The following is a 57295-nucleotide window of genomic DNA, read 5'->3' as shown; positions in this document are numbered from 1 at the left end:
CCCCATTTCCATTGTAATTCCGGCATGTGCTCGAAATTCATCCCGTAGACCCCAACGATGAAGGTCAGCGGCATAAAGATCGTCGTAATAATCGTAAGCACCTTCATCACGGCGTTCAACCGATAGCTGATGCTCGACAGATAGATATCCAGGCAGGCTGAGACCATTTCTCGAAGGGTCTCGATGGTGTCCACGATCTGAACCACGTGATCGTACACGTCGCGGAAGAATACCTTCGTCGGCTCCTGTAAGAGGGGACATTCCGATCTGGAGAGACCATTCATCGCTTCACGGAGCGGCCACACCGCCCGCCGTAAAAATAGCAATTGCCGTTTGAGGGCGTGAATTTGTTGCAACGTCTCCGGCTTCGGATCGCTGACCACCAGATCTTGCAGCGCTTCAATCTTCTCGCCTAACGCCTCCAATACCGCAAAGTATTGATCGACAATCGCGTCGACCAGTGCATACAACAAATAATCGGCCCCGGATTGCCGCAGGCGTCCCTTCCCCCCACGAAGACGATCCCGCACCGGTTTAAAGACATCGGTGCCGTTTTCCTGGAAGGACAGCACAAAGTTCCGTCCGAGGACCAGACTCACCTGTTCGACGATGATATCCTGTCGATCGGTGACTGAGAGCATCTTCATCACGAGAAACAAGCAGGTTTCATAGTCATCGAGTTTCGGCCGTTGATCGGTGTTGGCAATGTCTTCGAGGAGCAAGGAATGGAGCTGGAACTGTTTCCCGAACGATTCCAGAATCTCCATCTTGTGGACGCCCCCGACATCCACCCAGGTGACGGACGCATCGATCGGCGGCGCAAGTCCGTCGAGCGGCGGGTCTTGGCGTTCGTCACAGCGAGTACCGGCGTAATTGAAGGTCGCAATCGTGACCTTGTCGGTCTTGTTCTCGCCGATATGGACAAGGGTGCCTGGGGGAAGCCCCGTCTTTCTGGATCGTTTTGTCACTAACTTCATCGAGAGAGACCTCCCAAGACCCTCTGCTTGTACGCAGGTTCTCCCCGAGGGTCAAGGGGGCACCCCGACACCGTCTTTCCGCTTTTCCGATGCCGCAAGACCTGTTACTCTTTCCGTTCAACGATGCGAGGCCTGGAACATGGAACAAGAACTAGCCCTGTTGGTCGAAGCGGTCCGGAAAGCCGGCGCGAAAGTCCGTGAATTAGTCAGGGATGGATTCGAGGTGCAGACGAAGCTGGACCGTTCGCCGGTCACGACGGTGGACCATGAGGTCAACCGCATCCTGTATGAGATGCAACGCCGGGAGTTTCCACAGGATGGATGGCTCTCGGAAGAATCCCCCGACGATCCGGCACGACTCACGCATCAACGAGTCTGGATTGTGGACCCCATCGACGGCACCAAGGCGTTGATCAATCGACTGCCGGAGTTTACCATTTCTGCCGCGCTGATCGAACGAGGCATCCCGATCGTCGGCGCGATCTTGAATCCCTCGACCGACGAGCTCTTCACCGCGGTGCGCGGGGGCGGTCTGTATCTGAACGGCTCACGCGTCACCCTCTCGCCTCCTCGTGATTTCAATGCGGTCATCATGATCAGTGGGAAAGATTTCGGGACCGACCGATGGTCGACGCTCGGCAACACGACTCGATGCCGTCCCATCTACTCCATCGCCAATGCCATGGCCCTGGTGGCGGTCGGTCGCGTGCGGGCCGCGTTTACGGTCGAGCCCATGAACGAATGGGACCTCGCGGCCGGAGTCCTGCTGATTGAAGAAAGCGGCGGCTCCGTCAGCGATTCGATGGGGAATCCCTTGATGTTCAATCAGCCAAAACCAACCCTTCGTGGTGTCATCGCTGTAACGGCCACGGCCGACAAGGACCTGCGCGCCACGCTCCAGACCCAGGCTGACCAGGCCCGGTCTCAACCTGAGAGGAAGCGAACCGCTCCATGACCATCGCCCTGCTGGGAACCGGACTCTTGGGCCGAGCCATCGCCGAACGACTCCAGTCCGTCGGCCATTCCGTCACAGCCTACAATCGAACCACGAGCAAAGCACGCCCTCTTCAGGACTGCGGCATCACCGTAGTTACGAGACCGGAACAGGCCATCTCCCAAGCCGACGGTGTCATTCTCATGCTGGCCGATATGGCGGCGATCCGTGCCGTCCTACTGACACCAGCCTCATTGGCAGCCCTCCGCGGCAAAACCGTCATCCAGATGGGAACCATCGCGCAGGAAGAAAGCCTAGTCTTGCAGGCCGAGATCGAACAAGTCGGCGGATTGTATTGCGAAGCGCCGGTGCTGGGAAGTCTTACCGAGGCGAAAGCCGGAACACTCTTCGTGATGGTCGGCGGAACCGGAGATCAGTTTGCCCAATGGCTTCCGCTGTTTCGTGCTCTGAGCCGAGAGCCTCGCTTGGTCGGCCCTGTCGGGAAGGCCGCAACCCTAAAGCTCGCACTCAATCAGTTGATTGCGGCCGAAATATCGGCCTTCGCCCTGAGCCTTGGACTCGTCCAACGGGCTGGTATCCCCGTGGACACCTTCATGGCGATCTTGCGGGAGAGCGCCTTGTTCGCTCCGACGTTCGAGAAAAAGCTTCCACGACTCCTGTCGCGAGACTATCAGCATCCAAACTTTTCCACCCGCCATCTCATGAAGGATGTGGAACTCTTCCTGAAGGAAGCCGCCGGTTACGGCTTAATCACGAGTAGTGTGGAAGGGATCAGGCCAGTGCTGGAGCGAACTATTGCACAGGGACTTGGCGGGGCCGATTATTCGGCCATCTTCGAAGTCGTCAACCCAACTCCATAGCCTCACCTCCTCCCAAGATTATTGCCAGCCCCCGCATCGGATAGGATCGCGCTTCTTTTTGATATTCGTTGTGAACCATTATTATTGATCTATACTGAATTTGTAACGACTGGCCAACGTTGCACTGGAACGGACATTGTGCACCCTCCAGGACCTACGAAATAGGAACCATGCAGAAGTCGGCTCACAGAACTATTGAACCACGTGCCTACGATCCCTTGATCCACGAGGGCTTCATTCGCCAGGCGGATCTCGTGAAAGCCTTTCAAGAAGCCCTGCAGGGATCGACCGACCTGGAAGGCCTGCTGATTGAGAGGTATCGGATCCCGAAACCGGCGCTCGGCAAGATACTGAGCGAGTTCTTCGATTGCCCCTATATTCCATTCAACGACCGGACCCTGGCTGATCCCCAACTCCTCAATAATCTCAGTCTTGATTATCTTCGCAAACACCACTGGCTCCCGCTGAAGCGGCAGGATGACATCTTGGATGTCCTGATCGACAACCCCTATGATCTCGATAGAGGTCATGACATCCAGCGCTCCTTCCCCGGCCTGACAATACGGTATGCCCTGGGCCTGCGATGTGACATCGAACGGTTCCTCAACGCTACGATCGGAGATACTGACAGTGGATCCATTGCGGACACGCTGGGCGAGTTGGTCAACGACGCTCACCAGGAACAGTCACTCGATAGCGACTCCGACGGCATTGACGAAAACGATTCCGCGATCGTACGGCTCGCGAATCAGATCATTGTCGAGGCGTACCGTCACGACGCGTCTGACATCCATATCGAGCCCTACTCGGATCGCAAGGAAACGGCCATTCGCTTTCGGGTGGACGGTACCTGCTCCACCTATATGCGGATTCCCGCGCTCTATCGCCGCGCATTGGTGTCCCGTATCAAGATCATGTCCAATCTGGATATTTCTGAACGCCGGAGACCGCAGGACGGGAAGATCCGATTCAAACTGAACCAGGACAGAGAAATCGAGCTACGCGTAGCAACATTGCCGACCGCCGGCAACAATGAAGACATCGTCATGCGGTTGCTCACGGCGAAGGCCCCCCTGCCTCTCGATGCCATGGAGTTTGCTCCAGCCACGCTCACGACGCTCCTGGACATCGTCGAAAAACCACACGGCATCATATTGTGCGTGGGCCCTACCGGATCTGGAAAAACAACAACTCTGCACGCCCTCCTTCGCCATCTCAACACCGACGAACGGAAAATCTGGACGGCAGAAGACCCCATTGAGATCACCCAGGAAGGGCTCCGGCAGGTGCAGGTCCAGCCAAAAATTGGATTTACCTTTGCTGCCGCCATGCGATCGTTCTTACGAGCCGACCCGGATGTCATCATGATCGGTGAGATGCGGGACAAGGAAACTGCCGATGTCGCCATCGAGGCCTCGCTGACCGGCCACCTGGTCCTGAGCACGTTGCACACGAACGGAGCGGTCGAGACGGTGGTCCGCCTTCTCGACATGGGATGTGATTCCTTCAACTTCGCCGATGCCATGCAAGGGGTACTCGCGAAACGCCTCTGCAAACGGATCTGCGTCAATTGTAAAGAACCGTACCATCCAACGGCGCAAGAGTACGATAAACTGGTGCGTGGGTACGGTAAGTACGCGTGGGAGGCGCTCGGAGTGAACTATCGCGAGGATTTTCAGCTCTATCGAGGGCGGGGATGTGACGCCTGCAACCAGACTGGCCTCAAAGGCCGAGTCGCTTTACACGAACTCCTAAGCGGATCAGATGAACTGCGAAACCTGATCCAGAACCGCGCCAAAACGACGGAGATGCAGAGCCTGGCCGCAAAGGAAGGGATGATCACACTCGTGCAAGACGGAATCCTGAAAGTGCTCGCCGGCCTGACCACCTTTGAACAAGTCCGGGCCGTTGCCATGAAATAACTGTTCGACTTTCGTTGCGATCGCCTGCGCTCACATCGTTCATTCCAGCGCCTTGACGAACTTCTTCAGCCTCTCCCCCTCTGAAGGGCGAATCTTAATAAACTCAACGCCGAACCTCGTCGCGGAAACCCACCGGACCGCGGCTAGATCGACCTGGATCGACTCCTCTCGCTCACAAAGTTGCATCATCAACTGTAGATATACGGCTACGCCGACGATGGTTTCCGAAGTGATGGCGCAGCCCTCCGCAGACAAATTCAAGATAGTGCCTCTGTCGGAAAGCTGATCTCCATTGAACGACACAGGAAGCTGCACCGCGAAACGGGTATGCTTACGTCCTTGCATGAGGCTCCCTGCCGATCATCGTATTCCGTGAGAAACGTTTCACGGTGCCGGTGGAGTATCACTGTGGCTCATAAGATCGGTCTTCTTGCTGAGATGGAACGTCCCACCCTTTTGAGTCGGCGCATGGTCGGTGCCGATCCGGCTATACCACCAGTTGCCCTCGCCTTCTGAAAAACCAGGAGAGAACTCCACTGTAAACCCACCATCCCGGTCATTTTCCTTCTGCGACCACATGCCGTGCCAGGTATGACCGACGAGCGTCTGGGTCTCGAATCGCCCGTCCTTCCAGTCATAGCGACCATTGCCCTGCTCATCTAATATCAACCGGACAACCGCTCCGTCGACATATTCCCATTCACCGGCGAGGACATGGCGGTTTTCGGACTGAGCAGCCGTCGATGACGGCAGGGCATCGACGGACACAGCCCGATGCATAGCCGGTGTATCACACGCTGCGGTGAATACCATACTGGCAAGAAAGAGCGGAGCAATGATGTATTGTGAACGCATGTTGTCGCTTTCCTCGAATCGCGTATTCCTACTTACCATGTGGCAAAGAGGCGGACAAGCGATCGAGCGAAATGGGTACAGGATAAGAATCAGGAAGCCAGTTCCTACCCAAGCTTCGCGATCCGGCTGCAGGCCTCGTCAATGTCCGCATCGGTCTTGGCATAGCTGAAGCGAAGAAACTGCTTTCCCTCAGCCCCGGAAAAGAAGGCTTCTCCAGGGACACCAGCCAAGCCGATCCTGTCCAACAGATGCATCGCCCGGTCCTTACCGGTGATACCTGGCAGGCGAGACGCATCGGCCAGCACATAGTAGGCGCCCTGCGGAATCGAGGGCGTCAGACCAGCCTTGGCCAGGGCCTGGCAGAAACGATCTCGTTTTCGTTGATAGTCGCGTGCCTGGTCGCGATAGAACGAGTCCGGAAGTTCCTGGATGCCGACTGCCACTCCCGCCTGCAACGGTGTCGGGGCGCAGACGTATAACAAATCGTTCATGGCTCCGATGGCCTGAGCCCACCGCGCAGCCGCGACGCTGTACCCAATGCGCCAGCCGGTGATGCTGAATGTTTTGGAGTATCCGCCAATGGTAATCGTCCGGTCGGCCATGTCTGGTAATGTGGCGAGGCTCACATGTGTACGACCGTCATACAAAAAGTACTCGTAGATTTCGTCGGTGAACACGAACAGATCGTGTTCTTGTGCCATCGCCGAAAGACTCTCCATTTCTTGCCTGCTAAATACTTTCCCTGAAGGATTGCCGGGCGAGTTCACGATGATCGCCTTGGTCCGTGGTGTCACCGCGCGCTCGACCTCAGCTGGGAAATATGTCCAATCGGGCGCCTGCATCTTCACCATCACTGGAACGGCCTCAACCGCCAGCAGCGCGCTGATGTGATACTGATAGTAGGGCTCGAACAGGATGACTTCGTCGCCTGGGTTGAGCAACGCCAAGCAGGCAGAATGAAAGGCCCCTGTGGCTCCCGCGCTGACCGTAATGTCCGTTTCCGGATCAGCTACGATCCCGTTGTACTGCGCCAACTTCTTGGCGATCGCCTGTCGCAATTCAGGCAATCCGTCGAATCGCGAGTAGACATTCTTCCCGCGTTCCATGGCCTGCGCTGCAGCTCGAATCACCACCGGTGGAGCCGGCGTGTCGCAGACCCCCTGTGCCATATTCAGACCGTTCGCCTGCACGCAGGCTTGGGTCATCGCTCGAATTTCTGAATGGGCTAATATGGCCATTCGTTGGTTGATTTGCCGTCTCATCATGGCATTGCTCCTCGGTCAAAGAATCTCACTTGTCGCAGAGCGGTTCCAGGCAGGTCAAGAGCATTTTCTTTGCAGCATACAAAATAGCCAATGGAGATACGACAGAAAGTCGAATGTATCGGGTACTCGTGACACTAATTGGATATACTACGTTCATGGTGCGGCCCCTCTTCCGAGTTACTCCACTTGAGGAAGGCTAGCCGACAACGAATCCGGTAGAGTTGTTTCATGGTCGAAACAACATTTTCCTAGTGCTTGAGAGAAAGGACGTGTTCCGTGGCCACGCAGGACCCCAGATCAGGACGAGCTTCAAGCTCTGATCACGAAGCCGCGATGGCGGAACGCCGAGGCCGCCGTCTTAATCTGAGTTGCCGGCTGTTCTTTTTTGGAGAAGATGACTTTGAAGGGGAAGCGACGATCCTCGATCTCTCCACAGGAGGCTGTCAGGCGACCTCACTGACCGAAGTACAGGTTGGCACGACGCTCCGCCTGTCCCTGTTCCTGCAAGATCAGGAATGGCCTGTACGCATCGACGAAGCCCTGGTCCGGTGGGTAAAGAGCTCAGCCTTCGGTCTCGAATTTACAGAAATCCGATCGGCCCAACGAGAGCGCATCCGTGCCTTGATCATGAAAGCCAAGCTCTAACAGGCTGCTAGCCCAAGTCATCCATCTACAGTAGCGACCCCCTTCTTTCCTCGCCGTGATCAGGATGCCTCCCCCTCACACTATCACTCTTCGTGACGACCTCTATATCCATGAATCCTGAATCGCCGGTCACACAGAACAGCTCGTGAGGAAATACTTGATGTAACGAGTGGCCTATCGTACCCGTGAGAGAATGCGCATTCGACCGGATTCGAGTTCTCCCTTACTTTTTATCATTCTTGGGAGAAGGCGATGGGTGAGACCTGAACCGCTCGTAGTACCGCAGCACTTTCTTCACGTAGGTGCGGGTTTCCCGAATACGGGGCACTTTGCGTTCCTTCACTCGATGGACCCCGGCGTTATAGGCCGCCAAGGCCAGTGGAAAATCACCCTGGTAGAGATTCAGCAAATGCCGCAATTGTTTAGCGCCTCCGCGGATGTTCTGCAACGAATCGTAGCGATCGCTCACTCGCAGGGTCGCCGCGGTATCCGGAGTCAGCTGCATCAAGCCGACCGCGCCTTTGCGAGACACGGCATGCTGATTAAAATCGGATTCGGTCTTGATCACCGCACGCAGCAGAGCCGGATCGAGACGATATTTCTTGGCGTACCAGGCGATGGCCCGGCCGATTTCCTGCTTTGAGTATCGCTGGTGAGCACTGTCGTAATCCGGTCGCGTCGGGGCGGGAATCGCAACGATCAGCAGACACAACAGCGTCAGCGCGCAGAAAGCACGTAGCAGGTGTGAACAGAGCAGCCCGCTCCTGGTTGGATTGATCGCCATCGTGTGGGATTACATTCCTATGCACGAAATAACCTGCATCATGGTCTGGAAGGTCTCAAGATCCGTGCCCCAACAGCCCTTCACTAACCTATGGATCGCACAGGGGAAACAACAGGCCGCTATATGATCGATGCCGTGAAGTGCACAGAGTGGACGTTTGAGAACTGTTGGCTCAGCCCCGAGCTGGCACAGTTCTTCGCAAACGAGGAGTTCTCGAAAACTTTAAAAAAGAAAACTTTGGAGTAATTGTGCGGGATCGTCGGCAGTCTACGGAAAGATTACTTTGGCACGTGAGAGCTTCGAAGGTCTGCACATGCGAGATAAGAAAAACTCCTGCTGTGTGCTCAAACAGGCCATCCAGCAAGGCCGCAGCGAGTGAGGACCGGAGGCGTACCCTCTGGGGCGCACGGTGCGACGAATAAGGAGCACCAAGTCTGTGCGCGCCGCCGAGTGAGTGAGGCGGCCGGGTCTCCGTGAGGATCTGAACGATGCGAGAACGAAGCTGGTGGCCTGTTTCAGCGCCCAGCTAGAGGAGCTCGCCGATCAGCTTCACCGCCTCTTCCGGCGAGGCAGCAGCATGGACGAGATCGGGCGAGAGACTCTTGAACAGGCTCACGCCAGCCTTATCCGCACCTAACAGAATCACCATCTTCTTAGCCTTCAGCGCCAATGCCACTTCCGAAACCGTACCGGTCCCACCGAGTCCGCAGGCCACGATGATGTCGCTGGACATCACGTTTACATTGTTGCGCGCCTGGCCCAGATCCGTGACGATGGCCACGTCCACATATCGGGATACCGACGCCTTGTTGTCCGGAAGAATTCCGATCGTCAAACTGCCGGGCACCGACTTGGCCCCCTCGCTCGCCGCGTCCATCACACCGCTCGCGCGCCCTCCGGTGAGCACCACCCATCCTTGACGGGCGATCAGCTCACCCAAACTTTTCGCATCGGCTAGCGCTCTGATACCGGCCTTGGCCGGACCCATCACACCGACCACTGGCTTTCTCGTCGATCGTCGAATCGGACGTTTCACGAACCGCACCTCACGGGTAAGAGTAATGGCAAAGATTGCCGGGGTCAGAAATATACACTGGAGGAGGAGGATTTGTCGCGCAACCGTCGTGGCAGGTCAGGATGATGCGATGAACCGGATGTGAGGCTCTTCACCTCGATTCGCGTTATGGTTTCCCCCACAATTCCTCGAGCCGCTGGGCGCGACCGCAATTGTATTTATAGAATTTGTAGCGAACGGGGTTTTTCTTGTAGAAGTCCTGATGATATTCCTCAGCTGAATAAAATGGAGCGGCAGGCACGATTTGGGTGACGATCGCTTCTTTGAACCGTTTCGATTGCTCAATGGCTTGCGTGGAAGTCTCCGACAGACGTTTTTCCTCCTCCGTCTGATAGAAAATGGCCGCACGATATTGTGAGCCGTGGTCACAGAACTGCGCGTTTGCTGCGAGGGGGTCGACGTTGCGCCAGAATGCATCCAGCAGCTTCTGGTAGCTCACCTTCGCCGGGTCATAGACCACTTCAACCGATTCCGCATGCCCCGTCCGACCAGCGGACACGTCTTCATAACTCGGATTGGCGACGGTCCCTCCCATATAACCAGACGTCGCAGACAGCACGCCGTCAACCTTCTCGAAGGCTTCTTCCATACACCAGAAACAGCCGCCCGCAAAGTAGGCCTTGCCGAGTGGCGCATCCGCTGTAGCCTGGCCGGTCTGCTGCAGAGTCCAGGCTCCGATGAGAAACATGACGACCGTCAGAAACAATACCGCAGTGTGTTTGTTCATGAGACAGTCCTCTCACAAAATCAGTCGAACCGATTCCTACAACCTTACAGATCCCTACGGTTATGGATTCGCTTCGGATGTTCCTATATGATCGAGCCCATGTGGACTGTTACCCGTTTCCTCGCATCGATCCTGCTTATCGCCGCTACCGGCTGTGCCTCCTGGTTCATGAAAGGCGAGCCGGCGGAGGTGCTGGTCACAAACGTGACGCCCTTGGAATCCACTGCCTTCGAGCAACGATTGCAAGTGGATCTCCGCATCCGCAACCCGAATGATTTCGATCTGCTCGTCACGGGCATCGACTTTACGCTCACGCTCAACGGAAAGAGGCTGGCACGTGGATTGGGCAATACCGGCATCACCGTTCCCCGACTCAGCGATGCTGTCGTCTCGGTTCAGACCAGCACGTCGACCTTCGATCTGGTCCGCCAGCTCCTGAACTTCTCACGGACGCAGGACCTCTCGTACGAGATCACAGGACTGCTCCATCTCAAGGACGGTCGTCTCCCCTTCGACAATTCCGGCATCCTTCTCGACAAGGGCCAGCTCTCGGACCTACCGACTCGCTAACCTCCTCACATCCGAGAAGCAGCCGGCATGAAGTCGGCATGGACCCAAGACTTCTTGAAGCGGTCTTCAGTCTCAGCCGCCTGATCGCCTTTATGTTGGGCCTTGAGACTCTGGATCAATCCGATCAGCGCCCACCCGTTGTCCGGATGTCGCAGCAGGTCTGCGCGATAGGTCCCTTCCGCGTCGGAGGGACGGCCGGCCAGCAAGAGCACCGTTCCAAGGTAATGCCGCACGGACAGAGGCCATATCGGCGGCTCGGAGTATGGGAGCGCCTCCTCCATCTTGATCGCATCCTCGAACAAGCGGATCGCTTCATCGTAACGTTGACGCCGAACGGCGAGTTCCCCTGCCAGGATCCTCTCGGCAATTTTGAGGACGGCTCCCTCGGTCTTGTCTTCCGCCGTACGATTCCGCCGGAACTGCTTCGTCAGGCCGGCCAGCACAACATGTTCACCCTCCGCTCCTGGAATCCGGCCAGTCGCCACAAGGGCGAGCCCCCGCCCCAATCGCCACATGCCTTCCATCAGACGCAACCCCTTGGGCGGCGCCGGTTCCCTGAGTAACTCCTCCCACCGGCCGAACCGAATCATCGAGAAGATCGGCGTCGGGAGATAGAGTTCCTTCCAGCGATCTTTGACGGCTTCTTCAGCGGTAATGGTGGCCGTCAAGTCGCGAGCCGCTTTCATGGCATCGACACTCCGTCCCTCCATCGCCAAGGAGGCCCAGAGAAAATGGAGATTGTGGGTGTAATACCCATTGGCATATTCGCCGGTCTGGTGTCGGGTGGCCAAATACTGTTGATCGATATGGGCTGCCTGCTGATTTCGTTCCGCCGCTTCGTGATATTTCCCAACCCGCATGTAAATATGCGCCGGCATATGCACGAGGTGGCCGGCACCGGGCATCAGATCGGGCAACCGCTCCGCACAAGGCAAGGCCCGTTCCGGTTGCAGTGAGGCCTCAACCGCATGCAAGTAATAGTGGCAGGCCCCCGGATGCTCGGGGCTCCGTGCCAGTACGGACTCGAGTGTCGAGACGATCTCCTCGGTGCCAGGCTGCGGTCGCCCATCCTGCTTCCACAAGTCCCAGGGCCGCAAATCCATCAAGGCTTCGGCGAACAACGTCGCCGCATCGGCATCTTCGGGGAACCGCAGCGCCATCGATCGCATCGCCTTTGCATAGGCTTCGTCGAGGCCCTTACGCTTGACCCCTTTTCGGCCGACATATCTTACAACCAAGGCCTCGATGTAGGCCCGCTCCCCGGGAGTGGCGCGATCTGCCAGCCGTTGAGCCTTCTGAATCATCTCGATTGCCCGATGCTCGTCCTTCTTCTCCATCGCTCCATTAATGTTGGGCCCTAGTGCCAGCGCGATGCCCCAATAGGCCATCGCCGTCTGCGGATCGAGTTCAGCGGCTGCTTCAAACGATCTGATCGCTTCTTCGTGATTGAAGGCATAGACGAGTCTGAGCCCCTGATCGAAATAGCGTTGAGCCTGTTCCGATGTGGTGGTGATGGGATGGTGGAGGGAACCAAGATTCTCGAAGAGCGGCATCGCGGTGGTCTGGCCGGCAAGAACTTCTTCCACTGGCACACACAAAGCCCACCACAATGTCATTCCTACTATCACGCGTGTCGCAACCATCCAACCTCCCACTAGACGTATGATCGCCCGTTGTTCAATCCACATCCCTCGTCGGCTTGGTCTACTGTCATCGTTCATCGTGATCCCTGTTTCGAATGAGGACCGCACGTCCTCCCTCATCGACAAAGGCTTCGATCCGATCCCCGACATGGGCCGGTCGATCGATGCGCGTATTCTCGTCGTGCGCCAGGCGACGGTCGATACCGCCGATTTCCCGAACAAGATAGGCCCCGCCCTCAACCGCCGTCACCTGCCCTTCGAGCATGGAGGCATGGGCCGGAGCTGCAAGTCGCGCATCGCTGTCCGGTCGGGCGCCCAATGTGCCCTGCACAATCCCTCGCCCGAGATCCTCTTGCTTCGACGGTCCCGCGCTATCGCAACCGGCACCAAACAGGCTGGCTCCCAGCAGGATCATGAAGCACCACCTCGTCATGTACATCTCTATTCCTTTCCGCGGTATCACGAACTGTTATCCGGCTGTCGGCTCATGACGAGCAAACGTCAGAATCGAGTGACGCTGGAAAAATTGAAATCTCGAAGCCTCATCGACGGCACCAGGAGCTTGCCGGTTTCTGACGTGATCGCTTCCGCCGGGTTAGTAAAGACCTCAACTCGATTGAAGATCTGCAGCGGGCTCTCGTGAAACCGAAAGTTCTTCACGGCCGACACAATCTGGCCATTTTCGACAAGGAACGTGCCGTCCCTCGTCATACCGGTGAGGGTGAGATCGGTCGGATTGACCGTCCGGATGTACCAGAAGTTCGTCACGAGGATGGCACGCTCCGTATGTTTGATCAATTCTTGCAACGTCGGCAGGGACGATCCTGCTCCAGAAAGGCAGGGAGCATCGAGCGTCGGGATTGGATCGATGCCTCGCACCTTCGCCGTGAAGCGATCGTACGACAACTCTGTCAGCACCCCCTCCGTCATCCAGTCTGAGGCCAATGTCGGCAACCCGTCCGAGGTGAACCCGATGCCCAGGAGATCCTCATGCGACGGCACATTACGGAGCGACAGTCGCCGGTCGACGATCGGTTGGCCCAGCTTACCAGACAAGGCGCTCGTGCCTTTTTCGTAGGCCTTCGCATCGAGCGTCCAGAGAAGCGCGGACCAGAGCCCCGCAACGGCAGACGGCTCCAGAATCACGGAGTAGTGCCCTGGCGGCAACTCGCGCACCTCCAGGCCCCGCTTCGCTTTGTTGATCGCGGTGAGGGTCCGCTCCTGTACTTTTAGGTGATCGATGGATCGATGGGCCGCGGCGCCCCAGCCGGTGGCCTCGCCAGCCTGAACCGTGAGGCTGAACCGTGCGTCGGTCCGTTCTTCGTGAGCGAAGAGCCCCGTACTGGCGGCCACGCCGACCGTCGCAATCGACGAAGACAGGATCCCGGCTGCGCCGAGATTTTCCATCCGGCATTGCCCGATTGCCTCGTTCGCATATTCCAGCCGCCGTGCCGGTCCTGCCAATACTGTTTCGACTCGCGTCGTCGGAGGCGTCGAATATTGTTGTGGCCCCACCGGCGGGAGGTATTCCGGATCCTCCGGCGACAATTGCGCGATCTCTGTGGCCTTGGTCACGGTCTCTTGCACCGATCCCGCGGTAAAGTCCGTCGTGCTCGCAGTGCCATGCCGCCGCCCGAATGCCACCGTCACGCTCAACGACCCACGCCTCATATCGACGTTCTGGACGATCTGATTGTTCGCGAACCGCGTCGTCCCGCTCTGCTGATCCTGCAACGCCACCAATGTATGGTCGCCGGTCGAACGTTTCATGACCAGTTCGGCGAGGAACCGAAACTCGTTCCGGCTCGTCAGCTTCGGCCAGGTTTTGTGGCCTGTCGTACTCATGATCCCGCCTGCCCTCCGATAACCTGGACGTTGCGGAATCGCGCGTGAGAGGCCGGATGGCTCATCCAGCCCGACTGGCCTGGCTGACCCTTGCCGCAGGTAATGAACCCATACCGCCTCCGGTGCGACCGATCGGCGACCCCGTCGCAACTGCCCCAGAACTCCGGCGTGATCCCATGGTAAATGACATCGCGAACCATATGGGTTCGCTTCCCGTTTTCAATCAGCCAAAAGGCATCGCCGCCGAATTGGAAGTTATAGCGCCGTTGATCGATGCTGTAGGACCCGTGGCCTTCGATGTAGATGCCCCGCTTGATACCGGCGAGCAGCTCATCGAGGGTGGCAGTGCCTGGCTCTAAGCCGACGTTGGCAATACGGACGATGGGCACGCTGCCCCAACTGTCCGCCCGATTAGACCCGCGCGAGCGCGTCTCACCGATGATCGGCGCCACTTCTCGGTTCGTACAATACCCGACGAAGAGACCGTCTCGCACAATGTCCCATCGTTGGCAGGCCACACCGTCGTCGTCGTACCCGGTCGCGGCAAGGGTTTCCGGTTCGCAGTTGTCGGCCACAAGATTCACGTGCGGAGAACCGTATCGAAAGGTTCCTCGTTTCTCGGTCGTGAGGAAGCTGGTGCCGGCATAGTTGGCCTCGTACCCGAGCGCACGGTCGAGTTCGCTCGGATGGCCACAAGATTCGTGCATGGTGAGCGAGAGGTGTTCAGGATCGAGGACGAGATCGTAGAGGCCTCGCGCGGTGGTAGGCGCCTTCACTTTTTCGACGGCCTGAGACGCGATGCGCGGAGCCTCGGCGAGGAAATTGGCGTCCTCGATCAATTCATAACCCATCCGAAGATGCGGCGTATTGAATGTCCGTGAGGCGAACCGTCCGTCATGAATCGCCGTGGCATCAAAATCGCCGCTCACGGCCAGGAGGTCGAACTCCAGACGCGAGCCTTCGGTCGAGACAAAGAGCTTGCGGTCCCGGCGGGCCCACAGACTCGCGCTGCTCCGTACGATACCGGCCTGCCGATGGACATACTCCATCGTCTCAAGCAGCAGCGCGGTTTTCTGTTCAAGCGAGACGGCAAAGGGATCGATCCGCCGGGCCGTCACAATACGGTCTCGATGGACCGGCTCATCGGCAAGCTTCACCTTGTCGATCGCCAGCGACGCAGAGCCTTTGGCGATTTCGATGGCCAGATCGGCCACACGAGGGGCTTCTTCCAGCGACAGGACCGAACTGGCCGCAAAGCCCCAGGCCCCGTGATAGAGGACGCGGATGCCGAACCCGCTGTCCTGCATATCCCGAATGGAGTCGATGCGGCGATCTTCACCGCTGATGATCTGGGTTGTGCTGTCGAGGATGCGGATATCGCCGTACTCGGCTCCGGAAGCCACCACGCGTTTGAGTACCAGTTCGGCGAGTTCGTCTTGATGAAGAATGGGCATGGCACCTGTATCCTGACAGAGGCACCGGAGCCGTTCAACTCAGGCCGCCATCGGGCTTGGCTTTCCCGATGTCATCCCCTACGATGTCGCCGCATGATCTCTTCAGGGCAGACGCCACGACAACGCATCATCGAACTGATCACCGGTACCAGACTGTCATCATACCAGCTGGCCCAGATGCTGGGCATCCCGGAGCGTCAGGTCGAGGACCATCTCCCTCACGTCGTGAAAACGGTGGCTCGGGACCCATCGCGCCGATTCATCCTCGAACCCTCCGTCTGCCAAGATTGCGGGTTTATCTTTCGCGATCGACGAAAACTGAACAGGCCGAGCCGTTGCCCCACATGCCGCAGCGAAGGTATCACCGCTCCTCGGTACGGCATTGAGCCGATCTAGGCTGTCCGCGCAACCCTGTCGCTTCTCATATTTCTCTTGGGCGCCTCGCCCTCCTCATCTAGAGTAGTCGTATTCATCTAGAGCCCACTACCATGGGACCTGACACATCACCATCTTCCAGCCGCTGGGTTGACCTCCGCCACGACGCCTTTGCCTCGGTCGTGGTCTTCCTGGTCGCGCTCCCCCTCTGCATGGGTATCGCCGTCGCCTCCGGTGCGCCACCTGCCGCCGGCATCATCACGGGCATTATCGGGGGACTGATCGTCGGCGCGCTGGCCGGGTCACCGCTCCAAGTCAGCGGGCCAGCCGCAGGCTTGACCGTCATCGTCTACGAGATCATTCAAGAGCATGGTGTGGAAAAGCTGGCCATCGTGGTCATGCTGGCCGGGATCATCCAGATGAAGTGGGCCTGGCTCCAGCTGGGACAATGGTTCCGCGCCGTCTCACCCGCCGTGGTGCATGGCATGCTAGCCGGGATCGGCGTCCTCATTTTCGCCAGCCAGTTCCATATCATGATCGACGATACGCCCCGAGGATCCGGGCTCGCCAATCTCATCACCCTTCCCTCTGCGTTCTGGAAAGGCTTAGTTGCCGACGACGCCACGCCACTGAATCATCACCTGGCCGGGAGAATCGGCCTGCTCACGATCGTGGCCATCGTGTTGTGGAATCTCTATGCCCCCCGGATGCTCAAGGCCATTCCCTCGGTCCTCATCGGCGTCGCGCTCGCCACAGTGGCGGCCATGTCTTTGAATCTCGATATTGCCCATGTGAAGGTGCGTGACAACTTACTCACGATCGTACAGTTGCCATCTCTCCACTCACTGCAATACCTCATGGATCCGGCCATCATCGGCGAAGCGCTGGCACTCGCATTGATCGCGAGCGTCGAAACCCTGCTCTCTGCCACCGCAGTGGATCAACTCCACACCGGTCCCCGCACGCGTTATAACAAGGAACTCTTTGCGCAGGGAGCGGGCAATGTGCTCTGCGGATTGCTTGGCGCCCTGCCTGTGACCGGCGTCATCGTGCGTAGCGCTGCCAATGTGGAGGCCGGCGCGCGGTCTCGCGCCGCGACCCTCCTACATGGTGGGTGGCTGCTGCTCTTTGTCTTCTTCCTTCCAGCCATCTTGCGAATGATCCCCACGGCTGCACTTGGCGCCGTGCTCGTCTTTACCGGATACAAACTTATGAATGTGGGTATCGTGAAGGAGTTGAAACGGTACGGGAGGAGCGAGGTGCTCATCTACGGAGCCACGCTCTGTACCATCGTGGCGACGAACCTGCTCACCGGCGTGTTAATCGGCATCGGGCTGGCCATGGCGAAGCTGCTCTATACCACCCAGAACCTCGAAACCCATTTTGAGCATGACCCGGAAAACGGCAAACTGACGTTGAACTTGATGGGGATCGGCACCTTTGTCAGCCTTCCCCGTTTGGCCACAGCTCTGGAAGGGGTTCCTCCCCTCGCGGATCTGCAGATTCAATTCACGTCTCTCCGTCATATCGACCATGCCTGTCTGAATCTCCTCGAGTCCTGGCAAAAACTCCACGAGGCGACAGGTGGACAGGTGCATCTGGATTGGAACAAGCTGCACGGGATCTCGTATCATGTGAGAAAAGGACCGCGGAGCGCCACCTGGTGGCAGAAATGGTTAGAGTAACCGGAGGCCCTATGACACGATCCCTCGCCCTGATACTGTTCGCCTGCTTGCTGGCCGTCTCCGCCTGTAACGGAGACAAGCCCAAGGAGCTGCTCGAGACCGCAGAGTTTGAAGAGCGGCAGATGAACCTGCCCCACGCGAAGCAACTCTACGAAGATGTGATTCGTCTCTACCCGACCAGCAAACAAGCCGAACAGGCCCGCGCACGGCTCACTTCGCTTACCCCCGCTCAATAGGCTGGCGTTTCGGCCACCAGGGCAAGAACGCGTTCGTCGTTTGCTGATAGATGCGATAGTCCTCGCCACGGCTTGCCAACGCCTGCGCTTCTGCCAGAGGAATTCCCGTCACTTTGACTAACGCCCATCCCATCGCGATCGGGCCAATCCATGTGAGCAGCCAGCCCGGTGTCCCGATGGCCATGGCGACATAGGCCCACCAGTGCAGCCATTCGAAAAAATAATTTGGATGGCGCGAGAAATACCAGAGTCCATCTCGGCAAACCCGATCACGATTCCATGATTTGGAACGAAACTGCGCAAGTTGCCAATCGGCTGTGGCTTCACCGGCGATTGCGACAATCCAGATCAGCAATCCGGCAAGTTCGATCAGCGCGAACGGGGGTCTGGGATTTTGGATCAGCACCAGAAAGGGGAGAGAAAGGCCCGCCACGGCCAGTGCCTGCAGGTGAAAATAGCCGAACATCTTGAGCCGCTCAGACCGGCCCCACTGCTCGCGCAAGCGACGATAACGAGCATCCTCCTGCTTGCCGACCACACGATTGAGGAGGATGTAGAATCCAAGCCGTCCCGCGTAGAGCAGGACCAACATCGCCACGAGAACTTTCCGCTCAATCTCGCCAGTGGCCTGGGTCGCGTACCAGAGAACGGTAGCAATGAGGCCTGCACAAAATCCCACATCCGCAATCGAGGCATTGCGTACTCGAAGCTGCAACAGCCAGAGTCCCGCCATAACAACAGCCATGGCCAGATAAGCGGTGAGGACAAGGGATAGAGGATCCGATGCGTTCATTGCATACTCCGATGTCTCGATTTCTTCACTTCACGCCTCACAGACTTCACTCGGGATAATCCCACAAATCCATACCGGTACTTGTCCGTCCCGCCAGCCATGCGCGAAAGCCGGACAAGGGGAACGAAAGAAGCCCTTGAAGCTTGTCACAGTTCATCGACAAATCGGGAGGCCTAGGCGCGCCAACATAGTCCCTCACGGAGCCAGGCCTGATCAGACCAGCCAGCTCCGGATACCAGGGAGTGAGCGCTTGCCCGATCTCCCAGCGCGACAGCCGTTCCGCTCCTCCAAGGTGGTACAGGCCAGGACGATCCTGGCCGATCAGCTCCCAGATGGCTCGCGCCGTCATACCAGCCGGTAGCGGGCAACGAAACTCATCTGTAAATAACGTGAGCAACCTGCCATCCTTCACCGAGTTCCGCATATCTTCGACAAAACTGCGATCGCCGGTCAGCGACGTGCCTGCGTTCAGCCCCACACGAATCACGCTATGCCTCGGATTCTGCAGCACGAAGCGTTCGGCTTCCGCTTTGGTCTCTCCATACACGTTGAGCGGATTCACCGGATCGGTCTCGACGTACCAGCCCTTGGCGCCATCGAAGACCTGATCGCTGGAGAAGAAGAGAAAAGGAATCCCGGCTGCGAGTTCGGCGAGCAGCGACGTGGCCTCCACGTTGATGCGGCGCGCCAGAGCTGGATCTTGCTGACAAGGCCCTGTCCGGCTCTGCGCAGCACAATGGATAACGACCTGGGGATGGAGCTCGCGCCAGAGACGGCGCAGGGCCACGGCGTCGGTCAGATCGACGTCCTGTCTGGTGAGTCCCCGCACCTCCCACTGCGGCGCCCAGCGTGGCGCCGTACTGAAGAGATACCGGCCGATAAGCCCTGCCGCACCGGTAATGAGGACGAGCGGTGCCATATGAAAGGCGCCTGTCAGCGCGTCAGCTTGCGATATCGAATGCGGTGTGGCTGATCGGCCTCCTTGCCCATGCGCTTCTTCCGATCCGCGTCGTACTCGCTGTAGTTCCCTTCAAACCAGACCACCTTGCTATCGCCTTCGAACGCCATAATGTGGGTCGCGACCCGGTCCAGAAACCAGCGGTCGTGACTGCTGATGACGGCGCAGCCGGCGAAACTTTCCAATCCTTCTTCCAGCGCGCGCAAGGTGTTGATATCGAGGTCGTTGGTCGGCTCGTCGAGGATGATGAGGTTCGCCCCCTCTTTCAGCATCCGGGCCAGGTGTACCCGGTTGCGCTCGCCGCCGGAGATATCCTTCACCTTCTTCTGTTGATCGGTGCCGGCAAAGTTGAACCGGGCGCAGTAGGCCCTGGCGTTCACTTCGGCCTTGCCGAGCATGATGGTATCGTGACCCTCGGAGATGATGTCGTAGACGGATTTGTTCGGATCCAGGCTGCGATCCTGGTCCACGTAGCCCAACTTGACCGTCTCGCCGATCTTGATCGAGCCGGTATCCGGCTTCTCTTTCCCGATGATCATGCGGAACATCGTCGTCTTGCCGGCTCCGTTCGGTCCAATCACGCCGACAATTCCGCCCTTGGGGAGACTGAAGTTCACATTTTCATAGAGAACCTTGTCCCCGTAGGCTTTGCTGACGCCTTGGGCTTCGACGACCACATCGCCCAACCGAGGTCCCGGTGGGATGTAGATTTCCAGATCGGCGGCCTGCTCTTCCTGTTTCTGATTGACCAATTCTTCATAGCGGTTGAGCCGCGCTTTGCCCTTCGACTGACGGCCTTTCGGCGACATGCGGATCCATTCCAACTCATGTTCCAACGACTTGCGGCGCTTCGATTCGGTTTTTTCCTCTTTTTCCAGCCGCACCTGCTTCTGTTCCAACCAGGAGGTATAGTTCCCCTGGAACGGAATGCCATGGCCGCGATCGAGTTCGAGGATCCAGCCGGCCACGTTGTCGAGGAAGTAGCGATCGTGCGTGACAGCGATGACCGTGCCTTTATATTGCTGAAGGTGCTGTTCGAGCCATTGCACGGACTCGGCATCCAAATGGTTGGTCGGTTCGTCGAGCAAGAGGATATCCGGCTCCTGAATCATCAAGCGGCAGAGGGCCACCCGACGCTTCTCGCCGCCAGAAAGCACCCCGATCTTTGCATCCGGCGGGGGACAACGCAGCGCGTCCATGGCGAGTTCAAGCACATTGTCCAGCTCCCACCCGTTCGCCGCTTCGATTTTTTCTTGGAGCTGAGCCTGCTTTTCCAGCAGTTTTTCCATCTCATCGGGCGTGGCCTCGCCCATCTTGTTGCTGACCGCGTCATACTCGCGCAACATGGCCACAAGCTCTTTCTTCCCTTCTTCGACAACCTCTTTCACCGTCTTCTCCGGATCGAGCTGCGGTTCCTGTTCAAGCAGGCCGACGCTGTACCCCTTCGAGCGGGTGATCTCGCCGGTATAGTTCGGGTCGGTCCCGGCGATGATCCTGAGCAGCGAGCTCTTGCCCGATCCGTTGAGGCCCAACACACCGATCTTTGCGCCGTAGTAAAACCCGAGATAGATCTCGCGCAGCACCTGCTTCTTCGGCGGATAGATCTTGCCGACATTGACGAGCGAAAAAATGACTTGTTTATCGTTTGTGGTCGCCATGCATTCCCCTACCTAGTGATGAACTGGTGAGTTGAAAAGAACCATCTTGCAGGATGCTCACAGGAACTTGTACCAGCACCGACTACAGCGAATGCAGGATCTGGCGTCCCGCCTGTGCCTGAACGGCCAAGCCGGCAAGGCCGGCCCTGACCTCCGACGCGTTGCGTACGGGGTTGGCAAAGGCCACCCGCCCACCCTGCATTCGGCCTGGAGTGGTGAGCCGAAGGTGAAAGCCCAACCGGTCCAATGCCGTCACTGTCGCCTGCTGCGCCTCTGCATTGCCGAATACACGGGCAAGTAGCAGCAACGTCTCCGCCCGCTCTGTATTAAATTCACGAATGAGGTTCGAGGCCTCATCCGCGAGCGGGTCCACCGCCGCCCCCGCGTAGTCGTCCGGCATCACCCAACCCATCGACCCAAACCCTCCGACAAAATAGATATCCGCCAGTGCCATGCGGAAAAAACTGAAGTCCTCGAAGTCCACCCAGTAGGAGGCATTGGCATGGCGTGCCAGGTAGAGCTCGCGAACCTGCACGGCTTCCTCCCTCGGCACCCTGGTCACAGACCCCATCAATGTCACCCTGGCCGCACCCTGCGGATCGCTGCGGCTCTCAGGCGGTGTCACGAGCAAGCTGGCCCGTGGATCGCCCAGGAGATTTTGCGTATGCATCGCCATCGTGCTGATCAGAAAGACCGGTTGCCCCTCCTCGTCCAACCCGTAGGGCATCACCGATCCAAAGGGCCAGCCTGGCTGCTTGCGCGAGAGCGTCGAGAGACTACCCGATGACTGTAAATACACAAGCGTCTTGGCCCGCTCGGCATGTGACGGTTCAGGAACGTCAGGACCCTCTGAATCCGGCCCGCTGCTATGTTGTCGTGATGAAGACATGTCTGATCTCTTACTCTAATGCAATGAACCGGGTGACACCTTACCCTGGATCTGTCGAACATTTCCACTGAGGACGGGGTCGTGCCGGAGAGTTCAGTTGGACGTAGTCCGACAGGCTCGATACCGGCGGCGAGGAAGGCAAGGAACTGATCCGCCAGGCCATTCGCGCCGATGAGCTGGCCTTACAGAATTTGAGCGCGGCTACATTCCAATTTCTTGCGATACCCGGACTTCCGATTCGTCGTCGATTTCCTCCAGGCAACTGAAGCAGGTAAAGGGAAACCGGTCGACGGGGATCGCACAGGATTCGCCGATGGACGAATCGTCTATCGCCGGTCCACCGCATTCTCGATGAATTAAGACAAGCATATGGCTCCCTTCTCGCTACGTTGCACCCACGACAAGACGTCGAAACATGTCCAGATGCTCAGGACTACTCAGGCGATGGTCGCCCGGAACGAGATGGAGGTCGATTGGAAACGAGGGAGCGAGGCCTCGTAGCTGCTCGACGAACTGACTGCTGCCTTGCGGCAGAATCACGTGGTCTTGCTGGCCATGGAGAATGGCCGTGCTGACCGGCCGCAGCCGATCGAAACTCCTGCCCCAATAGGCCTTGCTCTCTTCCACCCACTTCCAGGCGAGAGGATAGTCCCGATGGGCCGGCTCGTCGTCCCAGGGCATCCAGCCGGCGGTATGCCAGTCATGGCATCGCTCGGGCGCAATCGATTGCGCCCGCAGGCCCATCATGTTGAACGCCGGTGCGATGAGCACCAGCCGCTCGATGTCGGCACATTCCTGCGCCATCAGCCAGGCGATCCAGCCTCCGAGTGAATTGCCGACGATGGTGATAGGCGGTCCATCTTTGAGCCTATTCAGAACGAGCCGCGCGTCTGCGATCCAATCCGAGAGCGTATAATCGATGAACTGTCCCTCCGAGTCGCCAAAGCCTCGCACATCGTAGCAACAGAACCCCCAGCCTTGTTCCTCACACCATTGTGCGAGTGCCTTACTTTTGTTGCCCCACCGTTTGGAGAGAAAGCCGGTGATGAACAGAATCTGGCGATCCTTCCCCATCGCACGATCCCCGCGGATCAGCTTGCCGTCGGCGCCTGCGAGTTCGAACGAGTGCAGGCCACTCATGCGTGAAGAACCGCCTTGGTAATGAACGTCCCTAGCCGCTGCAGCACCGCTCTCGGAATCTCATGCCCACCGCGGAAACTGTGCCAATCAACCGCAAGCCCCCCGTGAGTCAATGCGTCTCGCAGCTTTTCTGCCCCCACGTAGGGCAGGATCTCATCCTGCATCCCATGGCTTTGAAAAACCGGCAGGCCCTTGCGCTTGTGAAGTAACGGACCCCATTCCTGTGCGGCGAGGAGCGTGCCGGACATTTGGATCAACCCGGCATAGGGCTGCGTCGTTCTGAGCATCAGATCGCAGGCCAACATGGCGCCCTGGGAAAATCCCCCCAGGATGGTCTTGCCCGGCTCCGCGCCGAATTTCTGTTCGATTTCTTTCAGGAAGGTCAACATCGTCTCGCGCGCTGGAGCCAAGCCTTTGGGAATGTCTTGCGAGAGGTCGCGCACCCGTCCCGCTGCGCGATCCTGCGCAATGCGTGCCATGTCGATGAGCCACCAGGCCCGCGCATCGCTCGGTCCGAAACTCAACGAGAGTGGGCCTTCGGGAAAGACGAACCTCGTGCCCGTCGGCACGTTCAAGACGTCGGCCAGCGAGACGAGATCGTCCCCCGGCGCGCCGAAGCCATGCAGGAGCAGGACGAGCGGACCGCGCCCTCCGCCCTTGCCATCTGTGCCACCCGTGATACGTGTCCGCAACCCGCCGATCTGTTCTTCGCGCATAAGCATCCAGTTATTTCATATACAAATATTGCAGCAAGGCGACGATGCCGTAGAGCGACGACTCGATCACCGGCTGTTGATAGAGGGGCACGAAGGCCCCTTGTTCGTTCTCTTCCACTTCGTCGATCACGTACTGGATCTGCTTGACGCGGACATCGTGATCCTTGCCGGTTCCCAGAGCCTGGACCATCTGGCGGCTGAGCCCGGCCAGCATGGCCGCCTTCGCTTTGCTGGCCGACTGGTACAGCAAGTAGGCGCCCATCAACGCCAGCACGACGTTCAAAGACCAGGACAGGATCAACAGGAGGGGATAATTCCAGATATCGAAGTAGTCGTTCCGCGCCGCGATCATGATTAACAAGGCGATGAAGGGATAACGAATCAGGCGATTCACCACTTCGGTCCGTTGCGCAATGAGATCGACCACGGCCAAGTACTTTAACTTTTCAAACTCGGCTTTCTGGGCCTGGCCCAGACCATATTCCCGGAGATATTCTTCTTGAACCTGATCGGACCAGCCACCGGTCGAGGCCGTCAACCAGCCGATCCACCGCCGGCACAGCATGACGGCATCGAACACCGCCAGATTGAGCAACACCACGAAACAGGCGCTGCTCAGCGCCATGATCCAATCGATGCCGCAACTCAGCCGACCGCGGCAGGGATGAATCATTTCCTCGTTCAAGACCCAATGCTGCAAGGGCCACATGATCGAGAGATACAGCAGAAACAGGAGGATGGTCCGCATCACTCGCTGCGACGGAATGGCCGCCTCGCGATACCAGGACCAGGCTTGATCCACCGTCGTCGCCGTCCTGGTCGCAGCCGGATGGTAAACCCGCTGCAAGTTGGTCCAGAAGGTCCGGGGTGACAATCGGCAGCGGCCCGACTCATCCTGAAATAAAAAATCCTCGCTGATCGCGTCGCTGTTCTTGGCCAGATCGCGCAGGCCCTTCCCCAGCATGACCAGACAGAGCACCACGACGAAGAACCGGAGAAGTTCACTCGGCCAGACGCTGACCCCGGCGGTCCAGGAGAAGGGCTCCCCTTCGTCATGATTGGCTAACAGCGCTTCTGCCCCGCCGAAGGCGACGAAGGCCGCGAACGACGCCACACCGATGAAAGCCGTGACCGTCAACAGACGAGGATGTCGCAATACCCACAGCCAGAGCCGCTCATTGCTCCAGGCGATGACCATGGCGACCAGCAACGCAATGACCAGCCCCGCCGCGACCGCGGTGTTATCGAATCCGACTCCCTGTTTTAAGGCTCCCAGTTCGTCCGTATGAGCCAGGTCCTGCCTGAGTGGATGGACCGTGCGCAGCCCCTCCTTGTCCACCGGGCTCAAGTCCACCGCACCGTCGCGACTCACTTCAAAGATCCTGGGGTGAGATCCTGCATCGTAGATGCGGTCGTCCGGCGTCAAGTCGACATGGTACCCCGTCGTGCAGGGTCCGGCCATGGACGGCTGATGACCAGCCGGTCCACAAGCGACAAACTGCACCGCTTGCAGGGCGGCCAGGTAGGCCGACGTTTGATAGCTGCTCCGGAACGGCGGGACGTCGCGTTGGAATCCTCCCTCCAATTGCAGCCCGAACGGAGAAGCGATCACCATGTTGCGTGTCGATTTGTATTCGCTCGAATGGAGATGGCGCGCATCGAGATCGACGGTAAAAAAGATCGCATGGGGGAACGCGGGCCTGAGGGCCTTGATGATGAGCAACGCGTCGTAGGGGTCCGTGCCCAGGATGCCGATAGCCCTCGCGCCTTCCCCTTCCTCGTAAATACGCGCGACCAAGGCCCGCACGTAGTCGAGCTGGCTCGTTCCTTCCGGACGGTCACGGGTTGCGTCGCTGGACTGATTCCCGGCAACGGCTTTGGCAGCCCGAGCGGCTCTCGCCGCGTCGTCGCCAGGCACTTCCCCATCGAGGCCACTGAGATAGCTATAGCGAAAGACATTGAGCGTGAGCGACTCGTAGTCGGCAGGACGTTGAATTTGCAAGTCGATCGCACGCTCAATGGTCGGACACCATTTCTTGATGTCCACCGGAACCTGAATCTGTCTCAAATCGGCTTCCGGAAAGGTGGCTACCTTCGCACAGGCTGCAGCGCGGAACTCGATCGGCAGAGTCCGCCCGTAAAACGAATCCCATTCCCCGATGAGGATCACCGCGTCCCAGCCGAGCCGTACCTGCCGGCGCTCTAGTTCTTCAACCAGCGCGCCGAATAACCGATCGTCCGAACCGACATCGTAGACGAGGCGAACCTGTGCCATCGCCAGTCGGCGGTGAAACTCCTGCTCGCACACCTCATACGTCGTGCAAGCGGTGCCTTTGCCGCCCTCTGTCTTGAGTCCGTAGGCGAGCAGGCCCTTCATCGCGCTTGTCCAAGGCGAATAGAGCTCGATCGCGCCGTCGGCATTCGGCCAGACGCCGATTCCCTCATGCGGCTCGCCATACAGATCCCCGGCTTCCTGCAAGAAACTGCGAAATTCCGACGAACTGCGCGGGCCCATGATTTTGAACGTGACCGCCTGTTGTACCGCCGGATTCAGACGGACTAGTTTTCGCTTGTCGTCGGTCAGGAGACAGTCATGTTTCTGTTTCGCCTCCTGGCAGACCAGGGCTTGGGAAAGAGAGGTCAGGGTCGCCAAGAACCCTCGATTGAGGGCCTCTTCCGGTAGCCAGACGACCAGAACTGCGGAGGCACGCGAGGCCTCTTCTCCGCAAACGCGTGTCTTTCTCAAGCGATACCATTCATAGGGCAGGGCCTGCACGGCCCCTTGCGGCTCCCATTCCACAAAGGAGAGATGGCCCTCGTCCTCCGGCACATAACAGCCGACACCCAGCGCAGTGCCAATGGCATAACGATCGCGGATGCGCGACTCGGCGCCTTCGACGTAAGGCCCCCCGCTCGTGGTCACCAGGAGCACGGTGATGCGCTGTCCACTCCTGGTCCGCTCGGCAATTGTCTGTCTCAGCGCGCCAAGCCGTTGCGAGATGGTGGATTCCGTTCCGGCAGTCTTGCCGGTCGGTCCCGTTCCGCGCAGGCCCCGCTGCACGGCTGCCACCGGATCTTCCCACAAGCGCGCACGAACCAACTGTTCGCCGGTCGTCGGGTTCATCTCCAGCCCTGTACCGACTGGCCGAGAGCTGCGCAGAGGTTCTTTCACCAGCAACACCCCGGCAATGGCCAGCACGAGTGTGAGAGCTCCCGCCACCGCTAGTTTCGAATCGCCGCGTCCTTTAGCCATACAAAAGTCCGTTGTCTGTGATGCGCTGCGTAAAAGAGCAGCCTCTACAATTTCGTGAGACGGTCCTACGAACTACAACTCACGGAGAGATGCTTGCCCCAATTGGGAGGCGCAGCCGCGTAGGCCTCCATGCCGGGCTGATCATGATAGGGATTCTGCAGCAGGACGAGCAGTCGGTCGATTTCAGAAAAGTCCTTCTGCTGCGCCTTCTCGATGGCAGTCTGCGCCAGATAGTTGCGGAGTACGTACTTGGGATTGACCCGGTGCATACCTGCTTGGCGATCCTCGTCTCGACTTCCCTCTTCACGCAACCGATCCTTGTACCGGCTGGCCCATTGGTCGAAGGCGGCACGATCCACGAAAAAGTCACGAAGCGGCTCGTTCAACGGGGCGACTCCGCTCTGAAAGGAACCCAGCGTCCGAAACAAGTTTGTGTAATCGACATGGTGCAGGTGCATGAGGGCCAGGAGGTCTTGGATCAACGAGGCATCCTCTTCCTTCGTCTCGATGAGTCCGAACTTGGCCCGCATCAACTCCATGTAGCGGCCTTCGCAGAGGGGAGTATAACGATCCAGCGACGCTTTCAGGTCTTCCTTCTCCGCCAACGGGAGGAGCGCCTGTGCCAGACAACTCAGATTCCAGAGCCCGATATAGGGCTGTTGATTGAAAGCGTAGCGGCCGTTGTGGTCGGAATGGTTGCAGATGAAACCTGGGTCGTAGTCGTCGAGAAAGCCGAAGGGGCCATAGTCGAGCGTGAGGCCCAGGATCGACATGTTGTCCGTATTCATGACTCCATGCGCCCAGCCGACGGCCTGCCATTGCGCGATCAGCCTCGCCGTGCGCTCCACCAACTCGGCAAAGAAACGGGCATACTTGTCTGTCGCCGCCACGAGATGCGGATAGTGCGTCGCAATCACATAGTCGGCCAGCACTCTGAGCTGTTCATGTTGCTTTCGATAATAGAGGATCTCGAACGAGCCGAACCGCACATGCGAAGGCGCCATGCGAAGCACGATCGCGCCGGTCTCCACCTGTTCACGATAAACTTGATGATCGCTGCCCACGATGCAGAGCGCCCTCGTCGTGGGAATCCCCAAACCATGCATCGCTTCGCTACAGAGATATTCGCGGATAGTGGATCTCAACACGGCGCGGCCGTCGCCGTCGCGTGAAAAGGGCGTGGGGCCTGCGCCTTTGAGCTGCAAGTCCCATCGCTCCCCTCGTCTGTTCCGCACCTCGCCCAGAAGAATGGCGCGCCCGTCGCCGAGCTGCGGCACATAGACCCCGAATTGATGGCCGGAGTAGAGCATCGCCAACGGTTCCATCCCCGGCACCAGCATGCTCCCGCCAAACACGCCGGCAAATTCCGGCCGCTTCGCTTGCTCCGGGTCAAGATCGATCAATTCAGCCGCCGCCCGATTGAAACTGATGAGGTATGGCGGTTCTGAAAACGGCGTGGGATTCAGCTTGGCGTAGAGCGCCTCGGGCAGGCGGGCATAGGTATTGTCGAACGACAGTGTTTCCAGCTGGTGTCTGCTCATGGGTGGAGCATGGCAGGACTAGCTCGATGTTTTCAAGCGAGGATAGGTCTCATCCAACAGAGAGGCGAATTGCTCGGAGTCGAAGTCGTAGACCCACACCTCGCCGGTCGAGATGGAATAGACCCACCCATGGAGATCCACCTTCTTCTGGCGCAGAAGCAGGGCGACGGACGGGTGGGTGCGCAGATGGTCGAGCTGGGATCGGACGTTTTCCTGGGTCGTCTTGATCAGACGATCGTCGCCCTCCAGATCGGTATAGTGCTCGTGCATCAAGCGGCGGGTCGTTTCCGCCTGCCCAACCCATTCCCTGAACGCGGGCAGGTCGGAGACCGCTTCCGGATTCAGCAGGGCCTTCATGACGGCACAATCGGTATGGCCACAGACGATGATGTGGGGAACCTTCAAGACCGCCATCGCATATTCGATCGTAGCCGTGCTGCCGCCTTGCATCGAGCCGTATGGCGGCACCATGTTGCCGGCGTTCCTGAGAATGAAAAGCTCGCCGGGATCGGCCTGTGTCAGGAGGGTAGGGTCGACTCGCGAATCGGAGCAGGTGATGAAGAGCGCCCGCGGAGCCTGGTTTTCGGAAAGCCTGGTGAAGAGTTCTTTCCTCTTGCCGAATACCTCGGTCCGAAACTTCAGGAATCCTCTGACGAGTTTTTCCATCGTGCGGGTGCCTCTCTATTGGCTTCCGTTCTGGATCTCGCGGTCGAGCGTGAACACAAATACCCGTTCACTGAGCTGGACGTCGATGTCCGTAAAAACCGCGAGTGTTTTAGCGCCGGTGATCTCGCTCACTTGCTCACAGAGCTTGTCGCGGCCCTGCGCGATTAAATTCTGCCGCAATCGCTTCACCATGTCGATACCTTCCACCGTCTTGGCCAACTGACGTTCGGCCGGCGTCAGCACCCCCTTGAGCCGGACCACAACCAGATCCCGCACGACATACGCGCGCACCTCATCGGGACCGCGTCCCATGAACTCCTGCTCGAACTTGATGACGGCGTTACGGATGGCGTTTTCCACGTCATACCCTCTTCTGATTCAAACCAAGATTGCCCAGATGGGGATTTCCGTTCGCCCTCGGCGAGGTTCACCGGCCGAGGTTTTCCAGATCCCGATCTACCGTGAACACGAAGACTTTCTCGCCGATCTGGGCATTGATATCGGTAAAGATGGCCAGCACCCTGGCCCCCACTATTTTGCCCACCTGTTCGAAGAGCTGATCGCGGCCCTGGGCAATGAGGGTCTGTCGGATTCGCTTGACCATCTCCACACCTTCGGCGGTCTTGGCCAATTGTCGCTCGGCCGGCGTGAGAACGCCTTTGAGGCGAACGACGACGAGATCCCGCACGACGAACGCCCGCACATCCTCCGGGCCCCGTCCCATAAATTCCTGTTCGAACTTAATAATGGCGTGACGAATCGCCGATTCGATTTCACCTTTGGTCAGTCCTCTGTTCACCACGCGACCCTTCCGATCAGTTTGTAACAGCCAAGTATAGAAGTCCCCCGGTGGAGGTCACAAGGACAAATCTGCACCTCGTTGGGCCAAAAGGCATGATACCTGGGCCCGAAGGCCTAGGCCACTCAGGGCAATGTACCCGACAGCTTGACTCCTCCGAGACAGATCCTTGATAAGGAGACGCAGACTTCATCTGATGACCTATGCGGTCCGCCACGCTCGCACGGGGGATAGGCGGAACCATTAGGATGAAAAGACAGCGGCGGTAGGGTGACCGGCACGTTTCGGGCCGGTTGCAGTACAAGCCAACGATGGTACGTGGACATGTCGTCACGTAACCCCGTTGGCTTTTTTGTTTTCTGAAACCGTGAGGGGCCCATGTACGCCATCCTGCTTCCGCTGCTCCCGCTCTTGACGGCGCTCATCGTCGCCGTCGGTGACGACCGCTCTCGGCGGGCACGCTCGCAGCTTGCCGTCCTCCCGATCGGCGCGGCATTCTGTGGCGCCATCGCCACCCTCTATCTCGTCACCACGCAGGGACCTATCAGCATTCGATTCTACGACGCAGCGTCCGCGGCCTCACTCACCTTTCCGATCGGCTTCTACATCGACCGGCTCAGCGCTGTCATGATGGTGCTGATCTCGGGCATCGGCACGGTCATCTACGCCTATTCCATCGGATACATGTACCAGGATCCTCACGAACCGCGGTACCTGGCCCTCATCGGCCTGGCGCTCTTCGTCCTGCTCTGCCTGGTCTCCAGCGCCAATCTCATGATGCTGTTTCTGTTCTGGCAACTCCTGAGTTTTCTGCTCTACCTCCTGGCCCATAACCATACCCATGCGGGAACGCTGGAGGGCGCGTTCAAGACATTCACGCTGCTTCGAGTCGGCGACGTGACGTTTCTTGCCGGAATCGTCCTCGCCTATGCGCTCTACGGAACCCTGGAGTTTCCGGCGTTGTTTGCCAAGGCAGCCGAATCGTCTGTGACGTTCTCCCCGCTGCCGGGACTCGAGATCAGCGGCGCCACGGCGGTGACACTCCTCTTGTTCATCGGCGGGATGAGCAAGTCCGCGCAGTTCCCGTTCCACATCTGGCTCCCCCACTATCTCTATGCCCCGACGCCCGCGACGGCGTTGCTCCATGCCGGCATCATCAATGCCGGCGGCTTCCTGATCAACCGGCTGGCGCCGCTCTTCGGCCTCAGCTCGACGACGTTGCATGTGGCCTTCGTGGTGGGGACGCTGACCGCCGTGCTGGGCGCCAGCATGATGCTGGCGCAGAACGACATCAAAAAGACCCTCGGCTTCTCGACGGTCGGTCAGATGGGCTACATGATCATGGAGTGCGGCCTCGGCGCATTTTCGCTAGCCGTGTTTCATCTGATCGCGCACGGGCTCTTCAAAGCCACGGTCTTCCTGAACAGCGGCAACGAAATTCATAAGGCCAGACAGGAAGCGCACCTCCCGCATACCGGCCAGGAGGAAGAAGAACAGACGTTTTCCCCCCTCACCTGGTCGACCGGGTTCGTCACCACCTTGATGATTCCCCTGCTGATCTTGCTCCTCACCCACGGCGTGCTGCACATCCCCTTACTGGAATCCCAAGGCACCGTGATCTTTCTATTTTTCATTTGGATCACGTCGTCACAAGCCATTCTGACGCTCACCCGCCTGCGCGCGGTGCCCTCCTGGGAAGTGTCGGCCGCGATGTTGTGTACACTCCTGTTTGTGGTGTTCATGTATCTCTTCGCCGTCGAGTCCTTCACGGCCTTCTTGTATCCTGACCCGATCGAGGTCGCGTCGTATTTCAAGGCCGCCGCTCTTCCCATCTGGCTCTTTGACCTCATAATCTTGTTATCCACGGTCATGACCGTCCTCAGCTGGTGTTATCTCTACATGCGTGCCCATGGACGGACCCTTTGGATGCCGCCCTGGGTCGAAGGCCTGCGGATCCAACTCTATGTCCTGTTCATGAACCGGCTCTATGTGGACGAACTCTGCGATCGAATCGGCCGGGCCGTCATGCGTATGGCCCATCGTCTCGATAAATCCTCGGAGCGATGATGTCCTCGATTCCTGAGACGGATTTCTGGAGCGGACACTTTTGAACTCCCACAGATCTGCTGAGAATATTCGGACCGGCTCGGTGCTTGACGATGGGCTAGACAACGTACTAATGATGGACCCTGCGAAGATATTTGTAGTGATCGGCGCTCGTCAGATGCCCTGTCCGTACAGGGCCTGAAACGGTTTCACACCATTCCGGAGTGATCAGGTGCTTGTGTCCTTTGCCTTGTTAGTCCCGCTCCTCCCCCTTCTCACGGCCCTCATGGTCTCCGTGGGTGACGACGCGTCGCGCCGGGCGCGCACGCAGCTTGCCACCCTCCCGATCGGCGCGGCGTTCTGTGGCGCCATCGCCACCCTCTACGTCGTCGCGACGCAAGGACCGATCAGTATTCGTTTCTACGATCCCGCCTCCATTATTTCACTCACCTTTCCGATCGGCTTCTATATCGACCGGCTCAGCGCCGTCATGATGGTCCTCATCTCGGGCGTCGGGACAGTCATCTATGCCTATTCCATCGGGTACATGTACCAGGACCCTCACGAACCCCGGTACCTGGCCCTCATCGGCGTGACGACGTTTGTGCTGCTCTGCATGGTCTCCAGCGCGAACCTCATGATGCTGTTTCTCTTCTGGCAACTCCTGAGTTATCTCCTCTACCTCCTGGCTCATAATCACAGCCATGCCGCGACGCTGCACGGCGCATTCAGAACGTTTACGGTGTTGCGGATCGGGGATGTCGCATTTCTTGCGGGAGTCGTCCTGGCCCATTCCCTCTACGGCACGCTGGAGTTCCAGGACCTCTTCACCAGGGCGGCCGAATCGTCCGTGACATTGTCGCTCCTGCCGGGATGGGAAATCAGTGGTCCGACGGCCGTGACGCTGCTCCTGTTCATCGGCGGGATGAGCAAGTCCGCGCAGTTTCCGCTCCATTTCTGGTTGCCCCGGTCGCTCTATGCGCCGACGCCCGTGCATGCCCTCCTCCACGCCGGGATCATCAATGCCGGCGGCTTCCTGATCAACCGCCTGGCTCCGTTGTTTGGCCTCAGCTCGACGACGTTGCATGTGGCCTTCGTGGTGGGGACGCTGACCGCCGTGCTGGGCGCCTCCATGATGCTGGCGCAGAACGACATCAAGAAGACGCTCGGTTTCTCGACCATCGGGCAGATGGGCTACATGATCATGGAATGCGGCCTGGGCGCATTTTCGCTGGCCGTGTTTCATCTGATCGCCCACGGACTCTTCAAAGGCACCGTCTTCTTGAATTGCGGGAACGTCATTCATAAAGCCCGACAGGAACCGGAATCGCCCCATGCTGACCCTCAGGAAAAGGAAGAAAACTTCTCCCCGCTCACCTGGTCGACCGGATTCGTGACGACGCTCGTGATTCCCCTGGTCATCCTGCTGGTCACTCACGGAGTCCTGCGTATCCCGCTGCTCGAATCGCAGGGCACGGTCATTTTTCTCTTCTTTATCTGGCTCACGTCGTCTCAGGCGATTTTGACGCTCACCCGCCTGCGCGCGATCGCCTCTTGGAAAGTGTCCTCGGCCATGCTCGTCACGCTGCTTTTCGTCGTCTTCGTCTACCTGTTCGCCGTCGAATCGTTCACAGCCTTCCTCTATCCGAATCCCGTAGAAGTGGCCTCGTATTTTCAAGCTGCGGATCTTCCCAACTGGATGTTCGATGGCATCGTCCTCATGGCCACGGTCATGACCGTCCTCAGCTGGTGCTATCTCTACATGCAGGCTCACGGCCGGACGATCTGGCTGCCGAAATGGGCCTCACGCCTGATCGAGGGTGGACGAAACGGGTTGTATGTCTTGTTCATGAACCGCTTGCATGCCGACGAACTCTATCAACTGCTTGGACGGACGGTCATGCGCGTCGTCCATCGTTTCGACAAGCGCGAACGCGGGTGGTCGCGATGATCGACGCCACCGTCATCCCCTGGGTTGTCGCAGGAGTTCCCTTGCTGGGCGCAGCCTTGAGCCCGGCGTTCTGGACCCACCCCCACCGGCTCATGGCCTGGTCGGTCGGCGTCTGCGCCGTCAGTCTGGCTTGCGTCGTGGGATTCGCCGGATATCTGACGGCTCCGCCCGAAGGCCTGCTCCTGCTCCTGCTGCTGCCGCTCGCCGCCGGGGTGTCGCTCTTGGGCCAACCGCATCATAGGGACCATCGCGCATCCTGGGTCCTGACCCTGATATTTCTGGGCCTGGGACTCGGCGCGCTGACCAGTCAGCCCGTCGTCGACAAACTGTTCCTGATGGCCATCCATGGCTTCGTCATCGTGTTGCTCTATCGACATCACACGCCCCTCTGGCCCATCTCCTGGTGGGGCCTCGGGGCCTACACACTCGGCGCCCTCTGCCTGTTGCTGACGCTGGTAGCCGCCCCGCCGCTGTCTTCGATGGCGGCGTTGCTCGCCTGTACGATTCTCTTACCCGTCGTGCCGTTTCACGATGGACATCTCACTGCGTTGACCCGGTTACCCGGAAATTTGCCGTCGTTCATGGTGCTGCTCTTTCCGGCGCTCGGCCTGCATAGTCTGGCCCCGCTCGCAGCAACCTTGCCGGATTCCGTCGTGTGGGTCATGAGCATCCTCGCCTTGGCCGGCACCGCCTATGGCGCGATCAAGGCGCTGGCACAATCGCGCGTACGGCTCCTGCTGGCCTACAGCAGCCTGTCGTTCTTTTCGATGCTCTGGTGGTGTGTGGTGACCACACGATCGGCCACGCCACGCGCCGCGCTCTTCGTCGGCGCCGTCGGTCTCGTGATGTGCGGGCTCTTGTTGGCCTGGCAAATGATCCGCACTCGATACGGAGACGACGTGGACCCGCAGGCCATCAGTGGGTTGGCCTCCACCATGCCCCAGTATGCCGTGCTGCTCTCTCTGCTGGCTCTGGCGGCCATGGGTCTGCCGCCGTTCGGCGTCTTCGCGGGCTTCATGGGTCTGCTGCTGTCGTCGACCGCCGCTTTTTCGACCGGCATCATTGTGCTGGTCTCTGCCTGGCTCGCATCATCCTGGTACATTCTGGATCTGGTACAGAGACTCCTGTTCGGCACTCGCCGCTCGGACTTGCGGTATGCCGATCTCCTTCACACCGAGCTGGTATCCCTGGTGATCGTCGTCTTAACCCTGCTCGCACTGGGCGTGGCCCCGATCAGCCTCTTCGGACCGGACCGGACGACCGCCACAACCGGCGCCAACTCAGGATCGTACGCATGGAACAGATAAACCCGTCGATCGACATCGAATCCAAACGGATGGAGCTACGCGGCGTGGTCCAACTCGCCGGCGAAGTGATTGCACGGTACTGGCCGATGCGGACCTTCGTCCACCACAATCCGCTTCATAGCCTCGAGTATCTCCCGTTTGAAGAGACCGCCCGGCGCGGCAAACAATTCATGGGAGGGAACAGTTACCTCCCCGGCGCGCTCTATCGCGAGTATCTAAAGACGGGCCGGATTGAGGCGGCCCATCTCGACGCCACCTTACAGCCCCTCGTCCTGGATCAGTCGGTCACGATCGGCCCGCGCCGGATCGCGCACGGCGACGTGTTGCGGGCCTGTCTCACGGAGGGACTCTGTGCGCCGGTCGCAGAACCGCTCGATGATCAACTGCACGACCCCGCAAAAAACGTGATCGACGTTGTCGCGGCAAGTCTGTCTACCGAGTGGGCGTTCCCCGATCTCCGCAAGCGGATTCAGCTCATCGTAGAAGGCGACCAGGCCGCGCTGGGCCGATGGCTGACGCTGTCACATTGGTGCGACGACACCTTCGGGACACAGATCGTCCGACAGATCAACGATCAGTTGATCAAGTGGTGCGAGGCCTTCCTGGACGAAGGCCATGCGACCTGGTCTATGCCGGAACGGAAGAAGGGGCTGTACCATGCCTGGAAAGACCTGGCGGCACAGGAATGGTCTCCCGTCGGCATCCCCGATAGCAGAGGAAAGATCTCCCGCCTGCCCGACTATCCAGAGGATGCCCTACTGCAGAGCCTGGACGCGCTCGGCATTCCCTCGGACCTGCGCCAGGATTACTTGTCGCTGCAGTTGACCGCGCTGCCCGGCTGGGCCGGCTTCATCAAGTGGCGCGCGGAAGAACGCGATTATCCCTGGCAGAAGGCCTATCCGGTCGGCCTCGTGAAATTTCTCGCCATCCGCCTCTGGTACGCCAGCGAGCTGGTTCAGAAAACCTGCCGCGAAGAGCTCGGCATCGAAGGGCGCTACGACGCCGTCGTCGCCTATATGCGCGAACATCCCGACGAATACTATTTGAGGAGACAGCGGGTCGCCGGACGATTACCCGCGCTGTATGCGGAAGAAGTGGATCGGCTCCGGCATCACAAGGGAAACGGGTGGGGACGCGTGATCGAGCGCTACGGGACGGACGTAGTCCCACGGCAGGAAATTGCCGCACGCCGCGGCGCCGCCAAGCGGCTCGTGGCGCTGGCTCGCTCCTTGGAACTGGATCCGGCAATATTGGCCGAGACGCCGCACGCCACGCTGAAACAACTCTTCGATTGGATGGAGGCCTTTCCCGAATCTAACCATGGCCCGGTCTGGCTCAAGGCCTTGGAAAACGCCTACCAGCAGCGCCTGCTCGCCCAGTTACGGACACCGGCACAGCATCGAATCGTGCCGGCGGATCAGCCAGGCACGAACCGGCCCTATTCGCAATCCGTCTATTGTATCGATGTGCGCTCCGAACCCTTCCGCCGGCACCTGGAGTCCACCGGTCCGCACGAGACCTATGGATTTGCCGGATTCTTCGCGGCCTTTATTCGCTATCGCGCCTGGGGGAAGGAACACGACACCGAACAGTTCCCTGTGATCATGCGCGCGAAGAACGAAGTACGCGAAATTCCCCGGAGCTATCTCGATCACAAAGTGTCGAAACACGAAGCCCGCACCAAGTGGGTCCATGCCGGCCATACGCTGCTGCACGATTTGAAGGAAAACGTCGTGACCCCCTATGTCATGGTGGAATCACTGGGCTGGTTCTACGGCCTCCCGATCTTCGGTAAGACCCTCCTGCCATCGCTCTATCAACGCTGGACTTCGTGGTTGCGGCGCCTGTTTGTGCCGGCCATCGCGACGACACTGACCGTCGACAAGATGGCCCCGGCCGAAACCGCTGAGATGCTGGCGGCCGAACACCATGCCATCGTCAGAAAAGTGCTGCACGAGCATGCAGGATTGCGCAGCTCGCGCATCACCCCGGCCCTTGTCGAAGCCCTGCGTCAACAAGCGCTGAACGGCCAGGCGGAACTCGACCCGTCCCTGGTCGAATTGGCGCAACTGGCCGGGCTTACGCCCGAATCTCTGCGTCCCCTCCTCGACATCTTGCGGCGCCAATACGACCTCACCGCACGCGCAGCCTCTCGCCAGAAAGAACGGATCACCCGGACCGGATTCACCCTCGATGAACAGACCCTCACAGTCGACACGGCGCTCCGGATGATGGGGCTCACGAAGAACCTGGCCCGGCTGGTCTTGTTCTGCGCCCACGGCAGTACGTCAGAGAACAATCCCTATGAGTCGGCCCTGGATTGCGGCGCCTGCGGCGGCAACGAAGGAAAGCCGAATGCCCGCGTCCTGGCGATGATGGCGAACAACCAAAAAGTACGGGAGCGGCTGGCCAAGAATAAACTGGTGATTCCGCCCGACACCCACTTTCTGGCCGGTCAGATGGATACGACGACCGACGAGGTCCAGCTCTTCGACCTGGAAGATGTGCCGCCCACCCATCGCGCCGACCTGGCGCGGCTGCAGGAAGATCTCAAGGAGGCCTCCACCCTGACGAGTCAGGAACGGTGTACGCGCTTCCCCGAGAATCAGCAGCCGTTAGACGAGCGTGCGGCGGAATCGCACGTGCGGAAACGGAGTGTGGACTGGAGTCAGGTCCGGCCGGAGTGGGGCCTCTCGAGCAATACGGCGTTTGTCATCGGACGACGGGAACTGACCAAGGGACTCAACCTCGAAGGACGGGTATTTCTGCAATCCTACGACGCGCGCCAGGATCCGAGCAGTCGTCTTCTCGAAGTGTTGATGACCGGCCCGCAAGTCGTGGCGCAATGGATCAACATGGAGCATTATTTTTCTGCCGTGGACAACGACGTGTACGGCAGCGGCAGCAAGATCTACCATAACGTCGTGGGGCGGATCGGAATCATGTCGGGCCCCTGGAGCGACCTCCGATTGGGTTTGGCCAGACAGACCGTGATGAACGGGGATGTGCCCTACCACGAACCGATGCGGTTGCTCACGATCGTGGAGGCGCCACGCGGGCGCATCGACAAGCTGGTCGAGCGACACGAAGTCTTGCGGCATTTTTATCACAACGAGTGGGTACACCTCGTCGCCCTCGACCCGGATGACCAGGAATGGTATCGCTATCGCCCTACGGGCGAATGGGTTCGAATCGACGGGACTCTGTAACGACGAACATTCTCACGTGGGCACACAGAAGGAAGGAGTGCATAGATGGGCGCGTTGACATTGCATCCGATGAAGGAAATCCGAGTGATCGTGGCGGGAGAACACCGGCCGTTTGTGACGGAATTGCTGGACCGGGTCAACGCAACCGGCTACACGATCATCGGCAATGTGTCGGGCAAAGGACATCATGGTGTGCGCGAAGCCCACTTCATGTTCAGCGAGCAGGAAAGCCTCGAGATGATCATGACGGTCGTCCCGGAAGAAAAAGTGGAGCCCATCCTGGCAGGACTGCGGCCGCTGTTCGATCGGCATTCCGGGGTCATGTTCGTCACCGACGTAGCGGTCAGCCGGCAGGAGTATTTCGGGAAGGCCCAGAAAAAGTAGCGCACCGGGCCAGGAACAGGCCGGACTAGGCTCCGAATACAGGCTGAAAAGCACACTCGGCCGGTCAGCGCCGCCCTTGTCTTCCGGAACCTGTTTGTCTAAAATGAGCCCCCTCACGCCGGTGAAGAGGAGTATGGGATGAAGGGTTTACGGTTCGAGCGTATCGGGACAAATCGTTACTATAATGTGGTGTTCCACATGGGGAGCAGCTACATCCCCGTCAGTGACGAGACCGTGGAAGAACTCAAGGCCCAGAGCCTCCTTCCGGTCGAGCGGTTCCTCGACCTCTTGGTCGACCGCGTAGGCTACTCCTCCTACCTCAAACATCAAATCCGCACAGAGCTCAAATCCTCCGGCGATCCGGTGACGCAGATCACGGTTCTTCAAGGCGCCATCCGCGAACTCTAAGTCGGCAGCTGAAAATTTCCCCCAGCTTCGTTCTCGTGCGCGTGCCTCCCTGCGACGTACCGCAAGGGTACGCCTCAGTCGTCACGCTTCCTGCGGCCTTGCTGGCGAAAATTTTGAGCTGCCTCTGGAGTCCTGAAAGCACTACGCTTCATTCTCAGCTCGAAAATCCTCAACGTATTCAGATCAATTCATGTCGTGAACCTGCTTCTTATCGGCGCAGATACGCGCTCAAGGAAAGAAGCCGGACTCCATGAGATATTTCAACCGCCAGCATGGCCTTGTCTCCGGTCACAATGATCTTGGCCTGTCCGGCAATCGCACATTCGAGAATCCGATTGTCCGGGTCGTCTTCGAACACGTTGACCCGTTCCCTCGGTTGAATGAGTTCGGCGAGCTCTGTCAGTAACAGAGCTGTACGGCTTAAGGCATCGGCATCGCGGCTGAACTTACGAGCAAGAGTGATGAGTAGTTCGTCGAGGATGGGTTTGGAGATCAGTAACGTATCGTGGCCGTCAAAGATGCGCTGCATCGCTCGATCGGCAGAAGAACCAGGCAGGACGAACGCTGAGACGTAAATATTGGTATCAAAAACGACTCTCACGGTTTCGCGAGATACCTCAGGAGATCACGGGACGTAAGAATGCCTTTGGCTTTCGCCTTTTTACTCCAATAGCCTTGGATGGCCCGGAACTCCTGTTCGAGCCGTTTGTGTTTGTTCTCTGAAACGAGATCTTGCAAGACCGCGACCGTACTCTTCCCCTCACGCCGAGCGAGCTCATCCAGTTCTTTGGAGAGCGCTGCAGGAAGGGCCAGTTGTCGTTTCGCCGCTGTTGCCATGGTCACACCTCTTACGGGCTAAATCCTACCATGCAGGCCTATATGCGTCCACATGGACGTCCTGAGAGTAGGGGGCAGGCAGGCCAACTAGACTTACTTCGGATTATTGATGTACGTGTAGCCCAGCCGTTGCATGCAGTTCTTTTCGATGATCGGTCCCTTGAAGGGCTCGTCGGTTTTGTTGCGCTGCGAGTCCAAATAGGCGGTTTTCTCGCAATGGGCAAAATCGTCCTGGGTTTCTAGCTCCGTTCGCCCAGTCTGCTCCCAACGCCCAGAAGGGGTCGTCGCACAGCCCGATAACATTCCGATCAGCAGCGCGACATACACTGTCTTCATGATGCCTCCTCTTGTTGCGTTATTGCGACCAATGGGAGCCCCTGGTGAATCATGCGCACTACTCTATCCCCACTACGGAGATGGCGCAACTCCAGGCACCTGCATACCTTGATGACCGGATGCTAACAGGGCATGATGCGCGTCGGTGAGTGAACCGGGAGCTGATGATGAAACATTCTCTATTTTTGGCTATGTTGCTGGTGGAATTGCTGGGGCAGTTCACCTCGGCATTCGGCGGCCCGCTTCGTGACCGGATCGAAGAGCGGCTCGAAAACCGGCGCGCGGCTGCACAGGCCGAGGATACCGGCGAGCTAGACCTTGGCGAGCAATCGGCGACCGGCGTGCGCCTCCCGACTGACGCGCGACTCGAACGGGACCTCGCCTATGGCACCGACCCCCAGCAACGTCTGGATGTCTATCTCCCCGCTCAAGCCAAGGGGGCGCCGATCATCTTCATGGTGCATGGGGGTGCCTGGATGATCGGGGACAAGGCTGCGTCAGGCTTCGTCTCGAATAAGGTCTCGCATTGGCTGCCCAAGGGCTACATCCTCGTGTCGTCGAACTATCGCATGTCTCGACGGCCCAACCCCCTTGACCAGGCAGACGACATCGCACGAGCCCTGGCCTTCGTGCAGGCCAAGGCCCCATCCTGGGGAGGCGACCCGACTCGCGTGTTATTGCTGGGACATTCGGCCGGAGCCCATCTGGTCTCCCTGCTGGCAGCCGATCCTCGCATCGTGACCAGCAAAGGCGGGACAGCATGGCTTGGCACCATCGTACTCGACAGCGCCGCCTACGACCTCGTCGAGATCATGCAGCGGAAACATCCCCGTATCTATGATCGTGCGTTTGGGAAAGACCCTGCGTTCTGGACCGAGGCGTCGCCCTACCGTCGGCTGACTGGGGCCCCTGCGCCGATGTTTCTGGTCTGCTCGACCAGGCGCAACGCTGCCTGTCCGCCAGCACAAACGTTTGCGTCCAAAGCGACCGAACTAGGCGGGAAGATCACCGTGCTGCCGGTGGATCTGAAGCACGGGGAACTCAACAAAGAGCTGGGTCTTCCAAGCGAATACACCACGACTATCGAGAACTTCATGCGCACGCTCGGCCTCCCGTAGTCGGCTGCTGAAAATTCCCTCCAGCTGCGTTCTCAGTCGTCCGTCCACCTCGACGTACAGACTCCTTCCCCTTCTGAAGCGCGTGTTCCGCGAGTAGGAGGGTGACCAGGCGGCCTATCCAGTACTGCCCCCCCTATGACGCCTTAGCGGTCTTGAGGTGCAGCTCCGCTTGCACTCGTTCGAGCACGAAAAGTTTCAGGAGCGTCTGATAGGGAACATCGCGCTTATTGGCCAACGTCTTGATTTGGTCCAGAAGAGATTTTGGCAGCCGGAGTGAAATTGTCTCCGTCGATGGCTTGAGCTTCGGAAAGATCATCCGGCGACTCTTGGAGTAGTCGATATACTCCGTGGAGTCATGCGAGGCCCAGAAGGCGACTTCCTGCGCTTCACTCTTGAACGTCGGTTTTGGTTTTAACTTGCTCATCGTACGTCCTCCGTTCCTTCACACTCATGTCCCTCGCCGATATGACGCGAATCCTCCGCTTGCGGGCGGTAAAGACTAGAAATAGCCGTCGTCCTGCATCGGTTTGCCCCAGGACATAGTAGCGGGCCTCAACTGTGGAATGGACCGAGTCTTCCGCCACGACCAGCGGAAGGTTGAAGAACAATTGCTCGCATTCCCAGGGGGTGACACGGTGCTTTTCCCAATTCTTCGTGAGGTTGGCCTCATTCCAATCAAATCCTTCAAGCCCGAGCAGTCTCTTCATGCGCGCCCCAGTCTGTATATGGCAACAATATACTGATGGGCCTTACCTCGTCAACGCCTCCCCCTAAACGATCCCTCCCAGCTTATCCGTTGCCTCTTCAGGGATGGGGGCTGATGGATCTCCCTCTGCGTGCGTCCAACGACGGCTTTCCGAGCCCGCCCCTCCCAGGCTCCTCTCACATCAAGAGCGTGAAAACAAAGAGGTCTGACCCCTTAAATCCCCATACGCGTCCACCACGATGCAGCAAAGCTGTACACCTCAGTCATCCTTATCTGGAGAAAAATTCTCAAGCACCTCCTGCAGCTGAGCACAGTAGTAGTGGCTTCCTACGTCCATCATGGGTGCCGAATAGGTATATTTGGGCCGAGCTTGCTTATTGAACTCAAACCTAAATCGAAGGGAGTTGTAGAAATGTTCGTCAAAGTAGAGTTCGAAGCGGCCATGCTCTTTTGCCTTTATGGCTGTCCGCACGGATGTATCTATTGCCATCAGCTGAGCAAAGGGTACCCCCAAGCTATTCAACGATACGTGGTTCTTTCCGCTAGAAATGTGGACCAATGAATCTTCGAAGTATTCATTCGTTCCTTGGGTCAGAATCGCATACACATCCAAGCCGAGTATCTCTCGGTAGACGGCTTGAAGTTCCTTGAAGATATGCACGAATACTTCGGGGTTGTAGGTGTACGAAACGCCGCTTCGAAAATGCCCTACTGTCCAATTGCCCTTAATGAGCAAGCTGTCCGCAAACGATACGAAACACACCTCTGAATGGCTCTCAGCCAGTCGGTCTATAGCTTCTCGCAATAGAACTAACTTCTCTCTTGAGAGAGTTCCATTCTGGAGAGCCGCTTTTACTCCTATTGCATCCACCATGCAGAAGACCGTATAGGATCTCCGATGTAACTCCTCCAGCCATCCAGACTTCACGAAAATATGTGGCTTCTCGCTGTATCGCCAGCTTCCTACACAAGTGATGAATTGATTCCGCGGCAGCGAGATGGCTACTTCATGAAAGCGAGAAGATATGTTCGGATACCACGATAGGTCTAAAGAGTGCTCGTTGATCTTTCTCGCGGCCGAGTAACTGATGTAGCCGATAGGGGCACCTCCCTTGTCGGCGAAAACATCTAACATCGATGCCTCGTATTCATGGATATAGCAGTCGCCCATGAGATAGCAGTCACAATTCAGTGGAACATCCTCGAATGGGTACACATCAAAATAATCGTGATCAAACATGCGACGCGTCCTGAATTGAATGCTAACCGTTAAGTAAACCGACGTGCATATCCTGTTTCATGAATTCTTCCAGAACTTGCATGATTCTCTCGGTGGGCATAGGGTTCGGCAACGAGCCATTGCGAGGGAAAACTACTTTCGCATGCGAAACTTTTACGGTCCGTTCGTGTGGCACGACAGTAGGATATTCCCGCAGGATGCTCAAAAAGGCCGTTCAGCAAGGCCGCAGCGAGTGAGGACCGGATGCGTACCCTCAGGGGTACGTTGAGGATCTGAACGATGCGAGAACGCTGCTGGCGGGCTTTTTCAGCATCCTGCTAATCCGCCATCTGGCCTTCCTGGAACAGCTGATTCAAAATCGCGTTTTTTCGTTCGGGGTCTTTGTAGAACTTGAGCGCCTTGGCGAAGTTGTCCAGCGCGCTCTCGCGCTTTCCCTTTTGGGAATAGTATTCGGCGATGCCGTGGTAGGCCCGAGGGTCTTGATCGTTGGCCTTGAGGGCGCGATTGAAGGCTTCGTAGGCGGCTTGCATATGCTGTCTACCCAGCGCCATCCAGCCGATCGCCGCATGGGCCGGACCGAAGTTCGGATCGGCGACGAGGGCCGCGTCGTATTCTTTGAGTGCCAGATCCAGACGGCCCTTCGTTTCGTAATGGTTGCCCAGCGCGAAATGCACGGCTGCGTCCTTGGGGTTCAGGCGCAAGGCTTCTTTGTAGGACTGCAAGGCCGGCTCGAACTTGCCCTGCTCGGCCAGCGCGCAGGCGAGGTTGGCATGGGCCACCGAATCGTTGGGATGCAGCTTGATCACTTCGCGATATTGGGGAATCGCCATCTCCAACCGGCCCTGCTCTTGGTAGGCCACGCCCAGGTTGGTGCGCGCCGGCGCATAGGAGGGATCCAGCCGGACTGCTTCGCGGTATTCCTTGATGGCCATTTCGAGGTGGTCGGCCCGCTCATGAATCTGTGCGACAAAATAATGGGGATAGGCGGATTGTGGCGCGAGCTTGATCGATTCCTTGTAGGAGGCGATCGATTGTTCGGACTGGCCTGACTGAGCCAGAAACAGGCCCATCACGAGATGGGCATTGGCCTGTTCCGACTGGCGCGCGACAAATCCTTCGATCCATGCTTTGACCAGGGCAATGTCTTCCGGTTCCTGTAAACACTTCGAATGGGTATTCCAGGCTTCGGCAAACTCCCCACGCAATAGATAGATGACGTTCAGGGCGAAATGGGGTCGCGGGTCCCGCGTTGCGTCGGTGGCGGAATGGCGGGCCCAGGCCAATGCGGCGGACAAGGCCTGATCCCATTGGCCTTCCAGCAGGGTCGTTTCACATGATGCTTGGTAGTCGGTCATCGGGGTCGATCGTCTGCGTTATCTGGTGAGGGTATCTTCAATATCCGGCGAGGTGGCTTGGATGCGATCCCCGAGTGCAGGATAACGAGCCGCGATTTTTTGTTTCATCAGCCAGGCGATGGTCCGGTACGACCAGTGACCCTTCACGCCGGATCGGAGCTTCGCGATGTATTCGGCTTCGGCATAGTCCATCTTGAAGAGGCAGCGCACCTTGAAGCCGAACGGGGTGGCGTAGAGCGATCCCTCCGCGCTGGTTTTCTTGAGCTGCTCGATGTCCGAACGGACCGCATCCATGGCCTGGCGATATTCCTGGTCCAGCCCTGCCTGCACGAGCGGCGGCGGGACTTCATAGCCATGCATGGTCGTGAAGTTCTGTTGGATCTGCTGGCAGCGCCGGTGCCGGTGCATGTCGCGCCAGCCGCCGATGTCCATGAGTACGTCGAACGTGAAGGCGTAGCCGCTGCGGAATTCTTTGATGAGTTCGTCGTAGGGCCCTCGTGCACTCATCGCCACGTCGATCGTTTCCTGTTTCTGCTTTTCGGTCCAGCTACGGACGACCGCGAGAATGCTCCGATAGGGGGCATGCGAAACACGATAGAGCAAGGTGGTGACGATTTCGTCCAGGGGATCGTGGGACTCGATGAGTTCGACCGGCTCCTGCGCGCCCCAGGTAGCCGGTTGATCCAATCCGGTTCCTTGAAGTGCGTCTTTCGCATAGCGGGCAAGGTCGAGGTAGACGGAGGCCTGATAGTCGTTCGCCTTGGCATGGCGCGCGAGCGTCGGCGCCAGCGGTTCCTGTGCGCCGGTCTGGCCGGACAACTCGCCCCATACATTCACGGGGGACCGCTGGCAGGCATCCTTGAGTTCGTCGCCGATCGAACGCAATTCCGGGAGTTGCGACGACAAGAGTCTGATGATTTGTTTTTCCAACGTTCTGATGCTGACGACTTGCCCGACGTTCGTCTTGGCCGCGAGGGGCAGGAGATACCGGGTCACGTCGAAGGCGCGCGCGGCAATGGTCCGTTGGTAATCGGCTGGCTTCATCGATTCGGGGCGCGGCTCGCGCTCCGAAATAAATTGGGTCAAGGGTTGATGCAGGAGCCGATAGATCTCGGCGAGGCTGCGGAGGATGCCATGATAGGTGCCCTCGGTCTCGGACCCTCGAATGGAATCAGGCACGTACCATCCGCCGGACGCAAAGTTCTGATAGCGGCTGGATTTCGCCTGGCCATCCCACAGGGGCTCGTCTTCGAGCCGGATCGCGGCGAGTTCGGAGATGTCCTCGAAGCAGATGATGACATGACCTAGATCGGCGATCGAGGCATGGCCATAGTCGAAATAAAACTGATCCCAGAACTTCTCAGACGAATGCCCATGCACCCAGCGGAGGCTGTCCTCGATCGAGTCGGGCGAGCGGCTATAACGGGCCAGCGCATAGGCGGATTTCTCGGGCGGCATAGGCGCCAGCGCGATGACTCGACGGGTCGGTTGATCGATACTCATGAGACGTTCCCTGACACAGACATAGGCCGCGAACTATACGCCCGCGCGGCAGTCGGTGCAAGGACATCGGACGTCATTCGTCAACCATCATCCGAGGGAAATCGTTCACGCGGTAGATGGTCGCCGGTTCGGACCCGTTTGACGCGCGCCCCGCTCGTTGACTTGCCCAGGACCCGCCGTTATAGTCCCGAATCTTTCACAATAGTTGCTGGCTATGGATACGATCAAGGGCATTAAGGGCGTTAAAGATATCCTTCCCGAGGAAACTCCCCGGTGGCGTTTCATTGAAGATGCCGCGCGGCGTTGGGCGCTGGCCTATGGATATCAAGAAATCCGGATCCCCATCTTCGAACTCACGGCGCTCTTTGCCCGCAGTATCGGCGCGGCTACGGACATCGTCGAAAAAGAGATGTATACCTTTCCTGACCGGGACGGGACTTCGCTAACGCTGCGCCCTGAAGGCACAGCCGGAACGGTCCGCGCCTTCATCGAACACAATCGTGCGGCCGAGCCGCTTCCGCAAAAGTATTTTTATATCGGTCCGATGTTCCGCCATGAGCGGCCGCAGGCGGGACGTCTCCGGCAGTTCCATCAATTCGGGGTAGAGTCGTTCGGCACGGCGGATCCTCGCGTCGATGTCGAGGCGATTGCCCTACTCTGGCGCCTGCTCTCGGATCTAGGCCTGCCGGACCTGACTTTGGAAATCAATAGTCTGGGGGGTACCGGCGACCGCGCCGCCTACAAACCGATCTTGCTCGCCTTTCTCTCGCAGCACGAAGCCAATCTCTGTGCCAACTGCCGGCGCCGCATGGAGACGAACCCGTTACGCGTATTGGATTGCAAGATCCCGGACTGTCGAGCGGCGACTGAATCGGCGCCCAAGCTTACCGAACATCTTTCTCCCGAGGCCCGAGCCCATTTCGACCAGGTTCTGACCGGTCTCACAGCCATCGGGGTCCCCTATCAGTTGAATCCTCGTCTGGTGCGGGGGCTCGACTACTATTGTTTGACGAGTTTTGAAATTACCTCGACCCACTTGGGCGCTCAGAACGCGGTAGGTGCCGGAGGCCGCTACGACGGATTGGTGGAGACGCTGGGCGGCCCTTCTGTTCCCGCTATTGGATTTGCGGTCGGCCTTGAGCGTGTGTCGTTGATGCTTCCAGAAACTGCCTCGTCCTCGTTACATGAGTTGCTCTATTATATCGCGGCCTTCGGAGAGGCTGGGACCAAACTTGGCCTGGTGCTCCTGGACGAACTCCGTCGAGTCGGACTGTCTGCCCAATGTGACTATCGTGCCGCCACGCTCAAAGCTCACCTTCGCCAAGCGGATCGATCGAAGTGCCGATATGCCATTCTTCTGGGCGACGATGAAGCCAGCCGCGGTGCGGTCATTCTCCGTAACCTCGAGACGAAGGCGCAAGAGGAACTCCCTCTCGCAGGTCTCGCCTCTCTCCTCAAGTCCCGCAATCTCGCCGGATAGATATCCACATTTTCAGTCTTGACTTTGTGTGGAAAAACTCGTAGTCTCGCCCAGACGTTCATTCGTAAGCAATTGATTGTATTGATATCTTTAGTGGATTACTATGGCGGCTCGCAAGCTGGGTCTCTTGTTATCCACAGCCCCTTCCCATCCTAGTGTTGAGACCGTCGTCCAACTGGCTCAGGCTGCTTTACGCCGGGGAGTCGAGGTTTATCTCTATCTCATCGATGAAGGGGTGAAGAGCGCGATCGATCAGCGTTATATCGGCTTGATCGATGCCGGTGTGAAGATGTCTGTCTGCGCCTATGGTTGTCAGCAACATGGTGTACCCACAGCCTCGGTCGATTCGAGGGTCTCGTTATCCGGGTTAGTCGTGTTGTCTGGAATTATCGATGGGTGTGATCGCTTTCTCGCGTTTACATAAGAGATGGTTACTTACTGCTTTTGATGTTTTATGTCTAAACGCATCGCTGTCGTCATTTCAGAAGATCCTTGTGTGACCGCTCGTCCTGTTGAGGCCCTTCGTATTGCGTTGGGACTCTGTGCTGGGGATCATGAGACGACCGTCGTGCTCCTTGGGCAGGCTCCCAAGCTTCTGAGGGAGGATACAGATGAGATCATTGATGTCGATATCCTTGAAAAGTATCTTCCTTCGTTTAAACATCTCTCTGTCCCCTTTATCGTCGAGCCCGGGACGGCAATGGATAGCTGGTCTGATAGTTTCTCGGTCACAACTCGTACAGCAGATGAAATTAGGCAGTTGATTCAAACCGTTGATAGAAGTCTCATTTTTTAGAGAATTTCGGTGTTCTATGGGTATGACGCTCTATCTTCTTCGACAACAGTCAGCCGGTATTCCTGCATCGCTCTTTTACCCCGGCGATGCAGATATAGATATCGTGTTCGTTGAGCAGGCAATATCGACAGTTCCTTCTTCGGTGAAGGGAGTGGTTGTGGCCGTTGAGAAAGAAGTTGTCGGTTCTTCATGTCCGACAATGACCTACGACGATCTTATTGAGCGCATCTTCTCATCGGAACATGTCATTGTGGTCTAGGTTGTTTATGCACTCTTCTCCGAAGTTATGTGTGTCGTAATAAGAGTTCGTCGTCGTAGTAGGAGTAAGAGTAGGCTCTGTGGATATTGTGGACGGCGATCAAGTTGTTGATTCGTTAGATTTTCTCGCATGCGGTCTTTGTGGAGAGACTTGGGGATTGACTCTGAGTAACCCCTGGATGCACAGTCAGCAACCTGTGTCGGCTTGAGTGATAGATCTTGGCTGGAATCGTCCGCGGGATGAAAAAATAGAAACCGCGCAAGAAAACACTGCGAAGAACCAGGTTATCCACAGGTGTGAATAAGTCTGTGTATGAAGAATGATACAGAAACTATGACTCTTGTGAATGTGTGGCAAGACGCCTTGGCTTGTATTCAAGGGAAAGTGCCAAAACAGGTGTACGATACCTGGTTTACGCCGATTCACCTCGAGCACATTGAAGATTCAACTGCGCAACTTGGCGTTCCCAATAAGTTTTTTGGCGATTGGTTAAGCCAGCACTACGGACCCCTCCTGGCTGAGGCACTCTCGGCTGCCCGAGGCGGGGAAGAAACGGCGATCACCTTCTCCATCTTTCATAAACAGGTGGTAAAACTGCCTGAAAACGGGACTACGCCGGCGTCTAGTCGTCAAAGTACCGCGACCAGGCCGAAACGGGGCATCCAGCTTAATCCCAAGTACACATTCAAGAATTTCGTCGTGGGCGCGGGGAACCAGTTTGCCCATGCCGCTTGTATGGCGGTCGCCGAACAGCCGGCCAAAGCCTACAATCCGTTGTTTATCTATGGCGAGACCGGGTTGGGGAAAACCCACCTCTTGAATGCCATTGGAAACTATGTGGCAGAGCGGACCGATCTTCGCATTGCCTATTTGACGACCGAGCAGTTTACAAACGAGGTCATTAACTCCATTCGATACGACAAGATGATGGATCTGCGGAAGCGGTATCGTCATATCGATATGTTAATGATCGACGACATTCAATTCCTGGCGGGCAAGGAACGGACGCAGGAGGAATTTTTCCATACGTTCAATGCCCTCTACGAAGCGCATAAGCAGCTGGTCCTTTCGAGCGACCGTTTTCCGAAAGATATGCCCGATATCGAAGAACGGCTGCGGTCGCGCTTTGAATGGGGCCTGATCGCAGATCTTCAGCCGCCGGACGTGGAGACACGCATCGCCATCTTGCGGAAAAAGTCCGAGGACGATGGCGTTTCGTTGCCGGAAGATGTCGTTCAGTTTCTCGCGACCACGATGAAGAGCAATATTCGCGAGCTGGAAGGTTCGCTGGTGCGCCTCGGCGCCTATGCGTCGCTCACCGGCCAAACGATCACGCTGGAGATGGCAAAGACCGTGCTCCGGGATCTGATCGGCACCAAGAAAAAGATCGTGTCGATGGACGATATTCAGGAAACGGTGGGCGCGCGCTTCCATGTGAAGATCTCCGACCTGAAATCCCGCCGCCGGAGTAAAACGTTGGTCCATCCGAGGCAGATCGCCATGTATCTCTGTCGGGAACTCACGGACTCCTCGTATCCCGAGATCGGGCGGCAGTTCGGAGGCAAAGACCATACGACGATCATTCATGCCTGCAAACAGGTCATTAAAGCCAAAGACCTCGACAGTGTATTGAGCGCCACGTTGGACAGCTTGAAGGAACAGATTCTACGAGCATGAGCGGTTGGGTGAGGGAGAAGAGATTATGAAACTACGTATGGGACGAGTAGAACTCTTGACGGGCCTCCAGCGGGTCCAAGGTGTTGTCGAGAAGCGCAACACGATGCCGATCCTCTCGAACATTTTGATCGAGGCGAAGCAGGAGGGGGTGGAGATCGTCGCCACCGACCTCGAGATCGGCATGCGCGGGCTCTATAAGGCCACTGTCGAGAAGCCTGGAGGGGTCACAGTCTCCGCCCGGAAGCTCTATGAGATCATCAAGGAACTGAACGTCAGCGACATCGATATCACCTCCGGTGACAATAACTGGACGACGATCCAGGCAGGCAAGAGCCAATTCAAGATCGTCGGTCTCCCCAGCACCGACTATCCCGCGTTGCCCACGATCGAACGGGAAGGGCTCATTCCCCTCGCCGGGGCCGGTTTCTTGGAGCTGATTCGCAAGACCCTCTTCGCGGCCGGCGACAATGACGCGCGGTACATCCTCAACGGGCTATTGGTGACCCTCATCACGTCGGAGAAGAAAACGATCTTGCGCTTGGTCGGCACCGATGGACACCGGTTGGCGGTAGCCGAACAGGAAGTTGGCATGCCTGGGGCTAAGGGCGTTCCGCAAGAGATCAAAGCCATCATTCCGAAGAAAGCCGCGCATGAGATGCAGCGTCTTCTGGAAGAAGGCGGCGAAGGCGAGCCCTTGATCGGGTTCACCAAAAACCTCATGATCTTCCGGAAGAGCGGACTGCTGTTGACCTCGCGGCTGATGGAGGGGAACTACCCGAACTATCAGCAAGTGGTCCCAAAAGAGAGCGGCAGGAAGATCGGGGTCAACCGCAACGAGTTGGAAAGTGCGCTCAGGCGTGTCTCCGTCTTGTCGCGCGATAAGGCGAATGCGGTGAAGGTCTCGTTTGTCTCCGGACAGATGACGCTGTTCTCCAGCAATCCAGATTTTGGAGAAGCGACCGAAGAGCTGGCGGCACAGTATGAGGGGGAAGCGTTGAACACGGGGTTCAATGCCCGCTACTTGTTGGATGTGCTTGGAGTCATGGACGGAGAGACGATTTCTCTGCAAATGGACAATCCGCTGAGCCCCTGTTTGATCCAGGAGTCAGACAGTCCCGGCTTCAAGTGCGTCGTGATGCCAATTAAAATTTGAGGCCTAGGGCCAGGGGCACGAGGCTAGAGGAGAAAACGTCTCCCAACCCCTTGCCTCTCGCCCCTAGCCTTACGCCCGTGAAAATTAGGAGACTGATGGCCAGTAACGAGAACGAGACCACACCGAAATCCGAGAGTTACGGCGCGGACCAAATCAAAGTGCTGGAAGGCCTGGATGCCGTGCGAAAGCGTCCGGCGATGTACATCGGCAGCACCGGTGCGGACGGTCTCCATCACCTCGTCTATGAAGTCGTCGACAACAGCGTCGATGAACATATGGCGGGATTCGGTGAGACGATCGAGGTGACGATCCATATCGATGGGAGCGTTACGGTCGTGGATAACGGCCGCGGCATTCCGACCGGGATGCATTCCACGCAAAAGAAGTCCGCTGCCGAAGTCGCGCTGACGGTGTTACATGCGGGCGGCAAATTCGAGCAGGGCGCTTACACGGTCTCCGGCGGGCTCCACGGCGTCGGGATTTCGGTGGTCAACGCCCTCTCTGAATGGCTGGAGCTGGAAATTTGGCAGGACGGTCAGGTGTTCGAGCAGCGCTATGAGCGAGGCAAACCCACCGCGCCGCTCAAGATGACAGGCAAGACGAAGCGCCGCGGCACGAAGGTCACCTACAAGTCCGACGGGCAGATTTTCGAGGTGCTCGACCTCAGCTTCGACGTGCTGGCACAGCGGCTGCGCGAACTTGCCTTCTTGAACAAGGGACTGGAGATCACCCTTAAGGATGGGCGGAAAGAACCGGCGAAAGAGCAAATCTTCAAGTATAAGGGCGGAATCGTCTCGTTCGTCGAGCATCTGAACGAAGCGAAAGTGCCGCTGCATAAGCCGATCTACGTGCAGGTTGAAAAGCCGGAGATGGTGCTGGAGGTCGCGCTTCAATACAACGACAGCTACGCCGAGAACCTGTTTTCCTTTGCGAACAATATCAACACCAAGGAAGGCGGCACGCACTTGGTGGGCTTCAAGGCCGCGCTGACCCGCACAATCAATAGCTACGCGAACGCCAACGACCTGCTCAAGAAAGATACCGAATCGCTGACCGGCGACGATGTCCGTGAAGGGCTTACGGCCGTGGTCAGCGTCAAGGTCCGGAATCCGCAGTTCGAAGGGCAAACGAAGTCCAAGCTGGGTAACAGCGAGGTGAAGGGCATCGTCGAGGCCGCAGTCAATGAAGCGCTGGGGAACTATTTCGAAGAGAATCCGACGGTGGCGCGCAAGGTCATCGGAAAAGCGATCGACGCGGCTCGTGCCCGTGAAGCGGCGCGCAAAGCGAAAGAGCTCATCCGGCGCAAGAGTGCGTTGGACGGAGGTTCGCTGCCTGGTAAGTTGGCCGACTGTTCGGAGAAAGATCCGGCCTTGAGCGAGCTCTACATCGTCGAGGGAGATTCGGCCGGCGGTTCCGCGAAGCAGGGGCGCGACCGCAAGTTTCAGGCGATTTTGCCCCTCAAGGGTAAGATCCTCAACGTGGAGAAAGCGCGTTTCGACAAGATGCTCTCGAGCGACGAGATCCGGACGTTGATCATGGCGCTCGGCACCGGCATCGGCCGTAAGCGCGAAGAGAGTGAAAAGCCAGACAAAGATTCCTTCGATATCGCGAAGGCCCGGTACCATAAGATCATTCTCATGACCGACGCCGACGTCGACGGAAGCCACATCCGGACCCTGCTCCTGACCTTTTTCTTCCGGCAGATGCCGGAGCTGCTCGAACGAGGCTACATCTATATTGCGCAGCCGCCGCTCTTCAAGGTGAAGAAGGGCAAGACGGAGCGGTATCTCAAAGATGAACTGGCCTTGAACGAGCATTTGGCCGACATCGCCGTCGAGGATGTCGAAGTGTACGTGGAGGGGAGCCAGGGCTACGTCACGGGACGGCGGCTCTTGCCCATTCTCAAAAAGTTGATCTCGTTCGAGACCTTGCTCGGCCGGCTCAATAAGAAACCGCACGAGGCCAGCATGGTGCGGGCGTTTGTGGATGAGCCGGGGCTGGATCGCGAGTTGCTCAAGAATCGCACGGCACTCATGACCGTCGTCGCCAACGTGAAGAAAACCCTCACGGTGGTCTACCCGAAGCTGACACCGGTGTTGGAGATCGTCGAGGACGAAGAACATCAATCGAACAAAATTACCTGCCGGCTGCTGGCCAACGGAGCCACCCATAGCTTCGATGTGACGCACGAGCTGGTCGGTTCCGCGGAATTCCGCGAGCTGCAGAAGCTCTCGCCGTCGGCGATCGGCTTTGGACGAGCGCCGTACAAGATCAAAACTGATGGACAGGAACAGTTGCAGCCCGCGACGGTGGAACTGGTGAAGGCGATCCTCGACAAGGGTAAACATGGGCTCAGCATCCAGCGCTACAAAGGTCTGGGCGAAATGAACCCGAACCAGCTCTGGGAAACGACGATGAACCCGGAAGTGCGGACGCTGTTGAAGGTCAAACTGGAAGATGTGCCGGGTGTCGACGAGATCTTCACGATTTTGATGGGCGATGAAGTCGAGCCCCGGCGAAACTTCATTCAGGCCCATGCGTTGGAAGTCAGAAACCTGGACGTGTAAAAAACTGCAAAGAGCTTATGGCTGATAGCGTATGACAAATAGCAGATGCGGAGTTTTCTTCTTGCCATCAGCCATTCGCTCTTTTCCCATGGAGAATTAGATGCCACCTGATGAACGGTTAGGACAGATCGCCATTGAAGACGAGATGCGCTCGTCGTACCTGAGTTACGCGATGAGCGTCATCGTGGGCCGGGCGCTCCCCGACGTGCGTGACGGCCTCAAGCCGGTCCATCGCCGCATTCTTCATGGCATGAACGAAATGGGCCTGGCGTCGAACCGGGCCTATCGTAAGTCTGCCAAGATCGTCGGCGAAATCATGGGGAACTACCATCCCCACGGGGACAGTGCGATCTACGATACCCTCGTTCGAATGGCGCAACCCTTCAACATGCGTTATATGCTCGTGGACGGGCAAGGCAACTTCGGGTCGGTCGACGGCGATCCGCCGGCGGCCATGCGGTATACCGAAGCCCGCCTGACCAAAGTGGCTGAGGACATGCTTGCCGATATCGACAAGGATACGGTCGATTTTGGACCGAACTACGACGAGTCGCTGGTTGAACCGCTGGTCCTTCCTTCGAAAATTCCGAATCTTCTCGTCAACGGCGCCGGCGGCATTGCGGTGGGTTATTCCACCAACATCCCGACCCACAATGTCGGTGAAGTGATCGAAGCGCTGCTGCTGTTCTTGGAGAATCCTGAGATCACGATTCCCCAGTTGATGAAGAAAATTCCTGGTCCGGACTTCCCGACGGCCGGGTTTATCTACGGCACGGCCGGCATCAAGTCCGCGTACGAAAGCGGTCGGGGTCTGCTGACACTGCGCGCAAAAGTAAAGGTGGAGACGGATGAACGGACGGATCGTGAACGGCTGATCGTCACGGAGCTGCCCTATCAGGTCAATAAATCCAAGTTGATCGAAAAAATTGCTGAGTTGATCCGCGACGAACGGATCAAGGGGATTTCCGATCTGCGCGACGAGTCCGACCGGGACGGCATTCGTGTGGTCATCGAACTCAAGCGCGGTGAGATCCCGCTCATTACGTTGAATAATCTCTATAAGCTCACGCAGCTTCAGACGACCTTCGGCGTCATCATGCTCGCTCTGGTCAACAACCGGCCTGAGGTCTTGAATCTCAAGCAGATCCTGCATCATTTCATCGAGCACCGGCGTGAAGTTGTCGTTCGTCGGACGGCCTTCGAGCTGCGCAAGGCGGAAGAGCGGGCCCATATTCTCGAGGGCCTCAAGATTGCCCTCGACAACTTGGATGCGGTGATCGCGTTGATCCGACGGGCGTCGTCGCCGGATGAAGCCCGCGTGGGTTTGATGCGTGAATTTACGCTGACCGAAATCCAGTCGAATGCGATCTTAGAAATGCGGCTCCAGCGTCTCACGCAATTGGAGCGCAACAAGCTGATCGAAGAATATAAAGAAGTCTTGAAGCAGATCGAGCGGCTCAAGTCGATCCTGAGCAGCGAAGCGCTGGTGCGGACGATCATCAAGGATGAGCTGATCGAAGTGCGGGAAGCCTATAAGGACGAGCGCCGCACCCAGATCGTGAAAGAAGAAGCGGAGATCACCCTGGAAGACATGATCGCGAACGAAGAGGTGGTCGTCACGATCTCGCATGCCGGCTACATCAAGCGCAATCCGGTCACCCTCTATCGCGCCCAGCGTCGCGGCGGCAAGGGCAAAATCGGGATGGGGGTCAAGGAAGAGGATTTTGTCGTCACCCTGTTCACGGCCTCCACGCATGAGTCGCTTCTATTCTTCACGGATGCCGGGAAGGTCTATTGGCTGAAAGTGCATGAGATTCCGGATGCAGGGCGGGCCGCCAAAGGCAAAGCCCTCGTGAATCTCTTGGCGCTGACCGGCGATGAGAAGGTGACGGCGACCGTGCCGGTCAAGGAGTTCCGCGACGACCGGTTCGTCGTCATGGCGACCAAGCAGGGCATCATCAAGAAGACGGAACTGTCGGCCTACGGGAATCCCCGCCTGGGTGGCATTATCGCGCTGTCGTTGGATAAGGGAGATCGGCTCATCAGTGTGCATGTCACCGACGGCCAGCGGGAGATTTTGTTAGGTACGAAGAAGGGCATCACGATTCGCTTTAAGGAAGATGAAGCCCGTCCGATGGGCCGTACGGCGCACGGAGTGCGTGGCATTGCGCTCGAGGAAGGCAACGAAGTCATCGGCATGGAAACCATCACGCCGGACTCCACGACTCAAATCCTCACGGTCACGGAGGGCGGTTACGGGAAGCGCACGCCGGTGAACGAATATCGCATTCAGGGACGCGGGGGGAAAGGCATCATCAGTGTGAAGACCAATGAGCGCAACGGACTGGCCGTCGGGTTCCTGCAAGTTCGGGACGGCGATGAAATCATGCTGATGGCGGCTCACGGCAAGGTGCTACGGTGCAAGGTGGATGAGTTTCGCGAGATTGGCCGCAATACTCAGGGCGTACGAATCCTCGATCTCGATGGCGAGGGTGATCGAGTTGTGGCTGTTGCTCGGTTGGCAGAATCGGTTGAAGTGCTCCCTGAAGAGGGTAGCGCGTAAAAGGTCGCGCGGCGTTATTCTCTTTGTTATGCACGAACAGGATGCTTCTTCAACGACCCCTTCCGGACCTCAGCCGAAGAAGCCGCTGGATACGGTCGTCAAGATGGCCCTCGG

Annotated in this window: 54 protein-coding genes (1 of these 54 cut by a window edge); 23 read left to right on the top strand and 31 right to left on the bottom strand. The window is 58.0% G+C overall.

What is annotated here, in order from left to right; all coding sequences use genetic code 11:
- Positions 1-977, bottom strand: the 5' portion of a protein-coding gene (corA, locus tag Q7U76_00415) for a magnesium/cobalt transporter CorA (protein ID MDO8354844.1). It extends 79 nt beyond the left edge of the window; the window shows 977 of its 1056 coding nt (coding positions 1-977); it begins with the start codon at positions 975-977; its stop codon lies beyond the left edge, outside the window.
- Positions 978-1116: 139 nt separating this feature from the next.
- Here corA and Q7U76_00410 point away from each other — a divergent pair, with 139 nt between their 5' ends.
- The 3 genes from Q7U76_00410 (at position 1117) to Q7U76_00400 (ending at position 4714) form a co-directional block, all read left to right on the top strand.
- Positions 1117-1932, top strand: coding sequence for a 3'(2'),5'-bisphosphate nucleotidase CysQ (locus Q7U76_00410; GenBank protein ID MDO8354843.1), 816 nt, complete (start codon positions 1117-1119; stop codon positions 1930-1932).
- Positions 1929-2792, top strand: coding sequence for an NAD(P)-dependent oxidoreductase (locus Q7U76_00405; protein MDO8354842.1), 864 nt, complete (start codon positions 1929-1931; stop codon positions 2790-2792). Before Q7U76_00410 ends, Q7U76_00405 begins: the two co-directional genes overlap by 4 nt.
- Positions 2793-2962: 170 nt before the next feature.
- Positions 2963-4714 carry a GspE/PulE family protein gene (locus Q7U76_00400; GenBank protein ID MDO8354841.1) on the top strand — a complete coding sequence of 584 codons (1752 nt, stop codon included), beginning with the start codon at positions 2963-2965 and terminating at the stop codon, positions 4712-4714.
- Between the two features lie 39 nt (positions 4715-4753).
- On the opposite strand, the gene Q7U76_00395 is transcribed toward Q7U76_00400, so the two are convergent.
- From Q7U76_00395 to Q7U76_00385, 3 genes are all read right to left on the bottom strand, one after another.
- Positions 4754-5059 carry a PilZ domain-containing protein gene (locus Q7U76_00395; protein ID MDO8354840.1) on the bottom strand — a complete coding sequence of 102 codons (306 nt, stop codon included), beginning with the start codon at positions 5057-5059 and terminating at the stop codon, positions 4754-4756.
- Between the two features lie 39 nt (positions 5060-5098).
- Positions 5099-5569 (bottom strand): hypothetical protein, encoded by a 471-nt coding sequence (locus tag Q7U76_00390; protein ID MDO8354839.1) that lies wholly within the window; start codon positions 5567-5569, stop codon positions 5099-5101.
- Between the two features lie 104 nt (positions 5570-5673).
- On the bottom strand, positions 5674-6831 hold the full coding sequence (locus tag Q7U76_00385; GenBank protein ID MDO8354838.1) for a pyridoxal phosphate-dependent aminotransferase: 1158 nt from the start codon (positions 6829-6831) through the stop codon (positions 5674-5676).
- 336 nt (positions 6832-7167) lie between these two features.
- Between Q7U76_00385 and Q7U76_00380 the strand changes: the two genes are divergently transcribed.
- Positions 7168-7479, top strand: a complete 312-nt coding sequence (locus Q7U76_00380; protein MDO8354837.1) for a PilZ domain-containing protein — start codon at positions 7168-7170, stop codon at positions 7477-7479.
- A 223-nt stretch (positions 7480-7702) separates the two neighbouring features.
- Here Q7U76_00380 and Q7U76_00375 read toward each other — a convergent pair whose 3' ends face one another.
- The 3 genes from Q7U76_00375 to msrA form a co-directional block, all read right to left on the bottom strand.
- On the bottom strand, positions 7703-8263 hold the full coding sequence (locus Q7U76_00375; protein ID MDO8354836.1) for a lytic transglycosylase domain-containing protein: 561 nt from the start codon (positions 8261-8263) through the stop codon (positions 7703-7705).
- Between the two features lie 526 nt (positions 8264-8789).
- Positions 8790-9299, bottom strand: a complete 510-nt coding sequence (locus Q7U76_00370) for a cytochrome (protein ID MDO8354835.1) — start codon at positions 9297-9299, stop codon at positions 8790-8792.
- A 145-nt stretch (positions 9300-9444) separates the two neighbouring features.
- Positions 9445-10065, bottom strand: a complete 621-nt coding sequence (gene msrA / locus Q7U76_00365; GenBank protein ID MDO8354834.1) for a peptide-methionine (S)-S-oxide reductase MsrA — start codon at positions 10063-10065, stop codon at positions 9445-9447.
- A gap of 99 nt (positions 10066-10164) precedes the next feature.
- Between msrA and Q7U76_00360 the strand changes: the two genes are divergently transcribed.
- Complete coding sequence (locus Q7U76_00360) at positions 10165-10635, top strand: LEA type 2 family protein (GenBank protein MDO8354833.1); 471 nt, start codon at positions 10165-10167, stop codon at positions 10633-10635.
- Positions 10636-10640: 5 nt separating this feature from the next.
- On the opposite strand, the gene Q7U76_00355 is transcribed toward Q7U76_00360, so the two are convergent.
- From Q7U76_00355 to Q7U76_00340, 4 genes are all read right to left on the bottom strand, one after another.
- Positions 10641-12278 (bottom strand): tetratricopeptide repeat protein, encoded by a 1638-nt coding sequence (locus tag Q7U76_00355; GenBank protein ID MDO8354832.1) that lies wholly within the window; start codon positions 12276-12278, stop codon positions 10641-10643.
- 67 nt (positions 12279-12345) lie between these two features.
- Positions 12346-12711 (bottom strand): hypothetical protein, encoded by a 366-nt coding sequence (locus Q7U76_00350; protein MDO8354831.1) that lies wholly within the window; start codon positions 12709-12711, stop codon positions 12346-12348.
- 68 nt (positions 12712-12779) lie between these two features.
- A complete protein-coding gene (locus Q7U76_00345; GenBank protein ID MDO8354830.1) occupies positions 12780-14123 on the bottom strand; it encodes a TldD/PmbA family protein in 1344 nt (447 codons plus the stop codon).
- Positions 14120-15577: a TldD/PmbA family protein gene (locus Q7U76_00340; GenBank protein MDO8354829.1), complete on the bottom strand. Its 1458-nt coding sequence runs from the start codon at positions 15575-15577 to the stop codon at positions 14120-14122. Before Q7U76_00340 ends, Q7U76_00345 begins: the two co-directional genes overlap by 4 nt.
- A 93-nt stretch (positions 15578-15670) precedes the next feature.
- Between Q7U76_00340 and Q7U76_00335 the strand changes: the two genes are divergently transcribed.
- From Q7U76_00335 to Q7U76_00325, 3 genes are all read left to right on the top strand, one after another.
- Positions 15671-15973 carry a transcriptional regulator gene (locus Q7U76_00335; protein ID MDO8354828.1) on the top strand — a complete coding sequence of 101 codons (303 nt, stop codon included), beginning with the start codon at positions 15671-15673 and terminating at the stop codon, positions 15971-15973.
- Positions 15974-16065: 92 nt separating this feature from the next.
- Positions 16066-17637, top strand: coding sequence for a SulP family inorganic anion transporter (locus Q7U76_00330; GenBank protein ID MDO8354827.1), 1572 nt, complete (start codon positions 16066-16068; stop codon positions 17635-17637).
- Positions 17638-17648: 11 nt separating this feature from the next.
- Positions 17649-17873, top strand: coding sequence for a hypothetical protein (locus tag Q7U76_00325; GenBank protein ID MDO8354826.1), 225 nt, complete (start codon positions 17649-17651; stop codon positions 17871-17873).
- Here the strand turns inward: Q7U76_00325 and Q7U76_00320 are convergent.
- The 12 genes from Q7U76_00320 to Q7U76_00265 all read right to left on the bottom strand — a co-directional run bounded on the left by Q7U76_00320 (position 17857) and on the right by Q7U76_00265 (position 30286).
- Positions 17857-18618 carry a DUF1295 domain-containing protein gene (locus Q7U76_00320; protein ID MDO8354825.1) on the bottom strand — a complete coding sequence of 254 codons (762 nt, stop codon included), beginning with the start codon at positions 18616-18618 and terminating at the stop codon, positions 17857-17859. The genes Q7U76_00325 and Q7U76_00320 overlap by 17 nt on opposite strands.
- A gap of 94 nt (positions 18619-18712) precedes the next feature.
- On the bottom strand, positions 18713-19585 hold the full coding sequence (locus Q7U76_00315) for an SDR family oxidoreductase (GenBank protein ID MDO8354824.1): 873 nt from the start codon (positions 19583-19585) through the stop codon (positions 18713-18715).
- A gap of 14 nt (positions 19586-19599) precedes the next feature.
- Positions 19600-21282, bottom strand: a complete 1683-nt coding sequence (gene ettA / locus Q7U76_00310; protein MDO8354823.1) for an energy-dependent translational throttle protein EttA — start codon at positions 21280-21282, stop codon at positions 19600-19602.
- A gap of 82 nt (positions 21283-21364) precedes the next feature.
- Complete coding sequence (locus tag Q7U76_00305; protein MDO8354822.1) at positions 21365-22171, bottom strand: DUF2470 domain-containing protein; 807 nt, start codon at positions 22169-22171, stop codon at positions 21365-21367.
- A gap of 201 nt (positions 22172-22372) precedes the next feature.
- The gene (locus Q7U76_00300) at positions 22373-22540 is read right to left on the bottom strand and encodes a hypothetical protein (GenBank protein ID MDO8354821.1); all 168 of its coding nucleotides are present in this window, start codon (positions 22538-22540) and stop codon (positions 22373-22375) included.
- A 15-nt stretch (positions 22541-22555) separates the two neighbouring features.
- Positions 22556-23311: an alpha/beta fold hydrolase gene (locus tag Q7U76_00295; GenBank protein ID MDO8354820.1), complete on the bottom strand. Its 756-nt coding sequence runs from the start codon at positions 23309-23311 to the stop codon at positions 22556-22558.
- Positions 23308-24027, bottom strand: coding sequence for a hypothetical protein (locus Q7U76_00290; GenBank protein ID MDO8354819.1), 720 nt, complete (start codon positions 24025-24027; stop codon positions 23308-23310). The genes Q7U76_00295 and Q7U76_00290 overlap by 4 nt, the downstream gene beginning before the upstream one ends.
- Before the next feature lie 10 nt (positions 24028-24037).
- Positions 24038-27280, bottom strand: coding sequence for a hypothetical protein (locus tag Q7U76_00285; GenBank protein ID MDO8354818.1), 3243 nt, complete (start codon positions 27278-27280; stop codon positions 24038-24040).
- Between the two features lie 65 nt (positions 27281-27345).
- Entirely contained in the window at positions 27346-28821 is a 1476-nt protein-coding gene (locus tag Q7U76_00280) for a YdiU family protein (protein MDO8354817.1), read from the bottom strand.
- Positions 28822-28839: 18 nt separating this feature from the next.
- Positions 28840-29487, bottom strand: coding sequence for a carbonic anhydrase (locus Q7U76_00275; GenBank protein MDO8354816.1), 648 nt, complete (start codon positions 29485-29487; stop codon positions 28840-28842).
- Between the two features lie 15 nt (positions 29488-29502).
- Complete coding sequence (locus tag Q7U76_00270) at positions 29503-29847, bottom strand: DUF2294 domain-containing protein (GenBank protein ID MDO8354815.1); 345 nt, start codon at positions 29845-29847, stop codon at positions 29503-29505.
- Between the two features lie 67 nt (positions 29848-29914).
- Positions 29915-30286: a DUF2294 domain-containing protein gene (locus Q7U76_00265; protein MDO8354814.1), complete on the bottom strand. Its 372-nt coding sequence runs from the start codon at positions 30284-30286 to the stop codon at positions 29915-29917.
- A gap of 378 nt (positions 30287-30664) precedes the next feature.
- Here Q7U76_00265 and Q7U76_00260 point away from each other — a divergent pair, with 378 nt between their 5' ends.
- From Q7U76_00260 to Q7U76_00235, 6 genes are all read left to right on the top strand, one after another.
- The gene (locus tag Q7U76_00260) at positions 30665-32353 is read left to right on the top strand and encodes a proton-conducting transporter membrane subunit (protein ID MDO8354813.1); all 1689 of its coding nucleotides are present in this window, start codon (positions 30665-30667) and stop codon (positions 32351-32353) included.
- A 211-nt stretch (positions 32354-32564) separates the two neighbouring features.
- Entirely contained in the window at positions 32565-34283 is a 1719-nt protein-coding gene (locus Q7U76_00255) for a proton-conducting transporter membrane subunit (protein ID MDO8354812.1), read from the top strand.
- A complete protein-coding gene (locus tag Q7U76_00250; protein ID MDO8354811.1) occupies positions 34280-35590 on the top strand; it encodes a proton-conducting transporter membrane subunit in 1311 nt (436 codons plus the stop codon). Before Q7U76_00255 ends, Q7U76_00250 begins: the two co-directional genes overlap by 4 nt.
- Positions 35578-38799, top strand: a complete 3222-nt coding sequence (locus Q7U76_00245; GenBank protein MDO8354810.1) for a DUF2309 domain-containing protein — start codon at positions 35578-35580, stop codon at positions 38797-38799. The genes Q7U76_00250 and Q7U76_00245 overlap by 13 nt, the downstream gene beginning before the upstream one ends.
- Positions 38800-38844: 45 nt before the next feature.
- Positions 38845-39183: a P-II family nitrogen regulator gene (locus Q7U76_00240; GenBank protein MDO8354809.1), complete on the top strand. Its 339-nt coding sequence runs from the start codon at positions 38845-38847 to the stop codon at positions 39181-39183.
- A 138-nt stretch (positions 39184-39321) separates the two neighbouring features.
- Positions 39322-39591 carry a hypothetical protein gene (locus Q7U76_00235; protein MDO8354808.1) on the top strand — a complete coding sequence of 90 codons (270 nt, stop codon included), beginning with the start codon at positions 39322-39324 and terminating at the stop codon, positions 39589-39591.
- A gap of 208 nt (positions 39592-39799) precedes the next feature.
- Here Q7U76_00235 and Q7U76_00230 read toward each other — a convergent pair whose 3' ends face one another.
- From Q7U76_00230 to Q7U76_00220, 3 genes are all read right to left on the bottom strand, one after another.
- Entirely contained in the window at positions 39800-40192 is a 393-nt protein-coding gene (locus Q7U76_00230; GenBank protein ID MDO8354807.1) for a putative toxin-antitoxin system toxin component, PIN family, read from the bottom strand.
- Positions 40189-40428 carry a hypothetical protein gene (locus Q7U76_00225; GenBank protein ID MDO8354806.1) on the bottom strand — a complete coding sequence of 80 codons (240 nt, stop codon included), beginning with the start codon at positions 40426-40428 and terminating at the stop codon, positions 40189-40191. Before Q7U76_00225 ends, Q7U76_00230 begins: the two co-directional genes overlap by 4 nt.
- Positions 40429-40521: 93 nt before the next feature.
- Positions 40522-40764 carry a hypothetical protein gene (locus Q7U76_00220; GenBank protein MDO8354805.1) on the bottom strand — a complete coding sequence of 81 codons (243 nt, stop codon included), beginning with the start codon at positions 40762-40764 and terminating at the stop codon, positions 40522-40524.
- Between the two features lie 167 nt (positions 40765-40931).
- Here Q7U76_00220 and Q7U76_00215 point away from each other — a divergent pair, with 167 nt between their 5' ends.
- Positions 40932-41882, top strand: a complete 951-nt coding sequence (locus tag Q7U76_00215) for an alpha/beta hydrolase (protein ID MDO8354804.1) — start codon at positions 40932-40934, stop codon at positions 41880-41882.
- Between the two features lie 133 nt (positions 41883-42015).
- Here the strand turns inward: Q7U76_00215 and Q7U76_00210 are convergent, their stop codons facing one another.
- The 5 genes from Q7U76_00210 to Q7U76_00190 all read right to left on the bottom strand — a co-directional run bounded on the left by Q7U76_00210 (position 42016) and on the right by Q7U76_00190 (position 46686).
- Positions 42016-42306: a BrnA antitoxin family protein gene (locus Q7U76_00210; protein MDO8354803.1), complete on the bottom strand. Its 291-nt coding sequence runs from the start codon at positions 42304-42306 to the stop codon at positions 42016-42018.
- Entirely contained in the window at positions 42269-42589 is a 321-nt protein-coding gene (locus Q7U76_00205; protein ID MDO8354802.1) for a BrnT family toxin, read from the bottom strand. Before Q7U76_00205 ends, Q7U76_00210 begins: the two co-directional genes overlap by 38 nt.
- Before the next feature lie 258 nt (positions 42590-42847).
- Complete coding sequence (locus Q7U76_00200) at positions 42848-43828, bottom strand: hypothetical protein (protein MDO8354801.1); 981 nt, start codon at positions 43826-43828, stop codon at positions 42848-42850.
- A gap of 317 nt (positions 43829-44145) precedes the next feature.
- On the bottom strand, positions 44146-45183 hold the full coding sequence (locus Q7U76_00195; GenBank protein MDO8354800.1) for a tetratricopeptide repeat protein: 1038 nt from the start codon (positions 45181-45183) through the stop codon (positions 44146-44148).
- 18 nt (positions 45184-45201) lie between these two features.
- Positions 45202-46686: an FAD-dependent thymidylate synthase gene (locus Q7U76_00190; GenBank protein ID MDO8354799.1), complete on the bottom strand. Its 1485-nt coding sequence runs from the start codon at positions 46684-46686 to the stop codon at positions 45202-45204.
- A 214-nt stretch (positions 46687-46900) separates the two neighbouring features.
- Here Q7U76_00190 and hisS point away from each other — a divergent pair, with 214 nt between their 5' ends.
- From hisS to gyrA, 8 genes are all read left to right on the top strand, one after another.
- Entirely contained in the window at positions 46901-48166 is a 1266-nt protein-coding gene (gene hisS, locus Q7U76_00185; protein MDO8354798.1) for a histidine--tRNA ligase, read from the top strand.
- Positions 48167-48269: 103 nt separating this feature from the next.
- A complete protein-coding gene (locus Q7U76_00180) occupies positions 48270-48590 on the top strand; it encodes a DsrE family protein (protein MDO8354797.1) in 321 nt (106 codons plus the stop codon).
- Positions 48591-48620: 30 nt separating this feature from the next.
- Positions 48621-48962 (top strand): hypothetical protein, encoded by a 342-nt coding sequence (locus tag Q7U76_00175; protein ID MDO8354796.1) that lies wholly within the window; start codon positions 48621-48623, stop codon positions 48960-48962.
- Positions 48963-48978: 16 nt separating this feature from the next.
- Entirely contained in the window at positions 48979-49221 is a 243-nt protein-coding gene (locus tag Q7U76_00170; GenBank protein MDO8354795.1) for a hypothetical protein, read from the top strand.
- Between the two features lie 312 nt (positions 49222-49533).
- Positions 49534-50898 carry a chromosomal replication initiator protein DnaA gene (dnaA, locus tag Q7U76_00165; protein MDO8354794.1) on the top strand — a complete coding sequence of 455 codons (1365 nt, stop codon included), beginning with the start codon at positions 49534-49536 and terminating at the stop codon, positions 50896-50898.
- Between the two features lie 25 nt (positions 50899-50923).
- Positions 50924-52051 carry a DNA polymerase III subunit beta gene (dnaN, locus tag Q7U76_00160; protein ID MDO8354793.1) on the top strand — a complete coding sequence of 376 codons (1128 nt, stop codon included), beginning with the start codon at positions 50924-50926 and terminating at the stop codon, positions 52049-52051.
- A gap of 95 nt (positions 52052-52146) precedes the next feature.
- Positions 52147-54618 carry a DNA topoisomerase (ATP-hydrolyzing) subunit B gene (gyrB, locus tag Q7U76_00155; GenBank protein ID MDO8354792.1) on the top strand — a complete coding sequence of 824 codons (2472 nt, stop codon included), beginning with the start codon at positions 52147-52149 and terminating at the stop codon, positions 54616-54618.
- A gap of 100 nt (positions 54619-54718) precedes the next feature.
- Positions 54719-57181 carry a DNA gyrase subunit A gene (gene gyrA, locus Q7U76_00150; protein ID MDO8354791.1) on the top strand — a complete coding sequence of 821 codons (2463 nt, stop codon included), beginning with the start codon at positions 54719-54721 and terminating at the stop codon, positions 57179-57181.
- The last annotated feature ends 114 nt before the right edge of the window (positions 57182-57295 follow it).

The sequence above is a fragment of the Nitrospirota bacterium genome (assembly GCA_030645475.1).
Classification (GTDB): domain Bacteria; phylum Nitrospirota; class Nitrospiria; order Nitrospirales; family Nitrospiraceae; genus Palsa-1315.
Note: the sequence above shows the minus strand (reverse complement) of the source record. Positions and strands in the feature narration are given on the sequence as shown.

Excerpts from the sequence above, each read along its gene's own strand:
- Q7U76_00320 (MDO8354825.1), bottom strand. The coding sequence starts at position 18,618 with ATGGCTGTTGTTATGGCGGGACTCTGGCTGTTGCAGCTTCGAGTACGC.
- msrA (MDO8354834.1), bottom strand. The coding sequence starts at position 10,065 with ATGAACAAACACACTGCGGTATTGTTTCTGACGGTCGTCATGTTTCTC.
- Q7U76_00290 (MDO8354819.1), bottom strand. The coding sequence starts at position 24,027 with ATGCGCGAAGAACAGATCGGCGGGTTGCGGACACGTATCACGGGTGGC.
- Q7U76_00360 (MDO8354833.1), top strand. The coding sequence starts at position 10,165 with ATGTGGACTGTTACCCGTTTCCTCGCATCGATCCTGCTTATCGCCGCT.
- Q7U76_00300 (MDO8354821.1), bottom strand. The coding sequence starts at position 22,540 with ATGCTTGTCTTAATTCATCGAGAATGCGGTGGACCGGCGATAGACGAT.
- dnaN (MDO8354793.1), top strand. The coding sequence starts at position 50,924 with ATGAAACTACGTATGGGACGAGTAGAACTCTTGACGGGCCTCCAGCGG.
- Q7U76_00315 (MDO8354824.1), bottom strand. The coding sequence starts at position 19,585 with ATGGCACCGCTCGTCCTCATTACCGGTGCGGCAGGGCTTATCGGCCGG.
- Q7U76_00180 (MDO8354797.1), top strand. The coding sequence starts at position 48,270 with ATGGCGGCTCGCAAGCTGGGTCTCTTGTTATCCACAGCCCCTTCCCAT.
- hisS (MDO8354798.1), top strand. The coding sequence starts at position 46,901 with ATGGATACGATCAAGGGCATTAAGGGCGTTAAAGATATCCTTCCCGAG.
- Q7U76_00305 (MDO8354822.1), bottom strand. The coding sequence starts at position 22,171 with ATGTCTTCATCACGACAACATAGCAGCGGGCCGGATTCAGAGGGTCCT.
- Q7U76_00275 (MDO8354816.1), bottom strand. The coding sequence starts at position 29,487 with ATGGAAAAACTCGTCAGAGGATTCCTGAAGTTTCGGACCGAGGTATTC.
- Q7U76_00405 (MDO8354842.1), top strand. The coding sequence starts at position 1,929 with ATGACCATCGCCCTGCTGGGAACCGGACTCTTGGGCCGAGCCATCGCC.
- Q7U76_00340 (MDO8354829.1), bottom strand. The coding sequence starts at position 15,577 with ATGCCCATTCTTCATCAAGACGAACTCGCCGAACTGGTACTCAAACGC.
- Q7U76_00330 (MDO8354827.1), top strand. The coding sequence starts at position 16,066 with ATGGGACCTGACACATCACCATCTTCCAGCCGCTGGGTTGACCTCCGC.
- Q7U76_00390 (MDO8354839.1), bottom strand. The coding sequence starts at position 5,569 with ATGCGTTCACAATACATCATTGCTCCGCTCTTTCTTGCCAGTATGGTA.
- Q7U76_00295 (MDO8354820.1), bottom strand. The coding sequence starts at position 23,311 with ATGAGTGGCCTGCACTCGTTCGAACTCGCAGGCGCCGACGGCAAGCTG.
- Q7U76_00400 (MDO8354841.1), top strand. The coding sequence starts at position 2,963 with ATGCAGAAGTCGGCTCACAGAACTATTGAACCACGTGCCTACGATCCC.
- Q7U76_00410 (MDO8354843.1), top strand. The coding sequence starts at position 1,117 with ATGGAACAAGAACTAGCCCTGTTGGTCGAAGCGGTCCGGAAAGCCGGC.
- Q7U76_00205 (MDO8354802.1), bottom strand. The coding sequence starts at position 42,589 with ATGAAGAGACTGCTCGGGCTTGAAGGATTTGATTGGAATGAGGCCAAC.
- Q7U76_00250 (MDO8354811.1), top strand. The coding sequence starts at position 34,280 with ATGATCGACGCCACCGTCATCCCCTGGGTTGTCGCAGGAGTTCCCTTG.
- Q7U76_00350 (MDO8354831.1), bottom strand. The coding sequence starts at position 12,711 with ATGACGAGGTGGTGCTTCATGATCCTGCTGGGAGCCAGCCTGTTTGGT.
- Q7U76_00285 (MDO8354818.1), bottom strand. The coding sequence starts at position 27,280 with ATGGCTAAAGGACGCGGCGATTCGAAACTAGCGGTGGCGGGAGCTCTC.
- Q7U76_00260 (MDO8354813.1), top strand. The coding sequence starts at position 30,665 with ATGTACGCCATCCTGCTTCCGCTGCTCCCGCTCTTGACGGCGCTCATC.
- Q7U76_00385 (MDO8354838.1), bottom strand. The coding sequence starts at position 6,831 with ATGAGACGGCAAATCAACCAACGAATGGCCATATTAGCCCATTCAGAA.
- Q7U76_00245 (MDO8354810.1), top strand. The coding sequence starts at position 35,578 with ATGGAACAGATAAACCCGTCGATCGACATCGAATCCAAACGGATGGAG.
- ettA (MDO8354823.1), bottom strand. The coding sequence starts at position 21,282 with ATGGCGACCACAAACGATAAACAAGTCATTTTTTCGCTCGTCAATGTC.
- Q7U76_00395 (MDO8354840.1), bottom strand. The coding sequence starts at position 5,059 with ATGCAAGGACGTAAGCATACCCGTTTCGCGGTGCAGCTTCCTGTGTCG.
- Q7U76_00335 (MDO8354828.1), top strand. The coding sequence starts at position 15,671 with ATGATCTCTTCAGGGCAGACGCCACGACAACGCATCATCGAACTGATC.
- Q7U76_00215 (MDO8354804.1), top strand. The coding sequence starts at position 40,932 with ATGAAACATTCTCTATTTTTGGCTATGTTGCTGGTGGAATTGCTGGGG.
- Q7U76_00170 (MDO8354795.1), top strand. The coding sequence starts at position 48,979 with ATGGGTATGACGCTCTATCTTCTTCGACAACAGTCAGCCGGTATTCCT.
- dnaA (MDO8354794.1), top strand. The coding sequence starts at position 49,534 with ATGAAGAATGATACAGAAACTATGACTCTTGTGAATGTGTGGCAAGAC.
- Q7U76_00375 (MDO8354836.1), bottom strand. The coding sequence starts at position 8,263 with ATGGCGATCAATCCAACCAGGAGCGGGCTGCTCTGTTCACACCTGCTA.
- Q7U76_00240 (MDO8354809.1), top strand. The coding sequence starts at position 38,845 with ATGGGCGCGTTGACATTGCATCCGATGAAGGAAATCCGAGTGATCGTG.
- Q7U76_00380 (MDO8354837.1), top strand. The coding sequence starts at position 7,168 with ATGGCGGAACGCCGAGGCCGCCGTCTTAATCTGAGTTGCCGGCTGTTC.
- Q7U76_00325 (MDO8354826.1), top strand. The coding sequence starts at position 17,649 with ATGACACGATCCCTCGCCCTGATACTGTTCGCCTGCTTGCTGGCCGTC.
- Q7U76_00195 (MDO8354800.1), bottom strand. The coding sequence starts at position 45,183 with ATGACCGACTACCAAGCATCATGTGAAACGACCCTGCTGGAAGGCCAA.
- Q7U76_00355 (MDO8354832.1), bottom strand. The coding sequence starts at position 12,278 with ATGGTTGCGACACGCGTGATAGTAGGAATGACATTGTGGTGGGCTTTG.
- Q7U76_00280 (MDO8354817.1), bottom strand. The coding sequence starts at position 28,821 with ATGAGCAGACACCAGCTGGAAACACTGTCGTTCGACAATACCTATGCC.
- Q7U76_00345 (MDO8354830.1), bottom strand. The coding sequence starts at position 14,123 with ATGAGTACGACAGGCCACAAAACCTGGCCGAAGCTGACGAGCCGGAAC.
- gyrB (MDO8354792.1), top strand. The coding sequence starts at position 52,147 with ATGGCCAGTAACGAGAACGAGACCACACCGAAATCCGAGAGTTACGGC.
- Q7U76_00210 (MDO8354803.1), bottom strand. The coding sequence starts at position 42,306 with ATGAGCAAGTTAAAACCAAAACCGACGTTCAAGAGTGAAGCGCAGGAA.
- Q7U76_00200 (MDO8354801.1), bottom strand. The coding sequence starts at position 43,828 with ATGTTTGATCACGATTATTTTGATGTGTACCCATTCGAGGATGTTCCA.
- gyrA (MDO8354791.1), top strand. The coding sequence starts at position 54,719 with ATGCCACCTGATGAACGGTTAGGACAGATCGCCATTGAAGACGAGATG.
- Q7U76_00175 (MDO8354796.1), top strand. The coding sequence starts at position 48,621 with ATGTCTAAACGCATCGCTGTCGTCATTTCAGAAGATCCTTGTGTGACC.
- Q7U76_00235 (MDO8354808.1), top strand. The coding sequence starts at position 39,322 with ATGAAGGGTTTACGGTTCGAGCGTATCGGGACAAATCGTTACTATAAT.
- Q7U76_00220 (MDO8354805.1), bottom strand. The coding sequence starts at position 40,764 with ATGAAGACAGTGTATGTCGCGCTGCTGATCGGAATGTTATCGGGCTGT.
- Q7U76_00190 (MDO8354799.1), bottom strand. The coding sequence starts at position 46,686 with ATGAGTATCGATCAACCGACCCGTCGAGTCATCGCGCTGGCGCCTATG.
- Q7U76_00225 (MDO8354806.1), bottom strand. The coding sequence starts at position 40,428 with ATGGCAACAGCGGCGAAACGACAACTGGCCCTTCCTGCAGCGCTCTCC.